The following is a 45,394-nucleotide window of genomic DNA, read 5'->3' on the forward strand; positions in this document are numbered from 1 at the left end:
GCGTCCTAGTGTTCGCTTCTAATAAAGAAGGCCAAGATTCGGGACGCAGTTCATTTGTGGTGGTGTCCCTACGACCAAGGAGGGCGTTATGTGCGGAAGTCACTTTGATAAGCAAACCCAACGCGAGCGTACCTGCTCGCTGGTTCACGGTACCTGGCGTTGTGTGGGTGCCAAAATCGCTTGCGCCGGCGCGTGTGCGCTTATGGTCGGTCAGTTGCTGCTGCCGAGCGTGGCGCTGGCGACGGAATGCGCCGATCCGGCCGCTGGGACGGATGAGGTTGCCGCGGCTCCGGTGACGCCGACGGTTGTGGAGGATACGGCGGCTCCGGCGACCGCGCCTGCAACCGATGCTGCTCTGACGGCGCAAGCCACCGCTGAGCCTCAGCAGACGGTCCCGACTGGCGCCACCGATGAATCCAACGATGCGGCACCCGCTGAACAAAATACTCCCAGCGACAACGCCGCCACGCCGGCGAATGACGCCATCATGCCCTGCGGTGTGACCGATGTTGTTGGCGGCAGCGGCGTTAGGGTCAATATTACGGTGCGGAACAATTACACCGACATCAAGAAAGAAGAAACGATTGAGTATGTGAAGGGGATTGCCCTTGTAGATGGAGACCAGTCTGCTCTCGATGGTAGCGCTTTGACTTTTATCGGCCTGGGGGACTTGATCGTCCATGCGGCGTATGACAGTGCGAGCAATAAAACAACGCTTACCCTGGATATCAGCAAGATTCAGAGACAGAAGGAGGAGCAGAAGTACTTTACGGAGTACAAGGAGAATAAGTCCAAGATGACGACCACCTATGATGGATCCAAGCTTACGTATACGGGTACAGAGCCCGGGAATATCATCATCGGTGATCCGGACGACGCCTTTAAAGGAGACACCGAGGCGACCGGGAAACCCACTATTAACGAGATCCGGGATGACTACTACACCCGCACCCATGTCTACGAGAGGGCGTGCCTTGTTATCCCGGCAGCGGAATCAGAATCGGAATCCATCTCCTTTGCCAATGTTCAGAATACGAACTTCAATTGGCAGCTGGATACTGGTCCGCAGGCGACGGCAGGTGTCCCTAACTACGATGCAGATAAATACGAAATCGCTTATGAATGCTGGCAGGAATTTGAAAACAACGAACCCGTTGCTGCCTGGTATTCCGATAACGGCTCACATGGTTCCCTGCCGACTATTACAAAGTTTAAAAGCGGGAAAGAGTACGTGTATTCTCTTATGCTGAAGCCAAAAGACGGATATTCCTTCAGCGATGAAACCGTTGTTACCGTAAACGGGGAAACCGTAAAGTCGAGTCTAAGCGGAGAATTCCTGTATGTCCCTGCTATTAAAACAGTTACGACGCCTGCTTCGTCGGAAAACGAAGCTCTTGAGAATCTAAACGTCAACGATGTGAAAATCGACTACGCGCCCGGCGAGGCGCCGCGTGCGACCGCGACGATTCCTGCCGCCGATGCCGATAAGTATGAGATCGCCTATGAGTGCTGGGAAGAGATGGATGGCAGCGACCCTGCGGAGCTCAAGCCCGTTGCCTTCTGGTATTCCGACCCCGCAAAGTACACGCCGGGCATGAAGAAGATTGACCACTTCGAGGAGGGCAAGTTCTACATGTACTCCGTTGAGCTGAGGCTCAAGGGCGACAATACCGTGGGCAATGACTGCATGATGTACGTCAACGGCCATTGGGCGCACCACATCAAGACCGTCGACGGCGTCTTCGCACCAAACGCCGACAATATGCTGTGCGAGCAGCCGATCGACGAATGGCGGGCCATCGACGTTGTCGAGATCAACGGCGCCACGACCACCTTCAAGGCAGGCGATAAGCCGATCTTTACGGCGAATGTTCCGACGGGTTCCAACTCCCTTCCTCAGTGTGAGTTCTGGACGGGCAGCGATGGCAGCGAAGTGAACTCTCAGAAGTTCTGGGATCAGAACATCACGAATCACATCGACGTCTTTAAGCCCGGCGTGACCTATCGCTACGGTATCTACCTCAAGTCCGCGCGCGGCTTCTACTTCACGTCCGACACCAAGCTGGTGATCAACGGCCAGGAGTGCGGCTACCAGGTCGCGGATAGCGTATCCGATGAGGACAGCGGTTGGATCTACACCCTGTGGCTCAACACCGATTTGACCTTTACGCCCGAGGCCACGCCGACTCCCGATCCGCAGCCTACGCCGGATCCCAAGCCAACGCCGCAGCCTGGGGTGAAGCCTGAGACCGAGCCCGAGGTGAAGCCCGAGACCAAGCCCGCGGCCAAGCCGGCCACGACAACCGCCACGACCAAGACGGTTGAGAAAACCACGCATGCCAAGAAGGGCGATGCTGTCCTGGCTACCACGGGGGATACCACCGCGATGACGGTCGCCGCCCTAGGCATCGCCGGCGCAACCGTAGCCGCCGCCGGCCTCGCCGCGACCAAGTGCCGCAAGCGTTAGAGCTGGGTGACGGCTCTCGTTCTCGGCCTCAGCAAAATCTCAATCTGTAACACCAAACTGCCCAAAACGGCTCTAGATGTTACAGATTGAGATGAACTGCTCGGCTGCCAACCTAACGTCTCGATCTGTAACACGTAGCGAGGAATTTGGCCTCTAGCTGTTACAGATTGAGACTAACTGGCCGGCCAAGTCCAGAACCGCCACAAAGGTGCCTGTCCCCTTTGTGGCGGTTTGCGCAGGTAGAACGGTAGGTTCGTATATATGAACCTACCGTTCGCTTTGTTTTTGGACAACGATTACGCTGGATGACTTTTGGTTTGCAGGAAAGGAACGACCATGAGGTGGACTACTGTTCGAGCGCTTTGCCGCCGCCTGACCATTGCCGCGGTGACCCTCACCATGGTGACGGGCTCGTTGCCTGTGGGCGCGTTTGCTGAGGTGCTCACCACCGATAGCACCTTTGTGCAGACGGATGTCGACCAAGTAGACGCCGCCGACCCCGCCGACGCCGCGCCCGATGCCGCCGATCACGCGCCCGATGCCGGCGCTGCCGGCCCCACAGCGCCCGATACCGGTGACACCCCTACGCCCCCGGCCTCCGAGATTGCATCGGCGGCGGGCCTGACGGGCGCCGGACAGACCGAGAGCACACCTGCGGGTACGCTTGCCACCGATCTTGTCGAGGGCAAGGAGCTCGCCGAGCAGCAAAAGCAAGAGGAGGCTTCCGGCACCGAGGCGACCTGGAACGAAGAACTTGAACTCTGGGCAACCTCGAAGGGCGCCATGGGCGTAAAGGACGAATACGACGATGGCTACGTGGCCGGCGAGCAGACCCCTGCGCAGTACTACTTCTCGATCGATAGCCTCACCAACGAAATTTCTATCGAGTATGGCGACGCGGGCATTACCACGTTGGAGGTGCCCTCGACCATCGACGACAAAAATGTCGTAAGCCTTACGGGTATGGGAAGCGCTGCGCTCACATCGATCACCTTCGCTTCGAATTCGCATGTCCGCTCGGTTGGCGGCTTGGGCGGCAGCAGCATCAAAGAGATCGCACTGCCCGATTCGGTCGAGGAGCTCAAGAGCTATGCATTCTACAAAAGCAAGACGCTCCAAACGGTAACCTGGCCCAACAACGCGGCCTTTACCACGATTCCCGAGCAGGCCTTTAAGGACTGCGAACAACTTGACGACAATGTGGTGGCAACGCTGCCGCCTTCGGTCAAAACTATCGCCTATCTTGCATTCGCCTATTGCGGCGTGCCACAGTTCTATGTCTCGGACACAACAGTGCTCACCTTTACCCAGATCGCCGTGCCGGGCACGGTGGAGCGGATTGGGCCCTATGCCTTTAACGGGTGTGAGCATGTGTCGTCGGTGACGATTGGCGACGGCGTCAAATATATCGGAGCGCACGCGTTTACTTACCTCGATCCCGCACTGGCTGGTAAGGAAATCGTTGTGCCCAAGAGCGTGCAGTCGATTGATCTGGAGCCGTTTGACAATACGCGCATTACCAGCGCCGCCGGCAGCTCAACCACCAACCACAGCGCGGTGACCCTGCGCGTCATGAATCCCGACATCAAGCTCGAAGAGGGGGGCCTGTACGTCAACAACGTGACGATCGATGGCGTCGATTACTCGATGCCTTTTAGCGAGGGCCAGACCATCTATGCCTATGCGACGGACTCGGCGGGCAACCCCTCGATGATTAAGAAGGTTGCGGATGCCGTCGGCGATCAGATGGACTCGGCCGACCCTTCGCGTCCCGCCTATACCTTTGAGTGGATGGGCGAGGCGGCCCAGGTGACGGGCAAACTTCCCCAGAGCGCGACGGCTACACTCGTGCAGGCGGGGCAGTCCACGCCGCTGGCGGTTGGCGATGACGGCAGCTTTACAGCGGACGCTCTCTCCAAGACAGCAGTCACCCTGCGCATTTCGCTCAGCGGTTACTATGACATGGTGCTGGCGCGCCCGGGCGACCAGATGACGGGCACGTGGAATATCGGAGAGATTAAGGCGGAGGACTTTACCAAGATTCCGACTTCGCGCGCGATTGAACTCAATGTGGCCTATCTCGAACCGGTCGCAGGCCAGGATAAGACCGAACGCATTGAGCTCGATAGTCTCGATAACATCGATCTGACGGTGAAGAGCGGCGGCAAGACGCTCAAACCTGCCAAGGGCGACAAGGAAAACGACTACCGTATCCAGGGTACAGCGCTCGTGGTGTCGCAGGCCATTGCCGACGCGGACCAGGATCTGGAGATAACGCTCGTGCCCAAAGACAGCCTCAAGCTGGGTGGGGCGACGGCGACGGTGAAGCCTTCGGCCGGCAAGGTCGATATCGACTTGAAGCCTTGGGGTACGGCGACGGTCACGACCAAGGGCGACTACCAGGGAGCCAACCGCGTGCTGGTGTTTCGTACGTCCGACGGCAAGTTAGTCGCCGACGGCGTCACCTATCTGATGGGTTACGAAGACGATGGCACCACGCCTATCATGAAGGCCGAGACGCCGCGCCTTAAGGCCGGTTCGTACACCATCGTCGCCTTTAACAAGACGAGCTACGACATTCAAGCGACGAGCTATTCCACGTTTAGCCGGCTAGGGCTGACCGTGGGTAAGCATATCGCGCAAAAGCAGGTGAAGATTGAGGACGGCAAACAGCTCGACGTGACGCTCGACGTGCCGACGTTTGACGTGGAGGCCTATCGTGCCGAGCGCGGGCTGACGGCGGGCTCGGTTATTGCTGATTCGTCCGCGGTCGTTGGCGTGGAGACCGAGCTGCGCATTCATTACGAGCTCAAGGACAGCCAGGCTGCCAAGATTGAGATTCCGCTGGCCAAGGATGCCGTCGAGGATGTGTCCGCAGGCTCTCGCGATCCCGGTGATAGCTCCCGTACATGGTGGACTGACGCGACGTGGGAGGGCGACAACCTCGTTCTCGATATGAAGAAGGGCATGGGCGCCGATGTGTTTGTGCGCTTTAAGCCTAAGGCCGCGGGTATCTATGCCATCTCGCCGCTTATTACGCTGGGCGAGGTGACATTGCCGCTGGGAAGCACCACGCTCGAGGTTAGCGGGTCGCGCATCGAGGTCGACAGCACCGACGTCCACAGCCTGCTGGGCAATGTGGCCTACGTTTATGCGGCGCCCGGCAAAAGCGTGCAGCTTACCGTGGGCGCGGGCGCCTCGGCCGCAAAGTACACTGGCAAGACCAATAAACTCGGCCGTGCCAAGATTGAATACGACCTGCCGCAGGATACGCTTGCCGCCGAGCGCGTGACGCTCGAGGCGCGCGTGGGGTCGACCGACGTCGCCGCTGCTGCCGCAGAGGTGACGGCTCGCAACTATGTGCGCTATGTTCCGAGCGCTTCGGTCTGGAACTTTGATGTGACGTATCGTGGCGGTACGCAAAACTTGGTCAAGGACGGCAAGGACACCGGCAAGAGCCTGTGGACCTTCCATCATCTGCCACAAAAGAAGAACGCCTACTGGACCTTTGACATCACGCTCGAGGTGGGAAACGAAGAGGCCGCCGACACGCTCGACCTGTACGTGGACTGCGTGGATGGCAAGACGGTGACGATTCCTCTGGCTCAAAAGTCGCGCGAGGGCACCCGTGTGCGCTATGTGGCGGAGTATGTGGACGAGGGCTACCTTAAGCTGCTCGACGAGTTTAACAAGGCGAATGACTCGACCTATGTGAACTGCGGTAACTTTGAGCAAATCTTTATGCCGCAGACCTACCGCATCTCCAATGCTCAGCTTATGACCATGCTGAGTTTTGATGCCAACGCTTCGGCCAAAAAGCATTCCGCCGCGGCCGAGGAGCGCCAGCAGGAGTTCTCGAATGCCGTGCAGCAGTGGCACGAGTATATGATGGATAGCTCGTTTAATGATGTCGACGAGGCCTTTAACGACGCGATTGACCAGATGGTCGCCGATGCGTTTGCCGAGGAGGACAAGGACGGCAAGGACGAGGGCGGCAACGCGCGTAAGGTTCGCCGTGCTCCTGCCGCTGGTAGTGGCGAGGGTGAGACGGACAATGAGGCGGCGCAGTTTGCCGCCGAGCTTAAGGCTGCGGTTGGCGGCTCGTCGGCGCTGCTGACCAAGCAAGGCGACAGCTATGGCGTCAACGTGGACAAGATGATCTTTGAGGACGCGTACGGCACCGGCGAGGATTGGTATCAGGAACTTGCGTCGGCCCAGGGCGCGAACGCTGCGGATGCGGCGGCCATCAAGGAACTCGTCGACCATGCGTCGCGAGCGGAGTTTATTGCCCAGCAGGCCGAGGATCTGGTGGGCCAGTCGATGGGTATCGGCCAGCTCAACCAATACGGAAGCTGGAATGACGCAACCGCTGCGGCGCTCAACAAGTGTGCGGGCATTAAGGCCAGCGAGTACAACGGCCAGTCGACGAGCGGGTTTAACGATTTGGGCCAGGCGCTCGGCAGCTCGCTGAGCTACAAGGCGGCTGACGACGATACCGTCAAGGGCTTTAAGGTCGCGGCGCCCGATGGCGAGCAGACGGCCTATATCGAGTCGGAGTTTATCGAGAACTCCAATAACAACAAGAACCAGGCGCTGCTGTTTAACTCAATCGCCATGCAATGCGACATTTTGGACAATCTGTACGATAACTGGAACGTAGTCCACAGCCTCAATAACTCTACGATTCGCGGTTGGCTTATGGCTTGGAAGCGCAACGGTGACGTCAGCGCCCACATGAAGCTCATCCGCACGATCCGTTCGCTCAAAAGCTACAAGATCGAGTGTGAGATGTTCGGCCAGGTCTTTAAGACCGATGCGTGGAAGGCGGCCGGCCAGGCGTTTCCCGCGGCGACCCAGGGCATCGGCATCTTTACCGGCATTTACGGCGTGAACGATGCCAGCAAGAACTGGGAGAACGTGAACGTCCGTATGCAGAAGGTGAAGGGCGAGCGCGAGGGCTATGAGCTTCAGCATACGCGCTTGCTTGCCAAGCCCGAGAAGACCGAGGACGACTGGAAGTGCATTTACGCGCTGCGTGACGCCATGGAGAAGGCGCGTGCGTTTGAGGATCTGCTGTATCGCCAGCTCTGCCACGATAGCACCGATGTGGCGGTGGGCTCCATTATGACAATCGCCGGCGTGCTGACGGCCGGTTCGGCGGGTACCGTGGTGGGCGCTGCCTATGACGCGGCTTCGACCAGCGTAGGTTCGGAGCGCGCGATTAAGCTGACCAATGCCGAATGCGCCTACGATGTTGCCTGCGAGCAGGTGGAGCGCGCATGCCAGAATCGTATTACGGTCAACTGGGGCGAGCTGACCGATGCCGAGGTCTACAAGGCCAACAAGGACGGCTTGATCTCGGACGAGAAGATGCAGTCGATCTTCGAGGCGCGTTATCGCAACGTGGCTGCCAAGGCTGCACCCGACCCTGCGGGCGTGGTGTACGAGGGCCTGCTGTCCAATACGGTCGAGGGTGCAACGGTTGAGCTGTGGAGCGCCGACGATGCCGCCGGCACCAATGCCACGCGTTGGGACGCCGAGGAGTATGAGCAGGACAATCCGCTTGCAACGGGTGCGGACGGTGCGTACAACTGGAATACGCCGACCGGATGGTATCAGGTGCGTGTGACCAAGGACGGGTATGAGGAGGCGCGTTCGGCCTGGCTTCGCGTGCCGCCGATTCAGACTGAGGTGAATATTGGCTTGGTGTCGACGGCGGCGCCCGAGGTGGTTTCGGCCCATGCCTATACCGATTGCGTCGAGGTTGAGTTTGCACAGTATATGGATGCGAGTGACGATGCCCTGGCCGCATTGTGTGAGCAGGGCTTGGGCGACGTGACGTATACGTGGCTCGACAAGCAGGACGATCCCAAGGGCAAGCCGTTGTCGCGCGTGCTGCGCATTCACTATGCCGATGCGCGTGAGGCGGGCTCGACGGTCGAGTTTGAACTCGATGGCGCTCGCAACTACGCCGGCACGGCCATGGCGCGCTGGGCAAGTGGCGAACTTGTCGTGGGCGTTCGTGCCGACAAGCTCAAGCTCAACGTGGAGCAGGCCGTGACCATGCTTGAGGGCAGTGACTTTGAGCTGGTGGCGCACGTGACCGATAAGGCGGGCAAGCCGTTTGCGGGCGCAAAGGTTAGTGTTGGGCTGGAGTCCTCGGCTATCTGCTCTGTCGATGCCACCCAGGCCGTGACGGGCGAGGACGGCGCGGCGACGTTTGCGCTGCATGGTGTTCTGCCCGGTTTGACGACGCTGACGGCGGCGGTGGACGGCACGGCGCTGTCCAAGCAGGTCGACGTTCGCGTGTCTGCCGAGGCAGTGCGACCGGCGCGACCGGTGGCGACGATTGGTGCGACGACGTTTGGTGCATGGTCGCCCAAGGAGAACTATATTACGGTGCCCAAGGGCACGAAGCTGGAGCTTTCGGCCGAGGATGGCACGACGATTTGGTACACCGCCAACGACACCTGCCCCTGCCGTGATGAGGGGCGCGTGCGGTATACCGAGCCCATTGTGCTCGACAGCAATATGTACGTGCGTATTGCGGCGCAGCGTCCCGGCATGTCGTATAGCGAGTATTCGGAGCGCTTGAACATTACGATTACGGTGACCGATGAGGCGACGCCCGATCCCGAGCCGGAGCCCGGGCCCAAGCCGGAACCCAAGCCGGAACCCAAGCCGACGCCTGGCGGCGGCGAGCAGGGTGGCGGTGCGGATGGCTCTGGCGGTACCGGGGCTCCTGCGGGTGGTTCGACTTCGACGACGACCACGGTGACGACGGACAAGTCCAAGGGTAAGGGCAAGAACGGTAAGAAGTCCGATGCTGCGGTGCTCGTCAACACGGGAGACACCACCGCGATGACGGTCGCCGCTCTGGGCATCGCCGGCGCAACCGTAGCCGCGGCCGGCATTGCCGCAACCAAGCGTCGCAAGCGCTAGGTTTTGGCGACGGCGCCCATCCTCGGCTTTCGCAAAATCTCAACCTGTAACACCTGGCTGCCCAAAACGGCCCCAGATGTTACAGATTTAGATGAACCGAATGGCCGCCAACCTAACGTCTCGATCTGTAACATGTAGCGAGGAATTTGGCCTCTAACTGTTACAGATCGAGATGAACAGGCGGATGTTCGCACAATATCTTGATCTGTAACAACTACAAGGCTCAACAGGCTCTAACTGTTACAGATCGAGACAAAACGACCGACCAGACCCCAGATCACCATAAAGGCACCTGCCCCCTTTGTGGTGGTGGGGCGGCCGACATAGAAAAAGTCCCCGCCGGGCGTGTGCTCGACGGGGACTTTGCCGTTTGGTGGCTAACGCTGTAGGTGATTACTCGCCCAGCAGGCTCTTGGTGATGGAAGCGGCGGCCTTCTTGCCGGCGCCCATCGCCAGAATGACCGTAGCGGCACCGGTGACGATGTCGCCGCCGGCCCAGATGCGGGGATCGGTGGTCTGGCCGGTCTCCTCGTCGGCAACGATGTAGCCCCACTTGTTGAGCTCCATCTTGCCGCCGATCTTGGCAGCGAAGGGGTTGGCGTTGGTGCCGATGGCCGAGATCGCGACGTCGCAGGGAATCTCCTCGATGGCACCCTCGATGGGCACCGGGCGACGACGGCCGGACTCGTCAGGCTCGCCGAGCTCCATCTTCTGGACCTTGACGGCGCACACGGAGCCATCCTCGCCAGCGACAAACTCGAGCGGGGAAACGAGCGGCAGAACCTCGACGCCCTCGGCCTTGGCGTGGTGCAGCTCGGCGCGACGGCAGGGCATCTCGTCCTCGGTACGACGGTAGGCGATGATGGCGTGCTCGGCGCCCAGACGCTTGGCGGTACGGACGGCGTCCATAGCCACGTTGCCGCCACCAAAGACGACGACGTTCTTGCCGTGCTTGGTGGGGGTGTCGTACTCGGGGAACTTGTTGGCCTTCATCAGGTTCACGCGGGTGAGGTACTCGTTAGCGAAGAAGACGTTGGGCAGGTTCTCGCCGGGGACGTTGAGGAACTTGGGCAGGCCAGCGCCGGTCGCCACGTAGATGGCGTCGAAGCCCTGCTCGAACAGCTCCTCGGCCGTGGCCATGTTACCCACGACGGAGTTGTACTCAAACTTGACGCCCATGTCCTCCAGGCCGTCAATCTCGCGCTTGACGACTGCCTTGGGCAGGCGGAACTCGGGGATGCCGTAGACCAGCACGCCGCCGCCGGTGAAGAAGGCCTCAAAGACGGTGACGTCAAAGCCGTTGCGGGCGAGCTCGCCGGCGCAGGTGATGCCGGACGGGCCGGAGCCGACGACGGCGACCTTCTTGCCGTTCTTGGGGGCCATCTTGGGCGTGGAGGCGAGCTCGGGGCGGTCACCCAGGAAGCGCTCGAGCTGGCCGATGGCCACGGGCTCGGACTTCTTGCCACGGATGCACTTACCCTCGCACTGGTTCTCCTGCGGGCAGACGCGGCCGCAGATGGCGGGAAGCATGGAGTCCTCGCGGATGGTATCGAGAGCGCCGCCGAAGTCCTTCGCGCGGATCTGCTCGATAAAGCGGGGAATGTTGATGTTGACGGGGCAGCCCTCAACACAGAACGGCTTCTTGCAGTTGAGGCAGCGCTCGGCCTCGGCCAGCGCCATCTCCTCGGTGAAGCCCTTGTCGACGGGGCGGAAGTCGCAGGCGCGCTCGGCAGCCGGCTCCTCGTTATCGGGGGTGCGGGGCGACTTCATATCGGCAACGAAACGACCGTTAACTAGTGGCATGCGCAGCTCTTTTCCTCATAGGCCTTGAGGGACTCGCCCTCTTCGGAACGGTAAGCGGCCTGGCGGGCACGAAGGTCATCCCAGTCGACCAGGGTGGCATCGAAGTCGGGGCCGTCGACGCAAGCGAACTTGGTCACGCCGCCCACCTCGACGCGGCAGCAGCCGCACATGCCGGTGCCGTCAACCATGATGGGGTTGAGCGACGCGGTGATGGGGGTGTCGTACTTCTGGGCGGTGAGGGTCGAGAACTTCATCATCGGAACGGGGCCGACGCAGAAGACCTGGCTCACGGCCTTGTCCTGCAGCAGGCGCTCCAGCGGAGCGGTGACAACGCCCTGCTCGCCGTAGGAGCCGTCGTCGGTGGTGATGTGGATGTGGTCCTCGTCGAGGAGCTCGCGGAACTGGTCCTCCATGAGCAGGAGGTCCTTGGTGCGGGCGCCCATGATGGCGTGCACCTCGTGACCGGTCTCGACCAGGTGCTTGGCGACCGGGAAGGCAATTGCCAGGCCGACGCCGCCGCCAATGACGGCGCAGGGGCCCTCGGCCATCTCGGTGGGAACGCCCAGCGGGCCCACGACGTCGCGCAGCGACTCGCCGGCCTCGTAGGTGGAAAGCATCTCGGTGGTCTTGCCGATCACCATGAAGATGAACTCGACCCAGCCCTCGTCACCGTTCCAGCCGGCCAGGGTAAACGGGACACGCTCGCCCGTCTCGTTGGCGCGAACCATGAGGAACTGTCCAGCGTGCGCATGTTTGGCGATTGCGGGCGCCTCGATGCGGAACTTGAACACCTTCTCCGAGAACTGCGTCTTCTCCAGGATCTTATACATAGAACCCCTCTCTTGTTAGGGCCGCCGAACCGTGCCTCCACGGAAATGGACGGTAGCCCGAGTAAAACCGTACGCGCACAGGCGTTGTGCAGACATACGGTGCAAATTATACCCTCATGGACATGCTGTTTACGTGTGTCTTCGGCGGTTGGGAAAAGGGTTTATCCCGACCTACCAAAAAGGGACAGGTTTATTTTGGTCGGTTTTATCAGGCAAAACGGCAAAGGGGGCCGGCCTCGCGCATCGGTGGGGCCGGCCCCCTTTGGGGCGCTGCATATGTATGGCGGCGCAGGACTTATTGCGATGCGGCCGCGGCGGCGTTTTCGCATATAAAACCTGCCAAAATTAACATCCCTAAATGGTAGGTTTTAGTGCTTGCCGTTGGCGGAAGCGGCACCGTTTACGTGATCGCGGGCGTAGATTACGCCGTGGACGATGGCCAAACCGGCGGCATCTGCGGCGCGGGTGCAGGTGTCCTGGAAGCCCTCGGCCTCGCGGGCGCGCAGCTGCTTAAGCACATAGTCTGCGACGGCCATCTTGCCGGGAGGGTTGCCGATGCCGGTGCGGATGCGGCTGAAGTCGCGGCTGCCCATCTTGTCGATGATGGAACGCAGGCCGTTGTGGCCAGCATGGCCGCCGCCCACCTTAACACGCACGTCGCCGGCGGGAATATCGAGCTCGTCGTGGATTACGAGCAGCTCCTCGGCCTTGATCTTGTACTCGCGGCAGAGCTTGGAGATGGGGCCGCCCGAGGTGTTCATGAATGACTGCGGCTTGACCAGCACAATCTGGCGTTTGCCGCCCTCTTCCTCGGCATCGTTGATATTGATGAGCGCGACCTCGGCACCGGCCTGATTTTTCCAATACGTGACACCGGCCTGACGGGCCAGCTCGTCGATTGCCTTAAAGCCGGCGTTGTGGCGGGTCTCGGCATATTCCTCGCCCGGGTTGCCAAGCCCGGCAACCATGCGAATCTTAAGCGGCTGTGCAGCTGCCATGTTCATCCTTTCGTTGATTTGTCGCCTGCTATGGTGAGCGACCCTGTTGCCGCTGTCAAATGGAGGGCAATTGAGGTGAGTTGAGGGCGTTTGAGCGGTTGCAGGAAACCGGGGTGGACAGTTAGTTCAGATTTGTATAAAGCAAGAGGCTCTCGGCTGCCAAAATCGGAGACATGGAGCCGTTTCGGTGCTTTGGGGCGCACGTTTTGCGCTATTTCGAAGCCATTCGAGCCTTTAAATGAGGTGATTGGCCCCGAGATGGCAGCAAAGCGCCTTGAAATAAGCCGTCTGTTTATACAAATCTGAACTAACTGTCCAGCCTTGCTCGGCGATGTTGTCGAGATACGCTTTCTAGACCGGCGCGAGGCCGATTCCGGCCCGAAGGGCGTTGAGCCATGCGGCTTGACGTTTGCGATAACCCTTGATGCGATAGCGGAACCGAACCCCAGCGAGTCGATGCATCATTTGTGCGAAGGCTTCGAGCGCAACAAGGTCTTTCATTTGGTCGCGATTGATAACCAGGACGTGGATGCCCATTGCCTTGAGTCCATTATTTCGATTGCCATCGTGGATGCGAGCATTTTGAAGCTCATGCCCAATTCCGTTGTATTCGTTGTCGACTCCGGCTGCCGGGCAATATAGGTCGCAGATGGCATAGGGGATGCCTGAGGACATGTTGACCGCAAGAGTGTCGAAGTCGATTCGATGGTTGAGTAGCAGGCCTCCCATGGGCAGGCTGCAGCATCCGAATCCGCCAAAGCGCATGGGCGCGCCCAGGACGGCGAACATTAAGGACTCCGCTGGGGATGCGGATCCTGCTCGGGCGAGTCTGACGGCCGTGCGAAACGAGGCGTAGGAGCTACTTTTGGCAAACTGTGCGACTGCCTCGAGCTCATTTATGGTTGTGGCAGGCTCGCATTTGTAGTGCGCCTGTTCGTAGCGGGTTTCGTCTTGCTTTCCGGGTGCCGGCTGGCCGCCATGACAATCAAGATCGTCCATCGCTTCGGAGCTACCGGCCTTGGGCCACGTGTCGTCGTGGGCGATGGGGTTGGTTATCTCGGGCGGAAGGGAGTAGGACCCCAGCAGCTCCATGAGAAGCATCAGGACTTTGGCTACAGGCTCATTCCTAGAGCACAACATGGCTGTCATGGCGGGAGACGTTGCGTAGATGTCAGCTTCGATGTGCATGATTGCTTCCGCGGGAAGCGGGGCGGTGACGCTGTGCTGGAGAAGACGTCCGTCGGGCCGTCTGTTGTTGCCGCCGGCAACAAGGAGATCTAGGCGCTCGGAGTCGTCTTCGCTCCAGGCGTCAAGCATCGCAAGAGCTACAAAGTCTATGGCGTCCTTGTTGGGAACACAACTTGCAAGGGCTTGTGCCTGTTGCCTGTCATCGATGATGCCCCACGGAAGCGCAGAGTACGCCCGTCGAGCGCGGCGAATTGCGCGGAGGGCGGAGAAATGTGAGATCACAGTGGTCATAGCTATAAAGTACTAAGCCGTCGGCGAAATGATGCAGCCGTGGCGTTCTTTTCGCTCAAAGGGGCGTCGTGCGCCGCAGACGGTAGCAGATCGTGCGAGGGGCCTTGAAAAAGCGGGGCTCAGGGCGCTTGTTTGACCTTGGAGGCATGGATCGAGATAGGTGTTGGACAGTTAGTTCAGATTTGTATAAGGCGATTGAAGCGTTCCGCCATTGTCGAAGGGTTCGGTGGGCAAAATAGAGTGAATGGCATAGTGAAGACGTCCATAAGAGGAGAGATTGGCCGAGATTATGCCGGCAGGTGAACCTTTGGCGCATCAAGTGGTCCATGTGGGCGCCCAAGAAAATACAAATTTGAACTAATTGTCCAGGGAAGGTTGGCGAGGGATAGAAAAAGGGTCGGAAGCGAGCTTCCGACCCTTTAAAAGCATCAAAGATGATGCGATGCGTGGCAGGCTACAGCGCGAAGTCGCCGCCGACGAGCGTGGAGACGGGCTCCTCGTGGTAAACGGCGGAGATGGCCTGAGCGAACTCCTCGGCGACCGAGATGGTCTTAATCTTGCCGCCGACCTCGACGGGAATGGCATCGGTGACGACGCACTCGACGATGGGGGCGTCGTTCAGACGCTCGATGGCCGGACCGGAGAAGATGCCGTGGGTGGCGCACACGTAGATGTCGCCGGCGCCCATAGCCTTGAGCTCCTTGACGTTGGCGCACAGGGTGCCAGCGGTGTCGATCATGTCGTCGTTGATGATGCAGGTCTTGCCCTTGATGTCACCGATGATGCCCATGACCTCGGCGGCGTTGTGGCGCGGACGGCCCTTGTGGGCGATGGCCAGGTCGCAGCCGAGCATGTCGGACAGCTTCTTGGCGGCCTTGGCGCGACCCACGTCGGGGGAGACGACAACCAGGTTGTCGGTGTCGAAGTGCATGTCGTTGTAGTACTGGCCAAACAGCGGCAGTGCGGACAGGTGGTTAACCGGGATATCAAAGAAGCCCTGGATCTGGCCCTGGTGCAGGTCGAGGGTGATGATGCGGTTGACGCCGGCGCGCTCGAGCAGGTTGGCGACGAGGCGGGCGGTGATGGGCTCGCGCGGGCCGGCCTTGCGGTCCTGGCGGGCGTAGCCGTAGTGGGTGATAACGGCGGTGATGGAGCGGGCGGATGCGCGCTTGGCAGCGTCGGTGGCGATGAGCAGCTCCATGAGCATGTCGTTGACGTTGCCGCCAGCCACGGACTGAATCAGGAAGACGTCGGCGCCGCGGACGGTCTCGTCGTAGCGGGCGTAAATCTCACCGTTGGCGAACTGCTTTAGCGTAAGGCCCGAAAGCTCGACCCCAAGGTACTCAGCGATCTTCTGAGCGAGGGGACGGTTGGAGGAACCGGAATACACGCGGATGGACTTGCGCATATTCTCCGACTTCTCGGGATCATTAATCGGCATTACCCTTCTCCTTTATATATCGAATGCCATATAGATGCCTTTTTGCATTGTAACCGCGCGGCGGGGTTAATCGGGTCTTGATAACGTCTTTACCGTCAACGGACACGAACCGACCACTCATTCTGTCGCGCAGGTCAGCATAGAAAAAGGAGCCGTCCCCATGGGAACAGCTCCTTAGATGCTTGGTAAAACGTTATACCTCGTCGTCCTCGTGCAGACGGCGGCGATAATCGGCGGCCCAGCCCTCAATATTTACCTGACGGGCGCGGCCCAGACCGAGCGCGTCGGCCGGGACCGGCTCGGTGATGACGGAGCCGGCGGCCACGAGCGCGCCGTCACCGATCTGGGCGGGCGCGACCATCATGGTGTCGGAACCGATGAAGGCATCCTTGCCGATGACGGTCTTGTGCTTGTGCACGCCGTCGTAGTTGCAGGTGATGGAGCCCGCGCCCACGTTGACGCCGGCGCCCATGGTGGTGTCGCCGATGTAGGACAGGTGCGGAACCTTGGAGCCCTCGCCGATCGTGGACTTCTTGATCTCCACGTGCGTGCCGGCCTTGGAGCCGTCGAGCATGTGGGTACCCGGGCGCAGGTAGGCGCGCGGGCCGCAGTCGACGCCGTTCTCGATGACGGCCTCGATGGCGATGGTCTCATCGATGATGCAGCCGCTGCCGACGGTGGTGTCGGTGAGGCGGCTGTTGGGGCCGAGCTGGCACTCCTCGCCCACGGTGACGTGGCCGATCAGGTGCGTCTGAGGCCACACGACGGTGTCGCGGCCGATGGTGGCGTCGGGGCCGATCCAGGCCTGCGTGGGGTCGATGAACGTAACGCCCTCGGCCATCCAGTGCTCGTTGATGCGGTCGCGCGCGATGGCGGTAAGCTGTGCGAGCTGGATACGGCTGTTGACGCCCAGACCGTCGCGGTAGTCGTCGCAGTGGAAGATGGAGACTGCCTGGCCGTGGCCCTTGAGGATCTCGAGCATGTCGGGCAGGTAGTACTCGGACTGCGCGTTGTCGTTGCCGATCTCGTCAATGTGTGCGGCGAGCTGCGCGCCGTCGAAGGCGTAGCAGCCTGCGTTGCACTCGAGCAGCGTGGCGGCCTGCTCGGGCGTGCAGTCCTTCTGCTCGATGATGCGCTCGATCTGACCGTCGGCACCCAGCTTGATGCGGCCGTAGCCAAAGGGATCGGGCGGGGTCATGGTCATGACGGTGCAGGCGAGCTCGCCGGTAGCGACGGTCTGCGCGAACTTGGCGACGGTGTCGGCAGTGATGAGCGGCAGGTCGCCGTTGAGCACGACGACGGGGCCTTGCGTGATGCCGCAGGCCTCGAGCGCGACCTTTACGGCGTGGCCGGTGCCCAGGCGCTCGGTCTGCTCGACGCACTCGACCTTGGTGGCGCTGTTGGCGTAGGCGCCGTCGATAAGGGCGCGCATCTCGTCGGCGTGGCTGCCGATGACGACCACGACGCGGCTGCAGCCGGCCTTGATGGTGGCGTCGACGATCCACTGGACCATGGGCTTACCCAGGATCTTGTGCGAAACCTTGCAGTGGTTCGACTTCATGCGGGTGCCCTCGCCGGCGGCGAGGATAATTGCGGTTGCGTCCATGTGATCTCCTGTTACGTTATAGAGACGTGTGTTTGGAAACGATACACGGCGCAATATGATACCGCAGGCATATGACGAGCGCGTAACGATTGACGCATGGCGGCCGATGTCGGTGCCGCGGGCGCGGCGTTTGCGCTGGTTGTGTATGGCGCCGGCGGCGCTACGCCGTTGGCGTTTGAGCGAGGGGATGAGGGTGCCCGTGGATATCATGCGAGAGGAATCGGGCAACGAGCCCGTCGCGGCATTCTCGATGTCGCATCCGGCTGTGCCGGCACTCTATATAGTGCTGACGCTGGGGCTCACTATGTTCTCGATGCAGCCGGTACTGATTGCGCTGTCACTTGCGGGCGGGCTGGCGTATGGATTTGCGACGCGTGGGGCTGCCCGCACGCTGGGCGCGCTCCGCTGGCAGCTGCCGGTGATTTTGATCGTCGCGGTGCTCAATCCGCTGTTTAGCGCCTCGGGCTCGACGGAGCTGTTCCGTATTGGCATGCGCGCGGTGTATCTGGAGAGCATGGTATACGGCCTGTGCATGGGCGGGCTGTTTGTGGCGAGCGTGCTGTGGTTTGAGGCGGCGGCGTCGATGCTCGAATACGACAAGGTGCTCGCGCTGCTGGGCAATGCCGCACCGGTGATTGCGCTCATGATCTCGATGTGCATGAGGCTTATCCCGCAGTTTTTGCGCCGCGGCCGCACGGTGCTGGCGGTGCAGGACGCGATCGATGTGCCGGGCCGCGCGCCGGCCGACCCCGTGCGCTCGCGCCTGCGGGCGTCGAGCGTGTTGATGGGCTGGGGCATGGAAGATTCGCTGGAGCGCGCGGACGCGATGCGCTCGCGCGGGTGGGGTGCCGCGACGCGTCGTACGACGTATGCGCGGTATCGGCTGGGGCGCAGCGACGTTGCCGCGCTGGTTGGGCTTGCGCTGTTTGGCGTGGTCACGGTGGCAGTGGCGTGGACCGCGACGACGCAGTATTCGTTTTATCCGCAGCTCTCGGTGCCGGCGCCGTGGCCGGGCTATGTCGTGTACGCTGCCTGGATGGTGCTGCCTTGCGCGTTGCACGCGATTGATGAGAAGAGGTTTGGCTGATGGCTCGGTTGGATAGGGGCCCGGTGTCGGGCGCGGCGTGCGGCCCGGATATTCCGGCGATTGAGGTACGGGGCCTGAGCTTTACCTACCCCGGGGCTGAGGCGCTGGTGCTCGACGGGCTCGACTGGTCTGTTCCCCAAGGTGCGTTTGCACTGCTCGTTGGCGGTACCGGGTCGGGCAAGTCGACGCTGCTCTCGCTGCTCAAACCCGAGATCGCGCCGATGGGCGAATGCGCCGGCGAGCTGTGCGTGCTGGGTGAGAGCGTTGCCGATATGGACGTTCGGGCGTCCGCAGAGCGCATGGGCTATGTGTTTCAGGATCCCGAGAACCAGATCGTGTGTGAAACCGTGTGGCACGAGATGGCGTTTGGCCTGGAAAACTTGGGTCTAGCGCGTGATGAGATGCGCCGTCGTGTAGCCGAGACCAGCTATTTCTTTGGGCTGGAGGACTGGCTCCACCGCGATACTGACACGCTTTCGGGTGGTCGCAAACAGTTGCTGTCGTTGGCGGCCGTTCTGGCGTTGCGTCCGCGTGTGCTGCTACTCGACGAGCCCACGTCTCAGCTCGATCCCGTTGCCGAGAAGAATTTTCTGCACGCGCTGTTTCGCGTGAACCGTGAGTTGGGCTGCACGGTTGTTGTGGCTACGCATCAACCGCGCCCAATGCTCGAGTATGCGACATGTGCGTACCGGATTGAGGACGGTCACGTGCGCGAGGTGGCGGATATGGCTTCTTTGGGACGCCGAGAATCGCTGTTTTCCGACGACATGTTGGGGTGGGGTGCCGTCCGATGTGCAAAAAACGGAGTATTCAGCAGGCGTGAGGACAATTTGGGCTCTCTGGAGCCGCCCGGGGACGTATCGAGCGCGAAAAAAAGCTCGGAATTGGACAAATCGTCCGAATTTGTGGCGCAAACGTCGCTCGAGAACGGCTCGGAAGCCTTCCCGCGCACGGATGGAAGCAGAATACTCCAAAAAATGCACGCTGGGTCGGCTACCACCCTGTCGGAAGGCTGGTTTCGCTACGATCGCGCGTGCGGTTGGGTGCTGCGCGGGCTCGATGCGTCGTTTTCGGCTGGCGCGGTGCATGCAGTCGTGGGCGGAAACGGCTGCGGCAAGTCGACGATGCTTTCGGTGCTGGCCAAGACTGCCAAGCTGCAGCGTGGTCGTATGGTGCGCGGGGCGGCCTCGGCTGCGCTGCTGCCGCAGAACCCCAAGGCCCTGCTGGTTGCCGAGACGGTGCGCGACGAGCTGATGGAATGGGCCTCGACCTGCGGATATGACGAGAACTTGGCGCGGGAGCGTGCGGCGCAACTGGGATTGGACGGCCTGGAGACGCGCCACCCCTACGACCTCTCGGGCGGACAGCGCCAGCTGCTCGCGCTGGCAAAGCTGCTGCTGATTGGCCCCGAGCTGCTGCTGCTTGACGAGCCCACGAAGGGCTTGGATCTGGAGAGCCGCCGCATCATCGCCCGCGCCCTGCGTGACCATGCGAAGGCTGGCGGCACCGTCATCATGGCTACGCACGATTTGGACTTTGCTGAGCAGGTCGCCGACGACATCGCCATGATGTTCGATGGCGAGATTGCCTGCATGGAGCCGCCGGCCGACTTCTTTGCCGACAACGTGTTTTATAGGGCGTGATGGGATGGCGGATTATCGCATCGTGCGCCTACTCGCAAAACTGGAGATACCGCTGCTGCTGGCGGTGCCAGCCGTGATGGCTGCGGCGTTGCTGGCGGGCGTTGAGCAGGCGGCGCTCGCCATGCTTGTCGTGGTGGCGCTGGTGCTTGCGCTGTTCTTTGCAGGCTACGAGGCGTCGCGACCGGGCCTGCGCCAGATTATGCCAACGCTGGTGTTGGCGGCGTTGGCCGCGGCGGGGCGCATCTTGTTTGGCCCCATTCCCGACTTTAAACCCGTGAGTGCCATCGCCATTATCGCGGGGGCGACGCTTGGTCGCCGCAATGGTTTTATGGTTGGCGCGCTGGCGGCGCTGACCAGCAATTTCTTTTTTGGACAGGGCATGTGGACGCCGTGGCAGATGTATGCCTGGGGTCTGGTTGGCTATGTTGGCGGCGCGCTGGCGCATGCGGGCGCGTTCGACCGTGCGGATGGAACCGTGCGCATGCCGGCGCTGATGGCATACGGCTTTGCCTCGGGCTTGCTCTACGGCGTTGTGATCAACGCCTACGACATTATCGGTTTTGTTCAACCGCTCACGTGGGCGGGCGCCATAGCGCGTCTTGCTACGGCGGTGCCGTTCGACATCACGCATGGCCTCGCGACCTGCGTGTTCTTGGTCGCCCTGTACAAGCCTTGGTGTCGCCGCATCAACCGAGTCGTCGTGAAGTACGGACTGTAGGGCTGGTTGCGCCGGGGCGGGAATCAATACTGCCGAAGTGCCATTTTAAAACTATGCCGGTTTACGGGGCCAGATTGGCACAAGCAGACCATGCCGGCTATTTTTGAAATAGAGCAAGCCGTTTACCTGCGGTTTTATTATTTCGGAATTGCGTATGGTTGGGGGTTCGCGATTCAGCCCCGTAAACCGGCATAGTTTTGAAATAGCCGGCTGATACGACGGGCATCGTGGCCCTCGGAGAGCCAAATTGATCCGTTTTCTTTCGCCTCCAGACGTTCCCAGGGAATCAGCTGAACCCGCCCGCCACGAAATCGGTCTATCTACTACGTTTGGCCCGACACCCCCAACCACAACCGTGTTTTATGAAAAACCGTAGGCTTTCTACCTGCGGTTTTCTTTTTGCGTTGTTCACTGTGGTTGAGGGTAGTGGCTTAAACGTAGTAGATGGGCCAGTTTCGTGGCAAGCGAGCTGCGTGGATGATCTCGCGAAGTGAAAATGATTCCTTTTCCTCCGTCCCCAGGAGATCAGTTGGGGCTAGAGCTCTAGCGTGAGGGTGACGGGGCAGTGGTCGCTGCCAAAGATGTCGCCGCGGATGCCCGTGTCGCGCACGTTGCCGGCGATTGCGTCGCTTACCAGGAAGTAGTCGATGCGCCAACCGGCGTTGTTCTTGCGGGCATTAAAGCGGTAGCTCCACCAGCTGTAGACGCCCTCGACGTCCGGATTTGCCGCGCGCCAGGTATCGGTAAACCCGGCGTTGAGCAGCTCGGTGAACTTGCCGCGCTCCTCGTCCGAAAAGCCAGCGTTGCCGCGGTTGGACTTGGGGTTCTTAAGGTCGATCTCCTCATGCGCCACGTTAAAGTCGCCGCAAGTTACGACGGGCTTGCCGGTCTCGCGTTCAAGCGCGCTCAAAAAGCCGCGATAGGCATCGTCCCAAGCCATGCGCACGTCGATGCGGGCGAGTTCGTTTTGCGCGTTGGGAGTGTAGACATCCACAAACCAGAACTTGTCGAACTCCAGCGCGCAGACGCGGCCCTCGGTTACGGCTTGGGTGACGAGTGCGGCCGCCTCGCCCTCGCCGGCGTAGGGTAACAGCGCGTCGGCGTGCAGCACGCGCAGCGGTTCCTGGCGGCTAAAGACCGCAGTGCCCGAATAGCCTTTACGCTCGGCGTAGCTCCAGGTTTGGTGATAGCCGGGCAGGTCAATATCGACCTGGCCTTCTTGCAACTTGGTCTCTTGCAGCGCCAGGATATCGACGTCGAGTTCTTGCGCGATCTGGATAAAGCTTGGGTCCTTTTTGAGCACGGCGCGCAGGCCGTTGACGTTCCACGAGGCGAAAGTGTAAGTCTGAGGCATGGTGTCCTTTCTACGGGGTTGGCAGGCTTAAGATTAGCGCAACAGGGGCGGGGTGGGCTCCGCGCATGCTGACTTAAAGGTCGCATGCTGGGACATCGCCCGACGCCGCCCGATCAACAAGGACGGAGGACTCATATGACGCAGGCAATATCGGACCCCAGGCAGGCGTCCGCCGCGCTGGCGGATCTGTTTGACACCCACAAGCGCGTGGTCTTCTTTGGCGGCGCTGGTGTTTCCACGGCAAGTGGCATCCCCGATTTCCGCAGCGTGGACGGCCTGTATCACCAGCAGTTTGCCTATCCGCCCGAGACCATGCTGTCGCATAGCTTTTACGAGGCGCATCCGGCCGAGTTCTTCGACTTCTACCGCACCAAGATGATCGCGCTTAACGCTAAGCCCAACCGCTGTCACACCAAGCTGGCCGAGCTGGAGCGCGCCGGCAAGCTTGATGCCGTGGTGACGCAAAACATCGACGGCTTGCATCAGATGGCGGGCTCGCAGCGCGTGTTCGAGCTGCACGGATCGGTCCATCGCAACATTTGCCAGTCGTGCGGCGCGGTCTATAGCGCCGAGTGGATTTGCTCGCGCGAGCATGAGGACGCCGCGGGCGTGCCCGTGTGCCCTGCGTGCGGTGGTCGCATCAAGCCCGATGTGGTGCTCTACGAAGAGCCGCTCGACGAGCATGTGTTGACCGGTGCCGTTGCCGCCATCGCTGCGGCCGATGCCCTCATCGTGGGCGGAACATCGCTCGTGGTGTGCCCGGCGGCGGGTCTCACACGCTACTTTACTGGCGATACGCTGGCCATTTGCAATTTGGCGCCTACCGATCAGGATGCAAATGCCGACCTGCTGATTTCTTGCGACATCGCGGCCGCGTTTGCGTTCTAGCCCGTGTGCGCGGATACAATAGAAAGACTAAGTGCAAAGCGACCCCGCCGCCAGCTCCCCAAGCTCGGCGGCGTGGGCATTTTAGGAGGATGTTCATGGCGAACGACAGCAAGACATGGCGGTGCGGAAAGTATGAGCTCAGCTTTGACCGTCCGCGCATCATGGGCGTCCTCAACGTGACGCCCGATTCGTTTAGCGATGGCGGGGAGCACTTCGACCCGGATGCCGCCATCGAGTACGGCCTGGCGATGCTCGACGCCGGCGCCGACATCATCGACGTAGGCGGCGAGTCCACGCGCCCCGGCTTTACCCCGGTTAATCCCGACGAGGAGGCTCGCCGCGTGCTGCCCGTGGTGCGCGCGCTGGCCAAGGAGGGCGCCATCGTCTCGATCGACACGCGTCACGTGGCGGTTGCCAAGGCGGCCGTGCGCTGCGGCGCCTCGATCGTCAACGACGTGACCGGCTTCACCGACCCCAAGATGGTCGAGTTTGTTAAGACGAGCACCTGCGGCGTCATCGTGATGCATGCCGGCGAGGTCGCCGCGCCCGCGCGCACGCACGCAACGGTGCAGCTCGATACCTCGGCAGCGGCGTTTGTTGCCGAGAAGGCACGCGAGGCGGCTGCCGAGGCCGCGCGTGAGGCTGAGAAGCCGACTCGCCGCCGTCGCGGCAAGTTGCTGGGCGAGCCTAAGCCGGAGGCCAAGCTTCCGGGCGGCGTGGTGCAGCCCTCGTTGCCGTTTGGCGATCCGGAGCCCGCGTCGGAGCCCACGGACGAGCAGAAGCAGGAGACGCCGGCCGCCGAGCAGGCTGCTGCCGCCGAGACCGTCGCGCCCGCGCCCGAGGCCACCGAGGCCGCATCGGAGCCCAATGACCGCCTGGCCGCCATGATGCGCCGCAGCGCCCGCCGCGAGGAAGCCTACGTGCCCACCTCGCAGCTCCGCCGCTTCACCCTGCCCGATTCGGCGCCCATCATGCGCCGCGTTATGGGCTTTCTGTCCGATCAGGCCCGCGCGCTCATCCACGCCGGTGTGTCGCGCGACCGCATCTGCATCGATCCTGGCCCGGGCTTTGGTAAGTCGGCTAACGAGGACATCGTCATCCAGCGCGAGACTGCCAAGATGGCGTCACTGGGCTATCCGCTCATGTGCGCCGTATCGCGCAAGCGCTTTGTGGGCGCCGTCTCGGGCGTGACCGAGGCCGCCGAGCGCGATGCCGCTACGTTTGGCGTGTGCCTGGGTGCCATCCAGGCCGGTGCCAACATCGTGCGCGTGCACGACGCCGCGGGCTTTGCGCAGTTCCTGAACGGCTACTGGGCGGTTGCCAAGCCGCAGCCGCGCCGCGCGTTTGTGGCCGTGGGCTCCAACCTGGGGCATCGCTGTGACAACATCCGCGCCGCACGCGACATGATCGCCGAGATTCCACTCACCTGCGTGTCCAACTCCTCCAAGATCTACGAGAGCGAGCCGGCCTACGAGACGCGCCAGGACGCGTTTGCCAACGCCGTCATCGAGATTAAGACCGAGCTGGCGCCGTTGGTGCTGCTCGACGAGCTCATGAAGATCGAGGCCGAGCTGGGCCGCGACCGCTCCAAAAAGGCCAAGGCCAACGGCCCGCGCACCATCGACCTGGACCTGCTGTGGATGGACGGCGAGACCCACGGCGGCAAAAAGCTGCGCCTGCCGCATCCGCTCATTGGCGAGCGCGACTTTGTGCTGGTGCCGCTCGAGGACCTGATGCACGACCCGGCGCGGTTCTTCCGCTATAACGGTGTCGAGGTCAAGGAACCCGAGGATCGCGTGGGCCATATCGTGGGCGAATTGGGGCGTATGTAGATGATCGAGATGAATGCTGTTGTCGCCGGTACCGAGCTCGACGCGGCGCGTGACGCGGGCCGCGAGGGCGTGTCCGCGGGCTGGTGCGCGTGGAGCGTGGGCGATGCTTCGCTGACGTTTTCGCTGGTTGTGCGCCCCGATGTGAACATGCATGCCTTCCACGGCCTGCCGTTTGTGGCCGCGATGGGCATGATGGACGCGCTCGTGGGCACGGCTTCGACGCCGGGGTTGGGCCTTGCCGGTAAAGTGGGTATCCAGTGGCCGAGCGATATCGTGTGCGGTGCGCCTGCGTTTGAGGCGTCGCTCGCGCGTGTTGCCGTGAACGGCGGTGCCGGTGCTGCGGGCATGTTTGCCGCGGTGACGGTTGATATTGAGCGTGCGGCGCTGGGTGAGCTTGGCGTGGATATGGCAGATGAGGCGCTGATCGAGGCATTGGCCGCCGCTGTGCTGACCCGCGTTGACGCCTGGGCGGTTGCCGCCAACACGCCGCAGGGCGCTGCCGGCCCGCTGGCTCCGGTGCTGGGCGAGTACTTTGACATGGTGCCACTGCTGGGTCGTCAGGTCGCGGCGGTGTCGCCCAACGGCTTGCCGCTCGCAGTCGGTGTGTTTGCGGGCCTGGACATCTGGGGCCGCGCGACCATCAAGACCGATGCCGGCGAGCAGGAGTTTCCGCCCGAGGCCGTACGGATTCGCGGACTGTAACGCGTGGCGCCCGCGCTCAAAGATAACGATGACAACGAAGCCCTCTTCGGCCTGTGCCGGGGAGGGTTTCGCCTATCTGGTGAATGGGTTGCCAGCGCCCTATTCCTCAAAATTGAAAAATTTTCAGTTTTGAGGAATAGGCTTGGCGAACGTTTGCGGGGCTGTGACATCGGGCGTGCTCGACTTTAGCCCCTGTCTTACCCCAGCTCCTGCATGCGGCGGTAGATTTCGCAGATGCCCTTGATGGTGAGCTGCCCGTCGACCACGTCGAAGGCATCGGTCGAATCGGCGACGATGCCGGCGAGACCGCCTGTGGCGATAACGGTGGCGTCCTCGCGGCCCAGCTCGCGTTTCATGCGCGCGACCAGGCCCTCGGCCATGGCGGCAGCACCCACCACGGCGCCGACCTTGATGCATTCCTCGGTATCGCGGCCGATGGCGTGCTCGGGCGCCTCGAGCGGCACGCTGGCGAGCTTGGCGGCGCGGGCGGCAAGCGCGTCCATGGAGATGCGGATGCCCGGCGCGATTGCTCCGCCAATGTAATAGCCGTCTTCGTCGATGACGTCGATATTGGTCGCGGTGCCAAAGTCCACCACGATTGCCGGCGCGCCGTAGAAAGTCTCGGCCGCAACGGCGTTGGCGACGCGGTCGGCACCTACGGCCTGGGGGCGCGCCGCACGCAGCTTGGTCACGGCGGCCGTCTGCGGCCCAATGACGATGGCGTCCGCGGCAATGCGGTCGGCTACGGCGTGCCATTCGCGCGAGAGCTGCGGCACCACGCCGGCAAAGGCGATCGCGTCGACCGCATCGAGCGAAAGGCCGTACATCTTAAAGAAGCCCATCAGGCGCACGTGGATCTCGTCGGCGGTATAGGAGCGGTCGGTGGGCATGCGCCACGACTGCACCAGCTCGTCTCCGTCAAACAGGCCCATGGCCGTCTGCGTGTTTCCCATATCGATAGCGAGCAGCATGTCTACTCCCAGTGTTGGCATAAAAGGACGCGCACCATTGTATACGTGCCGTCGACGGCGCTCGGCTGCGATTCGTTTACGGTGATAGGGGCTGAGAGGTTTAAATATGAAGGAATTATGCTCTACGAAATTTTCCTTGCCGTTTACCGAACTCCCACGTAATATTCTTTCTTGCGCACATGAGGCGCCCAGACATTGCGGGGTGGAGCAGTCTGGTAGCTCGCCGGGCTCATAACCCGGAGGTCGTAGGTTCAAATCCTGCCCCCGCGACCAAGAACTTGCAGCTCGTCGGCCTAGCCGGCGAGCTTTTTTGTTATTCCGAGACCGTGTTTTTCGGTCCAATTCTCAGCCTCTCAAACAAAATCTCGATCTGTAACATCTAGACCCGATTTGGGCGGCTAGGTGTTACAGATTGAGATGTTTCGGCAGGACGGTCTTCGTTTGTCTAAATCTGTAACACGAGGGACGGTTTTTACTGAGTAACTGTTACAGATCTAGATCTTTCGGCAGGCTAGATTGGTTCGTCTCAATCTGTAACAGTTGCTCGGCAAAATAGGGCCTAACTGTTACAGATTGAGACAAACCGACGGGCCGCCCCGCCCCATCCACCTGCCGTTACCTGCTGTCTGCCGATTTCCATTGCGCCACTGTGCTCCCATGCCATATCCTCTAGACAACTACGCGGCACCATCGCCGCCGCGCCTACAAGAGAGGAATGTCCATGACCGCACCTGCATCCAAGCTGCTCCAGCCCATTACGGTTGGCCCCCTTGAGCTCAAGAACCGCATTATGTTCCCGCCGCTGACCACCGGCTACGAGGAGCGCGACGGTTCCATCGGCGAGCGCAGCCTGGCTTTTTACGAGCGCCTGGCCCGTGGCGGCGTGAGCTACATCGTCATCGGCGACGTCGCTCCCGTTATGACCGCGAGCCCCACGCCCAAGCTGGCGACCGATGCCCAGATCCCCACGTTTAAGGCGCTGGCCGACGCCGTCCACAAGCACGGTGCCAAGGTCGCGCTGCAGCTGTTCCATCCCGAGTACGACGTGCCCGGTGTCGGCCGCATGGTCATGGGTTCCATGGCCGCCGCCAAGGCCGCGCAGGAGGCCAAGGCCGCCGGCGACGAGGAGACCTTTGCCGCCAAGATGGCCGAGTCCAACGAGATCCGCAAGCAGGCCTACGCCAAACTGCACCACGACATGCAGCACTTTGTGAACGAGGCCACCGTGGAGCAGCTCACCCAGATCAAGGAGGCTATCGCCGCCTCGGCCGCCCGCGCGCAGCAGGCCGGCATCGACGCCATCGAGGTCCACGGCGACCGTCTGGTGGGTTCTCTGTGCTCGGCCATCCTCAACCAGCGCACCGACGAGTACGGCGGCTCGTTCGAGAACCGCGTTCGCTATGCGCTCGAGGTCGTCGCCGCCATTAAGGAGGCCGCGCCGCAGCTGATGGTGGAGTACAAGCTCCCCGTGATTATGGAGAACCCCGACGGCACGCCGCGCGGCAAGGGCGGCCTGCAGCCCGACGAGGCCTGTGAGTTTGCCAAGCTGCTCGAGGGCGCGGGCATCGATATGATCCAGGTCGCGCAGGCAAACCACACCGGCAACATGGGCGACACCATTCCGCCCATGGGCGCCATGCCCTACAGCTGGACGCTGCCGGTGGCCGAGCGCGTCAAGGCCCTGGTCTCCGTGCCGGTGGCAACCGTCGGCCGTGTTGTCTCGGTCGAGGCCGGCGAGAAGATTCTGGAAGACGGCGCGGCCGACATCATCGCGTACGGCCGCTCGCTCATGTGCGACCCCGACATTGCGCTGAAGGCCGCCACGGGCGAGCCCATCCGCGAGTGCCTCAACTGCAACAAGGGCTGCGTCGACGCGATTCAAAACCGCAAGTACATCTCGTGCGTGCTGAACGCCGAGAACGGTGACGAGGTGACCATCGCCATTAAGCCGGGCGAGGGCGACAAGAAGATCGCCGTGGTAGGCGCTGGTATTGCCGGCCTGGAGGCCGCACGCGTGGCGGCCAAGCGCGGCTACGACGTGACCGTCTACGAGGCGAGCGATCACGTGGGCGGCCAGATTGTGCTGGCGGCCGCGCCTCCGCGCAAGGACGAGATCATGCGCTCGGTCGAGTACTACGAGAAGATTCTGCCCGGCCTGGGTGTGAAGGTCGAGCTCAACCACGTCGCTACCGCTGAGGACCTCAACGCCGCCGACGCCGCGATTGTGGCCGTGGGCGCGCACGACGTGGTCATCCCCGTTCCGGGTGCCGATTCGGAGAAGGTCGTCTCGAGCTGGGACGTGCTGGCCGGCAAGGTGGAGCTTACGGGCCGCGTCGCCGTCATTGGCGGTGGCCTGGTGGGCACCGAGACTGCCGAGTACCTGCTACAGCACGGCTGCGAGGTATCGATCGTCGAGATGCTCGACAAGATTGCCGCAGGCGAGTCCGAGACCATTCTGCCGCTGATTATGAACGACTTTGCCGAGCACAACGTGGAGCAGTACGTTAAGACCCGCCTGACCGCCATTACCGACGAGGGCGTGGAGGCCGTTCGCACCACCGAGGACGGCGTCGAGGAGCCGGTGAAGATCGCCTGCGATTACGTGGTGATGGCCGTGGGCTCCAAGGCCAACGCGTTTGACCTGGAGGGCGTGACAGTGCCCGTGACCTGCGTGGGCGACTGCTCGGGCGAGCGCACCGCCGATATCGCGAGCGCCATTCGCACGGCGTATCACGCGGCCAACGAGCTCTAAGCAAGAAAGCTATCGCGTATTGAGTGGGCGGGGAGTGCCGTATCGGTGCTCCCCGCCTTTTTGCCAATAGAGTGTCCCTGACCAGCAGGTTCAGAAAATCCGAATCCTTAGAACACGAAAATCCGAATCGCAACCACCCGAAAATCCGAATTTGCTACAGTGGAATAGAAGAACCAGAAAGCAGGAACTGGAAATCTGCGGGGGTGGCTCATGGCGGGCGAGAGGCTACATCGGGACGGATACATCCCGCGTATCGTGGATGCGCAAATCGAACGCTACCTTCGCGTCTTTGGCGCGGTCGAGATTGCGGGCACCAAGTGGTGCGGCAAGACGTGGGCCGCGCTCGAGCACGGGGCGTCCGTCTCGTATGTCGACGAGAATCTCGACCTCGCGCGTGCCGACCCGGCGATGATGTTGCTGGGAGACCGTCCGCATATTATCGATGAGTGGCAGCGCGTTCCCCAGATTTGGGACTACGTTAGACACGAGGTTGACCGCACCCGGGGCACGCGCGGCGCCTATATCCTCACGGGTTCCGCCACGCCTGCGTTTGGCTCAAAGGCGGAGGCGCCCGCGCATAGTGGAGCCGGCCGCATCGGCCGCGTCCGCATGCACCCCATGACGTTTGCCGAGACAGGTGAGTCCAACGGCAAGGTGAGCCTGGCGGGCTTGTTTGAGCATCGTTTTGAGCCCTGCCGGTGCGATGGCGATACGCCGGGGCTTGTCGAAGCCGCCTGCCGCGGCGGCTGGCCCGAGGCGATCGATATGGTTTCGGCTGACGCCCAGCTCATCGCCCGCGAATATCTCAACACCACATTTTCGAGCAGCTTCCCGGCGGTCGGTCTCGACCCCGATATTGCTCGTCGAGTCTCCGCATCGATCGCGCGCAATCTGGGACAGGCAACCACGTATAAAACGATTCTTATGGATATGTTCGGTGCCGAGGAGGAACCCGCAGCGTTTGCCGACGAGACCAAGGTGCGTAGGTACCTGGATGCCCTCAAAGGCATGTTCATTCTCGAGGAGGTCCCCGGTTGGGTTCCCGCCGCGCGCGACAAACGGCGCTTTACCGTCAAGCCCAAGCGCTATCTGGCAGATCCGAGCCTTGCTTGCGCCTTGCTAGGTATGTCCTTGCAGGCGCTGCTTGCCGACTGGCAGACATTTGGTCTGGTGTTTGAGAATTTGGTCATACGCGACCTTTCGGTCTACGCACGTTCGCTCGACCTGCTGGATAGCACGCCCGTGCGCTATTATCGCGACGATTCGGGCCTTGAGTGCGATGCTATCGTGCAGCTAGCCGACGGACGGTGGGCCGCCTTTGAGATTAAGGTGAGTGAAGATAAAGCGAGCGCCGGCGTCGAGAGCCTCAAGCGCGTTCGCAAGAAGGTCTGTGGAAATCCCCGTTCACGCACACGCGAACCGGAGTTTATGGCCGTGATTGTGGGGGTGGGTGAGTACGCCCGCGAGGTCGAGGACGGTATCTACGTGATACCCGTGCGCGCGTTGGGGTGTTAAGGGGCAGCACGCCGTGTGTCCGCTGCCCGGTGCTACGGATCAGTGCAAGGGGGTCAGGCTTGTTTGCACCAAGGGTTTGACATATGGGGGGGAGGCCGCTGGCGCTAACGAGGGCGTGTTAAGGGTGCTCGACTGGCTTAAACGCACCCTTAACCTCATCTTCACCTCAAATGAGGCTAAGATGAGGTTAAGATGAGGCAAGCAAACAACTGGGCAAATGCTGAAAATAGGGTGCTGTTAACCTCAAAATGAGGTTAAGATGAGGCAAAGCTCGAAGGGGTGTGCGAACCGTTCCGCGGACAATGCGCGCCTTAAGCCAACGATGAGCCTGGGTCGATTTTCGATTTCAACGCAACACCTGAGCCTTTCCCCTGCACCACGTTGGCGCAAACTAGCCTGTCCCCCTCGCACCAAGCCCTTGGCGCGCGGGACAGGCTGCTGCTTGTAATCTTTAAGACATCATTAAGGCTTGCGCTGTGGAGCAAACCGCAGGTCAATGCTATTCTTTTACCTTATCGTATGGTGTTGTATTCTGCCTGAATTCTATGCCTACGAGCAATGGATTGAGCACACCCAAGCGGAAAGGATGGCACGCCCGCTAGCAGGGCAAACGTAAACGATGAGTGGCATGGACCGACATAGCGAGCTCCAGCAGCACAAGACGGCGGCCGAGTACCGCCAAGCTGCCGACGAGCACGTGCGGACCCTCAAGGATTTCTGGAAGGATTTCCTGGTGAGCGGTCTGTTTGTGCTGGCCGCCATCGTTGCCATCTTTGCATGCCTGGCCTGGTTTGCCGCGAATAACCGAGTGAGTGCCACGGGGAGCACGATCGCGGCGAAGGGCCCGCGGTTTGTGCTCTCGGGAACGCAGGGCGGCACGGCGGGTAAGTACGACACTCAGGACAACTACGCGTCGGACAGTACAAGCCTTGCCGTGAACAATCTTTTCAACCTCAATAACATGAGCACCGATGGCGGTCTCTCTCCGGGGTCGGCCGGCCAGCTCCAGCTCAACGTCAGGCCGCTCTGCAATGACCTGCACGATATCACGGTGGAGATGACCTGGGAAATTTCTGTTCAGACGAGCGTTGCGGGCACGGGCGGCACTGCTGCGGATGCATCGAAAAACGAAGAGATCATCAACTCGCTTAAAGATTTGGTGCGCGGTCATATCCTGGTTTTTCAGGGCAAAGATGCCTCTGGCTTTTACTCGAATCCGCTGGTCCCCACGACCACCACGGTGACCCAGGACGGGGCCAGCGTCACCGTCATTACGCAGAGCTTTACCATCCCAAAGTCGAGCTTTTACGCTGCGGACTCAAATAGCACGACCGAAACCGTCACCAAAACCCTCTACTGGATTTGGCCGGAACAGTTCAAGAGCTATGTTCGCACGGGCAACGCCGGCTACGGTGGCAACCTTTTCGCTAACACAGGCGACGAGGGGGGATACACAACCCTCGTCGGCGACATCAACAATAACCACGCGCGCTATTTCCGCGCCGATAGCACGAGCGTGCCAGGTCAGGCGCCTAGCGCGGTTCCGCCTGTCGGAGCCGGCATGTCCTCTGCGGATGTGGAAACCTGCGCCAGCTACTACAACAACGCCGACGAGATTATCGGCAAGAACGTCAAGTACATTCGCGTGCGCTTCACCGCCAAGGAGGCGGATAAATAAATGGACGAGCAGCTTAATGCCCGCGAGCAGGGCGATATCAAACACAACGAAGGAGCGGCAAACCCCGGCGGCAACGGGTTCGGCTCGCACGGCGAAGCGCGTCCGGCTGGCCGCATCGAGCGCATCAAGGCTTGGGTGAGCGACCACCGTCGCGAATCCCTGGCCATCGTGGGTCTGGTGGCCGTGCTTCTCGTGTTGCTGGGATTGACGCTCGGATGGTTCGTCGATGCCAATCGCGGCTCCACCGTTGGCAAGATCAAGGAGCCGGCGGAGCTCAAAGTGCTGGGCCCCAACGCTACGGCAACAGAGCAGGTCGACCTGAGCTACAACCCCGAATACGGCGATACCAAGACCGGCAACACGGTGACGCTCAAGCGCCCGTTTTGCGTGCAGACGGGCGGTGACGGTTTTGAGCTGCAGCTTGCGAATACGACCAACATTACGGGTCTCACTATTGAGCTGTACAGAGCCGAGAACACGTCTGCGCTCCAGACGCCCGACGTGAGCGGTACCGCAGGCGGCAAATCTTATAGCTGGAAAGCAACCGGAGAGAACCTGCTGACGAGCTTCGAATATATCAACAAGGAGAACGACGGTCTGGCAGCCGTGCCGGGCGAGGGCGCAAGCGACCCTACATTCAAGGACTATCAAAACGTCCAGCGCAACGCGCGCCCGCTCTACCGATACAAGAAATTCGGCAAAGGCGACCTCAACGCTAAGACACTCGACAACTCGACTGGCAATGACACGCTTAACTTTATCATCAAGCTTTCGTGGGACGAGAGCGCCAAAGAGACCGACGTGATTTACCTGATCGCGCGCAACGCGAGCGGCAAGTAGGAGAGGGGGCGCACATGGAGAAGCAAGAGAAACAGCAGGATGCCGAGCGCGAGCAGCTGGCAAAAAGCAAGAGCCTAGTCAAGAACAAGCTGGTTGTGGCGGCAATCGCACTTATTTGCGCCGTGGCGCTCGTGACGGGTGGCTACTTTACCTATTCCGCCTACACCGCCAACGGATTTCTAAAGTCCGTCGCCGCAACGGGCACTGCGCAGAGCCTATTTGCAAGCGATTTGCTCACGGGCTATATGAGTGCGCCTAGCCCCGACGAGCTCGCCCGTGCCCAGCGCTCCGTTACGGTGTATCCCAACAACGGGCAGTGCAACTTTACCTTTAGCATCTACAACTACTTGCTGGGCAACAGCAACTTCTGCAACGATAAAAACGTGACGTATACCTTGACGGTCGAGGGGTATGGGCTCGATGGTGCCACGTGGAGCTATGCGCCCCAACCCGCCGGAAACGTCAAGCTTCCGGAGAATCAGCCTACCAAGAACGATTACACCGTGACCTTTCCTGAGGACAAGTTGGGACATGCCTACTTTGTGATTAAGGCCATGGTTGTTTCGAAGGAGAGCCCCGGCACCGAGCTCACCTGTCTGGCGGCGAAAGTCGTGCCGTCAAAGAAGGCCGAGGTCAAAACCGCTGCGGTTGAGGGCGCGCTGGTTGATGAGGCTGGCAAGTTTGCTGATTACGCTGCGTACAACTACCGTGTGACGGTTACGGGCGCACCGGCAAACGTCACGCTCACGTGGGGGGAGAACGTGGAGATCGATCCGTTCTTCGAGACCAACCATGGCGCGACGGTGGATGCTGCAGCTCGCAAGGCTACGTTCACCATGGAGCCGGGTTCGATGGTCGTCAACTTTTACCGAGCGGACGGCAAAACGCCCGGTGGCTGGGGTGACCTGGGCATTAGCGTGAGCGGAACTACCCTGACGGGCACGACGGAGACTCAATAACTCTGGAAGCGGAGTTTTTAGGATAAGAGGTACGGAATCGATGAGAACGGCAAAGCGCATACTCGCAGAGTTCATGACGGTGGTCATGGTGCTCCAAGCATGCTCGCCCACGGTGGTTGCTGTGGCGGCAGGCTGGCAGAACATCTCGAACGAGATTGCTGCCGCATCTGCGAAGGCGTTGGATACTGCCGAGGGCGGCGAGACCAACGGCGATGTCACGATCGGGTCTGGGTCGAGTGATACCGGTGCCGACAGCGACAGTGCTGGGGATGACGCGGCGAAGGATGACGCTGCAGCAGGCGATACCACCGATAGCGCCATGGGTTCCGATTCCACGGGCGACCAGACGGAAGGCGACGATGCCGCTGACGATGCCGCCGCTGACGACGCCGAGCAAGATGCCGATGATGCGACTTCGGAGGACGCTGAGGCCCAGGCGGGTGCGACGATCACGGATTTGAAAAAGCTTGTCGAGCTGCTCAAGGCTAATGGTGCGGAAAACATCGTGCTCAAAGAAGATAACAGTGGAATCAAAAGCCTCAATGTCAAGTCGTCGGAGGCGTTCGCCGCCCTGTCTAACGCCGACGCTTCGCTTTACTATGATGCGCAGATCAAGGTTATCATCACGGGCGATGCGAAGCTCACCGAGTCGGCTAATAACGGCATGTCTTTCCAGGGCTTTGGCAGCGATGAGCATCCGTTTGAAGGCAGGATCTATAGGTCGCTGAATGGCGCTGATAGTCCCGTCGAGCTCACGACTGATCGGACGGTTTTTAATAGCCTCAAGCTGACCGACCAAAACAATATGGTCAAGATGAAGTGGGTGGGCGCGACTAGCTATAGCGCGCCGATGGTCGCTTCGAAGGTCAGCGGTGCGGAAAACAGCGAAGAGAGTAAGACGCTTAACGCGTCGGTTGACATCGCGGGTCCCGTTGATAAGAAGGATGATACGACTTCCGTCTTGACGGCACCCCTCCTGGGTGAGACGACGGGCTATCTTGCTGCGAAAGTTACCTATAGCTTCACCGGTTCCCACAAGATTCTCAAGGTGAATGCGACGGGCAACATTGGCTTGATTGGTAACACGGTCGAAAGCGGGGCCTTGACGGTTGAGTCCGTCACGTTCCCCAACGATCTGGCCTCAGGCGGAACCGTCGAAACGAGCTCTGACAACGCTGGGCTGCTCGTAGGCGAAGTCAAGGACGGTGCGACCCTGAGCGTCGGCACCCTGACCAATGTTCCCGCCGCCACCGTCCAGTCCACGAGCGGCTTTGCCGGTGGCGTTGTAGGCCTCGTTGGCTCGAGTGCAGGTGCCATGGTCAACGTCACGGAGGCTCTCGACCTACACGCGCTCACCGTCAAGGGCACCACCGCCAGCGGCGGTTTTATCGGCAAGGCAGCCAACCTCACGCTTACCGTGGGTACGGATAACAGCGGAAAAGACGCCTCGGGCAATGCCATCACCATCAAGCCTGCACGCGCGGTTGGGTCATCATCGGCCGGCACGTATGCAGGTGGCCTTATCGGCGACGCCTCGTTTGCCGGCAAGTTCACCATCAATGGCGACATCTTCGACTTTGGCGAGGGCGTGGATCTCAGCGTATCCAACACGAGCGTCGCTCCTTCTGCCGGCGGACTGTTCGGCGAGCTCGACATCTCGAACGGCGATGTGACCGTCAGCGGCGGATCGTATACAAGTACGTTGCAAAACGGAACGGACAACAACAATAGCGTGCGCGGCAACTACGGCGGCTTGGTGGGCAAGCTGTGGGGCAGGAAGGATGGCGAGGCACTGCGTGCGTTCACGGTGCAGGATGGCGCCGCGGTGTCGTTTGGCGTGGGCTCCAACGGCAAGCTCACCTATGCGGGCGGCCTGGTAGGCTACCTTGGCGAAGGCAACGGGAGTCCCAACGAGTCTGCCGTGGTCATTGATGACGCAACGGTGACATGTGCAACATCGGGCTACGCCAGCAATAGTGGCAAGTATGGCGGTGCCGTGGGCGTCGTGGACACAAAAAACGTTCTAGAAGTGCGCGGCCTAAAGGTCGAAACCGCCGGCAACGCCACCATCGGCGGCTCGAACGGCGGCTTTGCCGGAGTCGTCGGATCGTCGTGGCGCGGCATCGTTAAGTTCAGCGGTGTCACCGATCTGTCGGACGCCAGATTCGCGGAAAACGACCACACCGCGCAGCTAGTCTATGAGAACTTCAACTCACTCATTTTTGCCGCGGGTAGCGGAAGCGACGGCGGTGCCACCGCAGGCGATATCACAAAATGGCAATACAAGCGCCCCACCACTCAGGTCAAGATTGATGACATCTACAGCTATGGTCAGGTCATTCGCCTGGGCAGTGGGCTGAGCAATGATCTCATCACCATCAACGATTCGCACCAGTGTATCTTTAAATCGAACCTCGTAAAAACTGGTGGCGCCTTTGTGCTGGCAGGCGTCGACGATTTCGCAAAGCTGGCGATCACCTGGCAAACGAGCGGGTACTTCTCCGCCGTGGAGGACGTTGCGGATGACAATTTCGCTCAGATTCCTTCGACGAACATCACGCTCTCTGCAGACATCAACCTTTCCGGCACAGGTCTTACCGGCCTTACCAAAGACCGACAGCCCAAAGAGCAAGCCGGCGTTAACGAGAACAACCACAGCTTTACCGCCACGCTCAACGGCAACGGTCACACCATAAGTCTGGCGGTGGGCGAGCCTTACGGCATGCGCGGCAATAGCGAGGTCAGTGCCACCAGTGATGGCAACGGCAAAATCTATCGCCACGGCCGCCTGGGCTTGTTCGCAGCAATCAACGGCGCAACTGTCTCCGACGTCACAATCGCCGGCTCTATGAAGTTCGATAACGGCGCGGCCATTGATGCCGGATCGCTTGCGGGCACCATTGCGGGCGGTCTGACGCTGTCTGGCGCAACGTGCAAAACGAATATCGCGTGCGATGATACGTTCGCTAACGATGTGAACATTAACGATGTGAACATTGGTGGTATTGCGGGCAGCGTGTCGACGGCTTCCACGGTTACGTTTGGGGGCAGCAGCAAGGCTCAAGCGACCATCGCTGCAACTAAAACGCTTAACGGCAATATTCGCATTGGCGGCGCCATCGGCTATGTGGGCGATTATGCCTCGACATTCAATGTTACGGGTCTCGAAGCCGGCGGCAAAATCGAAACCGGCAATTGCGCCAGCGGCAAGATTGCCCAAGTTGGTGGCCTTATCGGCTGCATCGCACAGGGTAAACAAGAAAACGTGACAAACAAGACCAATGTGGCGACCGTCAACATCGCAGGGTTGGTGTTCGATTCGTTCGCCATGAGCGTCGGCAAAAACGGCGATAAGCTCAATGGCGCGGGCGGTCTCTTGGGTTATAGCTGGGGCAACGCGGTCGTAACTATCGGAGATAACAGCGTTAACAAGGATGTAAACTCCTATGCTCTGAGAACAACCAAGGCCTCAATAACTGCGGAGAATTCCAAGGAGCTCGGCGGTCTTGTATACGCCGCTAGTGGCCACTGGGTCATCAACGACTATGCCATCGACCTTTCGGGTGCAACCATTAACGCGAGCAACGCCGAGATGTTGGGCTTGCTCGTCGGCCGTGGCAGCAGGGTAGCCGACGGAATATACGGTTCCGAGCCGTATGCGGGATTATATCTAGAAGATAAGGCTTATTGGGGTACTGCCTATAGGGTCGAAGGCATTCATGTTGCGGAAGCTAAGTCCATAAAGAAGTTTGATGAATGGGTTGGCGACGGCAGGAAGCCAGGCAGCAAGCTAATCGATGCCGAATGGAACACTGTCGTTTCACTTCACACCAAAGACGACGTTAATAATGGCAAGCTCGACATGAGCGGAAATCCGGGAAGCGATAACAGCTATCACAATCGAACGGATTTCGGCAACTCACGCAAAACCAACGCTTGGACGAGGTATTACTACAATCTTGACAAGGCGTATACGGTAGTAGGCAGCAACTCAAAAAATAGTAGTGCGAGCAGCTGGATGGACCGCCCGGAGTACTTGTTGCTTTGGTGTGCATGCCTGTATGCCCCGCCTGCAATTCAGGGCTATATCATTCCGGGAAATCGTGAGATTTTCAAAGGAAACAATATTGGTACGAACGGTTCCGAGGGCGTGGCTATCAACCTAGAGGGATACAGCTTCTACCCCACCAACCCCACCAGTAATTCCACGGTAACGGTAAAAAACGCAACCATTACGTTCCATTATTCCGATATTAAAGCTGAGCAAGAAGGCAATAAAAAGAATAACGAAGCCACGCAGCACGAGAATATGCACTGCGCTCTCATCCGAACTCACACGGGCGATCTTAAGGTTGAGAATGTCACGCTTGCTGGTACCGTGGGCTCTGTTGTGAGCGATTGGGGAAGCTCGTCTGGCGCGCTTGTGTGTCGCTATATCTACGGACCCGTCAAAAAAACCAATGTGGCACAAATCACGATAAACGGTTTAGTGCTCGATGGTCTTGCGGTCGATGGTGTGACGAACGCCACCCAATACGCTCCACTGCTAATCAACCAGATGCAGACCCTTGTAAACCTTGATGCGAAGAATATCTCGGTAACCGATTCGTACAATAACGGTACGAAAAAAAAGATTGCAGCTACAAGCTTGTTTGGCGAGCTCGGCGTGGGAGATAAGGCCAATCAGGTCATAGCGAAGTTTGAGAAAATAAGCTTGCCCAGCCAAACGGACAATTCGATTTTTACCCACGCGAGCCTGCTGGAGAGCTTTGGCTACGCGACCGGCGGCACGGGCTCGGCGGACTATACCTTTACAGCAGATGCCGCTCAAAATGACAAGGTGACCTACGGATCCGAAATTGATAGGAAAGGCACGGAGTACTCCGGCAAGCAGCTTTGGTATTACGATGAAGCGACGTATGGCACCCCTAACGGCTTGGTGAAGGCTGGGGATAAGACGGCGAATGTCGATGCCCCGGTGTTCGGTGACTATCTTCCTTATGTTTATAAGGGGAAGGCCACCGAGAGCAATGTCCAGTACCACGAAATAAAAGTCAACCAGCGTATTCCAAAGCTGATAACGGGATGTGGTACATATGGCGATCCGTATACCGTTAAGGACGCGACGGAGATGAACGCCATCGCCAACTACATCAACAATAGCGTGGCATTGGATGGCTGGGAAGTCACCATTGCCGCTGACCAGAGTGCGCTTTGCACTCGCCGCAGCGACCAATCGACCAACAATGAGGTTACGTACGTCTATAAGCAGGCAAACGGTACTGATAAAAAATGGGAGAGGAAGATCGGCGATAAGACCGATCCCGAGCAGACGCTGAGCGACGAAACCGTGCGCCGCTATATACAGAGTGCGTATTACAGCATAGAGCCTGACAAAGATAGTAAGATTACCGTCGATGCGGCATCGTTTGGCGGGTTTGGCAACAAGGCCAATCCGTTCCGCGGTGTTATCGTTGGCGATCTGGGCGCCTCGACTGCAACAATTGAGATTGAAAACAACAAGGGCGAGCTTCGCGGCCTGGTTCCCTATAGCTATGGCAGCGTGGTACGCAACCTCAACATCAATTATGTGAACGAGTCGGCGGCGATTACTTATTCTGCCAAGGACGCCGACGGTGCCCCAACGGCGTTCTTTGGTGGCGTTATCGGCTGCATCCTTGGTGGCGATAACACTATCGATGGCGTGGTCGTAAATGGGGCGACGGCCGATAACCCCACAACTGGCTTTACGGTTACTGGTGGCGGAACTAAGTCACATCTTGTTCCCGTCGGCGGTTACGTTGGTGCCATTGCGGGCGGCGGTGTGATCTTCCGCAATATGTCAGGGACGTCTTGGCGCGCTGGAACCAGCGACAAGTCTCAGGGGCTTGGAACGGGCAACTTCCGGCAGTACGACAATCCCTACGTTGGCCGTGTGATTGATGGCTATGCCTTTAGCGAGGGCTGCAAAGTCGAAAACGGTAACGCTAGCTACAAGATCAACGAGCTCACAAACAAGGGAACCGCCTGCGTCACTACCACGGGCACCGACAACAAGTATATCGGCACTGATGCCGAGGCACCCGTGACCACGGTGGAAAACGCCCAGGGCCTTTTGGTGCTCTCGGCCATCATTAGCTCGGGTGCGGGTGCTGGAGCGGCACATACCGACTACGCTAATTATGGCGTGTTCCGCGGCTCCAAGGCGTACTGGGGCAGCGATAAGCAGGACCCGGCGATAAACGGCTACCTGTTTGGCAACAAGGAATATGGTAAGGTGCGAAATGCCAGCTACGACTGCGTGGGCAAGCCTGCGAGCGCTGCCGGCGATTTCGAAACCGCCAAAAACGATGACCAGAAGGCCCCGGGCAAACAGGGGTGGCACGGCCCGCTCGACCATGATGACGATGTAAATTCGCCCTACCTGGTGGCGTCCTACGCTGCCGACTACCAAACGGGCTACGTGTGCGCGTCGAAATCTATCGGCATGAGCCTGGAGTTCAAGGAAAATGCCACCTACGATATGACCGGCTACGGCACGGGATACGTGGGCCTTAGCGGCCGTTACTATTCCAATGCTTGCAGCTCGAACGAGGCGTCCACCGATCGCGACCGCATCACGCCGCACGTGGCAACGATCGACGGCAACGGGGCCACCATCACGGTAGGCGCCAAAGATGCCACTTACGGCGTCGTCGAATATGCCGATGACGACTATAAGGTCTCGGGCGTGGGCGGCCTATTCAGCACCGTGATGTTCACCTCAACCAATGTGGGGCAGAGCGTCACCGCGAATGACGGCGCTCAGGTCAAAGACCTTACCTTTAGTAACTGCAACGTATCGCTCACGTACAAAGACGCCAACGGTAGCATTGCCTCGGGACCGGCATCGAACGACCTCATCGGCACCGGCCTATTGGCGGGCGCAACGGCCAACTACGACGGCAACACGCGTGGCGTCTACCGCAACGTACAGATGAAGAACTGCACCGTGTTGGGCGCAAAGAGCGTAGGAGGGCTTCTTGGCAGCTCGGGCCGTACCAGCCGAAGGACGGATAACGACGTGACCTATATGGTCAATTTCGGCTCCGGCACGCAGGCGCCCGCGAATCTCTATGACTGCTCATACACTGGCCTTAGCGTCACGGGCGAGAAGTACGTTGGCGGCTATGTGGGTGCGATCGCCTCGCCGTGCAGCGTGTGGACAACCGCGGCCACGGGGGTATACGAGAAGACTATTGGCAAAAACTCGACCATAACCGCCACGGGAACAACACCCTACGTGGGCGGCGTGTTCGGTTATACCTCCAGTAACGTATCGGTGAACACCAAAATTGGCATCACGGAAGCCGTCGCATCGAGCACGGCAGTCATCTCTGGGGTAAATGTACTCGCCACCGGGTCGAACACCGATAAGTACATGGGCGCCGGCGGTGTGGTCGGAAGCGCCTATAGAGGCGTTATTTCTATAAGCAACGTGCGCATTGATGCCGGAGGCGATGCCAAGAGCGCCATCATCGGCGATGCCACCGGAACGAACAATAGCATCCGTAATGCGGGCGGCTTGATTGGCGAGGTCACGAGCAGTGGCAGCCCCAACACGTACTGGTTTGAGGACTGTAGCGTCGAGAATATCAACATTGCCGGCACCGACCAATGCTCGGGCGGACTTATCGGCTACTACTTCAGCAATGTGAACATAGCCTGCAACAATATCGCGATTGAGTGCGCCACGATCAAGGGCAGGTGGAGCGGCGGTCTACTTGGCGCGATTAACAGCGGTGCCGACGTCATCAACGTCACCAACACAAAGGTATCTAACACAACGTTTGGCGGAACCTCCAACGGCGGCATTGCGGGCGACGGACGCGGCCAGTTCCATCTGGTAAACGTGCTCATGGACAGCAATACCTACAAATTGGGCTCTAAGCAGGGCGTGCTCTTAGGCGAGGTTGACACAAACGGCTATAGCCTCTCCGCAGCGGGCGTGAACGTAAAGCTCGGCAACGGCAAGACCACGCGTGATCTGCCGCCGATGGTTTACACGACCAATACGGCCGCCGTAAACAGGAAGACCTACATCGCGTTCGGCGACTATAAGGACACGCTGCGCGCGCCCGACGAGGGCACCACGCTCTACGGTGCGGACGATACCGCTACCACGGCGGCAAGCCCGTACGTGACCACGAGCCCCGTAAGCACGCTGGCGGTGCGTGCCTCCGACAACGACACCACCGATCGCTACCTGTTTGGCGACGGCGCCACCATCGACACCGCGGCGACCGTCCAGAGCGAGGCAGGCACCGGTGTTGCCGATCGCTACACCTACACGAATATCGGCGGCATTAATGACAACGGCGCCTATCAAAATAAGTCGAGCTACGATGCCTCATCCGTGGCCAGTAAGTTCAATTCGAATAATGATACAAGCAGCAACCAAGCCACAACGGATTTCTCCGTTTTGGTGATCTCTGGCAACGACAACACGACGGTCAAGAGCTATCTAAACATCGTCACGAACGGCGGCTTCTCCGATGCCTGCAGATTGAATAACGAGAATGGCACCAATCCGCACGTGACGGCCAAAGCAGAGGTTTTCCAACTCAAGGACGGTGTGTTCGTTAAGGACGATGACGCGTCGAACAATCCCACGCTTCGCGTGGTGAACAACGGCAAGAACAACATGTCGTTTAGCCCAAGCTCCGATTGGGATAACGGCAAGGGTCGCTTTACGCTCCTGACCGTCACCTTTACCGAGGCGGGTCAGAGCTACAACGTTCAGGTGCCGATCATCGTTAAGCGCAAGCTCGAGATCGATTTCACTGCAACGTATGATTACGGCACTAAGTTTAAAGAAAGCGACTACGCTAACCTTGGAAAAGATGCACACGTGCTTACGAGCTTTGGCGAGCCGATGACGGGTCTGCTTACCTGGACATACAATTCTGCCAATGGGAAGGAAGTCGACTTTGGCTGGGACAGCTATATGGCTGCTGGCGGCTCGATGAAGGGGCTCGGTAAGAGCATCCTCTTCAATGGTGCCGACGGAAGGTTGCCCCAGGGCAGCCAGCTTGCGCTCATCGATGCGAACGTTGACGGCCGGGCCGGTGGCAGAGAGTATCACTATACGGTGGGCGAAGGCGGAGCAACGAGCGTTTCCCTGAGCGGAAACGACGGCTTTAAGGATTCTGCGGGCAATCCATATCAGGAGCGATGGCTGAGCGAGATTTTGGATGTGTCGGCCACACAGGATGGCGCCGGCACATGGACCGTGTGTGATAACGAGGCAGAGGCGACCGCTAAAGCGAAACTCGATGGCAAGTGGACGCTGTTTAAGGTTGCGGGTGCTGACGTTCCCAGCAACAGTCGCTATACGCTAGAGGTGCCTAAGGATAACGGCAAGGAGCAGCGTGCGTCGGAGAGCGTCTACCTAGTTGTCAACGTGCCCAAGTCGGGCGACGGCGTGACGCAAGCTAATATCAACGGTTTTACGGCTTCGTCTATTGACTCGAATTCTTCGGGTGCCCGCATATCTTGGAATCTGCATCATGTTTTACGCACCGATGGCAGCGACGATATTCAAAACAGTACGGCATCGACATACAGTATCTTGTCCAATTATGAGCAGAATGTAGTCGACAAAAAAGATGGGGCGTGCATTCCGGTTTCGAAGTCGGAGGACGGTGCCGCCTACGTTCTTTCTCTCGATGTCATGGATACGGTTACGTTTAGCCCGAGCCAATACTATACAGAGAGCGACCATCTGTTCTATCAGCTCGATACATCGCTGTGTCGCTATGGCGCCAACAACAACCTAATGGGAGTAAGCAGTTTCCCGAGCGGAACTTCGGCGATTGCGAAGTTCTATGTTGCCATCGGCAATCAGAACTACAGGTGGAATGGCAGCGATTGGGAGCCGTATGACGCTTCGACGCCTGCGTTTACACAGATTGTGACGGATACGGGTGATGACTCACTGAGGCTCACGCTCGACCATGACCTTGCCGGAATCCGCAAGCGTGCAGCGGGCGGATCCTTTACCGTGCGTACGGTAGTGGAAGAGATTCGCCTTACGCCGGACGGCTGCAACAAGGTTATCTCCCTGTCCAAGCAGTCTGGCGAGGACGCCTGTACCAAGATGTCCTATACCGCCAAGCTTTCGACGCGCGATTCTGGTCTTGCCACCTCGAGCCTGGCGATGACGAAGCGCGGCAACGTTGGATACTATCGCATGGACACGGGTGATACGACCATTACGCTATCGGCGCCTGAGAAGTCGCAGCTTGGCATTAACGTGGACGACCTGCGTCCGATCGCGAATGGCACGATTGGTCTGGGTGCCACGTATGAACTGGGTGGACTCAGCAACGCCGCCGAGGCAATTGCGAACGCAGACTCTGTTGTGTACACGCTCGCGCTTCAGCGCCGCGGAACCGACGGCACGTATGAGAGCGTAACGGATGATATCTCCAACTACGTAACAGTGACGGAGAGTAAGCTTGCCGCGGTCGCTCCCTCCGGTAGCACGATCACCTTCACTGACTCGAAGGAGAACGGCAAGTTCCGAACACAGAACGGCGACACCACGTTTAACCTGCCCTTTACCGTTAAGGTCAACACGCAGGCTGAACAGCGTGATCAGTTCTACGCGAACTATCGTCTGGTGATGACGGCGAGCCTAGTCACGGGCAGCACGGCGAGTGCAACGCCTCAATCGCCCGACTATGTGACCTACACGCTCACGAGGGTGAACCTCAACGGCATCGATCACTAGTTCCGAAGCCAACTAGCTTCGCAAAGGGGGCGGCAACCACCCGGTTGCCGCCCCCTTTCTAGTTCAAGACTTTAGTCTGCTGGCCGCGCAGCGGCCAGCTTTAAACCACCCGCTA

General features: G+C 60.0%; 22 protein-coding genes and 1 tRNA gene. 15 read left to right on the top strand and 8 right to left on the bottom strand.

Annotated features, from left to right (window positions below; all coding sequences use genetic code 11):
- Window positions 1-88: 88 nt before the first annotated feature.
- Together DW754_RS08465 and DW754_RS08470 are read left to right on the top strand one after the other, a co-directional pair.
- Window positions 89-2,467 (top strand): hypothetical protein, encoded by a 2,379-nt coding sequence (locus tag DW754_RS08465; protein ID WP_117759331.1) that lies wholly within the window; start codon window positions 89-91, stop codon window positions 2,465-2,467.
- Between the two features lie 336 nt (window positions 2,468-2,803).
- Window positions 2,804-9,409, top strand: a complete 6,606-nt coding sequence (locus DW754_RS08470; protein WP_117759333.1) for a leucine-rich repeat protein — start codon at window positions 2,804-2,806, stop codon at window positions 9,407-9,409.
- 393 nt (window positions 9,410-9,802) lie between these two features.
- Here DW754_RS08470 and gltA read toward each other — a convergent pair whose 3' ends face one another.
- From gltA to glmU, 6 genes are all read right to left on the bottom strand, one after another.
- Window positions 9,803-11,212 (bottom strand): NADPH-dependent glutamate synthase, encoded by a 1,410-nt coding sequence (gltA, locus tag DW754_RS08475; protein WP_089572633.1) that lies wholly within the window; start codon window positions 11,210-11,212, stop codon window positions 9,803-9,805.
- Entirely contained in the window at window positions 11,203-12,042 is an 840-nt protein-coding gene (locus DW754_RS08480) for a sulfide/dihydroorotate dehydrogenase-like FAD/NAD-binding protein (protein WP_006235793.1), read from the bottom strand. Before DW754_RS08480 ends, gltA begins: the two co-directional genes overlap by 10 nt.
- 368 nt (window positions 12,043-12,410) lie before the next feature.
- Window positions 12,411-13,040, bottom strand: coding sequence for an aminoacyl-tRNA hydrolase (gene pth / locus DW754_RS08485; RefSeq protein ID WP_199411478.1), 630 nt, complete (start codon window positions 13,038-13,040; stop codon window positions 12,411-12,413).
- Window positions 13,041-13,391: 351 nt separating this feature from the next.
- Window positions 13,392-14,519: a hypothetical protein gene (locus tag DW754_RS08490; RefSeq protein ID WP_117759335.1), complete on the bottom strand. Its 1,128-nt coding sequence runs from the start codon at window positions 14,517-14,519 to the stop codon at window positions 13,392-13,394.
- 454 nt (window positions 14,520-14,973) lie between these two features.
- A complete protein-coding gene (locus DW754_RS08495) occupies window positions 14,974-15,960 on the bottom strand; it encodes a ribose-phosphate pyrophosphokinase (RefSeq protein ID WP_089573682.1) in 987 nt (328 codons plus the stop codon).
- 193 nt (window positions 15,961-16,153) lie between these two features.
- Entirely contained in the window at window positions 16,154-17,566 is a 1,413-nt protein-coding gene (glmU, locus tag DW754_RS08500; protein WP_117759337.1) for a bifunctional UDP-N-acetylglucosamine diphosphorylase/glucosamine-1-phosphate N-acetyltransferase GlmU, read from the bottom strand.
- Between the two features lie 208 nt (window positions 17,567-17,774).
- On the opposite strand from glmU, the gene DW754_RS08505 reads away from it, so the two are divergent.
- From DW754_RS08505 to DW754_RS08515, 3 genes are read left to right on the top strand one after another with little or no spacing between them, the layout of a single operon-like run.
- On the top strand, window positions 17,775-18,653 hold the full coding sequence (locus DW754_RS08505) for an energy-coupling factor transporter transmembrane component T (RefSeq protein ID WP_117759367.1): 879 nt from the start codon (window positions 17,775-17,777) through the stop codon (window positions 18,651-18,653).
- The gene (locus DW754_RS08510; RefSeq protein WP_117759339.1) at window positions 18,653-20,296 is read left to right on the top strand and encodes an ABC transporter ATP-binding protein; all 1,644 of its coding nucleotides are present in this window, start codon (window positions 18,653-18,655) and stop codon (window positions 20,294-20,296) included. Before DW754_RS08505 ends, DW754_RS08510 begins: the two co-directional genes overlap by 1 nt.
- Window positions 20,297-20,300: 4 nt before the next feature.
- Window positions 20,301-21,014 (top strand): DUF6580 family putative transport protein, encoded by a 714-nt coding sequence (locus DW754_RS08515; RefSeq protein ID WP_117759341.1) that lies wholly within the window; start codon window positions 20,301-20,303, stop codon window positions 21,012-21,014.
- A 535-nt stretch (window positions 21,015-21,549) separates the two neighbouring features.
- On the opposite strand, the gene DW754_RS08520 is transcribed toward DW754_RS08515, so the two are convergent.
- Window positions 21,550-22,368 (bottom strand): exodeoxyribonuclease III, encoded by an 819-nt coding sequence (locus tag DW754_RS08520; RefSeq protein ID WP_117759343.1) that lies wholly within the window; start codon window positions 22,366-22,368, stop codon window positions 21,550-21,552.
- Window positions 22,369-22,503: 135 nt separating this feature from the next.
- Between DW754_RS08520 and DW754_RS08525 the strand changes: the two genes are divergently transcribed.
- The 3 genes from DW754_RS08525 (at window position 22,504) to DW754_RS08535 (ending at window position 25,790) form a co-directional block, all read left to right on the top strand.
- Complete coding sequence (locus DW754_RS08525; protein ID WP_117759345.1) at window positions 22,504-23,256, top strand: NAD-dependent protein deacylase; 753 nt, start codon at window positions 22,504-22,506, stop codon at window positions 23,254-23,256.
- A gap of 95 nt (window positions 23,257-23,351) precedes the next feature.
- Window positions 23,352-25,088: a dihydropteroate synthase gene (gene folP, locus DW754_RS08530; RefSeq protein WP_117759346.1), complete on the top strand. Its 1,737-nt coding sequence runs from the start codon at window positions 23,352-23,354 to the stop codon at window positions 25,086-25,088.
- Window positions 25,089-25,790, top strand: coding sequence for a hypothetical protein (locus tag DW754_RS08535; protein WP_117759348.1), 702 nt, complete (start codon window positions 25,089-25,091; stop codon window positions 25,788-25,790).
- A gap of 197 nt (window positions 25,791-25,987) precedes the next feature.
- Here the strand turns inward: DW754_RS08535 and DW754_RS08540 are convergent, their stop codons facing one another.
- Complete coding sequence (locus DW754_RS08540; RefSeq protein ID WP_138113655.1) at window positions 25,988-26,761, bottom strand: type III pantothenate kinase; 774 nt, start codon at window positions 26,759-26,761, stop codon at window positions 25,988-25,990.
- A 196-nt stretch (window positions 26,762-26,957) separates the two neighbouring features.
- Between DW754_RS08540 and DW754_RS08545 the strand changes: the two genes are divergently transcribed.
- From DW754_RS08545 to DW754_RS08575, 7 genes are all read left to right on the top strand, one after another.
- Window positions 26,958-27,034 (top strand) — tRNA-Met (locus DW754_RS08545).
- Window positions 27,035-27,482: 448 nt separating this feature from the next.
- Window positions 27,483-29,513 (top strand): bilirubin reductase, long form, encoded by a 2,031-nt coding sequence (gene bilR / locus DW754_RS08550; RefSeq protein WP_233508912.1) that lies wholly within the window; start codon window positions 27,483-27,485, stop codon window positions 29,511-29,513.
- A gap of 210 nt (window positions 29,514-29,723) precedes the next feature.
- Window positions 29,724-31,028, top strand: a complete 1,305-nt coding sequence (locus tag DW754_RS08555; RefSeq protein ID WP_117759354.1) for an ATP-binding protein — start codon at window positions 29,724-29,726, stop codon at window positions 31,026-31,028.
- Window positions 31,029-31,656: 628 nt separating this feature from the next.
- Entirely contained in the window at window positions 31,657-32,706 is a 1,050-nt protein-coding gene (locus DW754_RS08560; protein WP_117759358.1) for a hypothetical protein, read from the top strand.
- A complete protein-coding gene (locus DW754_RS08565; RefSeq protein ID WP_117759360.1) occupies window positions 32,707-33,546 on the top strand; it encodes a hypothetical protein in 840 nt (279 codons plus the stop codon).
- A 14-nt stretch (window positions 33,547-33,560) separates the two neighbouring features.
- Window positions 33,561-34,505, top strand: a complete 945-nt coding sequence (locus DW754_RS08570; RefSeq protein WP_117759362.1) for a hypothetical protein — start codon at window positions 33,561-33,563, stop codon at window positions 34,503-34,505.
- Window positions 34,506-34,545: 40 nt separating this feature from the next.
- Window positions 34,546-45,279, top strand: a complete 10,734-nt coding sequence (locus tag DW754_RS08575; RefSeq protein ID WP_118072025.1) for a hypothetical protein — start codon at window positions 34,546-34,548, stop codon at window positions 45,277-45,279.
- Window positions 45,280-45,394: the final 115 nt, after the last annotated feature.

This window comes from Collinsella sp. AM29-10AC, from assembly GCF_003469085.1.
Lineage (GTDB): Bacteria > Actinomycetota > Coriobacteriia > Coriobacteriales > Coriobacteriaceae > Collinsella.

What these genes read in the sequence shown, in the direction of transcription:
- DW754_RS08465 (WP_117759331.1), top strand. Translation starts at nt 89, where the DNA reads ATGTGCGGAAGTCACTTTGATAAGCAAACCCAACGCGAGCGTACCTGC.
- DW754_RS08470 (WP_117759333.1), top strand. Translation starts at nt 2,804, where the DNA reads ATGAGGTGGACTACTGTTCGAGCGCTTTGCCGCCGCCTGACCATTGCC.
- gltA (WP_089572633.1), bottom strand. Translation starts at nt 11,212, where the DNA reads ATGCCACTAGTTAACGGTCGTTTCGTTGCCGATATGAAGTCGCCCCGC.
- DW754_RS08480 (WP_006235793.1), bottom strand. Translation starts at nt 12,042, where the DNA reads ATGTATAAGATCCTGGAGAAGACGCAGTTCTCGGAGAAGGTGTTCAAG.
- pth (WP_199411478.1), bottom strand. Translation starts at nt 13,040, where the DNA reads ATGGCAGCTGCACAGCCGCTTAAGATTCGCATGGTTGCCGGGCTTGGC.
- DW754_RS08490 (WP_117759335.1), bottom strand. Translation starts at nt 14,519, where the DNA reads ATGACCACTGTGATCTCACATTTCTCCGCCCTCCGCGCAATTCGCCGC.
- DW754_RS08495 (WP_089573682.1), bottom strand. Translation starts at nt 15,960, where the DNA reads ATGCCGATTAATGATCCCGAGAAGTCGGAGAATATGCGCAAGTCCATC.
- glmU (WP_117759337.1), bottom strand. Translation starts at nt 17,566, where the DNA reads ATGGACGCAACCGCAATTATCCTCGCCGCCGGCGAGGGCACCCGCATG.
- DW754_RS08505 (WP_117759367.1), top strand. Translation starts at nt 17,775, where the DNA reads ATGCGAGAGGAATCGGGCAACGAGCCCGTCGCGGCATTCTCGATGTCG.
- DW754_RS08510 (WP_117759339.1), top strand. Translation starts at nt 18,653, where the DNA reads ATGGCTCGGTTGGATAGGGGCCCGGTGTCGGGCGCGGCGTGCGGCCCG.
- DW754_RS08515 (WP_117759341.1), top strand. Translation starts at nt 20,301, where the DNA reads ATGGCGGATTATCGCATCGTGCGCCTACTCGCAAAACTGGAGATACCG.
- DW754_RS08520 (WP_117759343.1), bottom strand. Translation starts at nt 22,368, where the DNA reads ATGCCTCAGACTTACACTTTCGCCTCGTGGAACGTCAACGGCCTGCGC.
- DW754_RS08525 (WP_117759345.1), top strand. Translation starts at nt 22,504, where the DNA reads ATGACGCAGGCAATATCGGACCCCAGGCAGGCGTCCGCCGCGCTGGCG.
- folP (WP_117759346.1), top strand. Translation starts at nt 23,352, where the DNA reads ATGGCGAACGACAGCAAGACATGGCGGTGCGGAAAGTATGAGCTCAGC.
- DW754_RS08535 (WP_117759348.1), top strand. Translation starts at nt 25,089, where the DNA reads ATGATCGAGATGAATGCTGTTGTCGCCGGTACCGAGCTCGACGCGGCG.
- DW754_RS08540 (WP_138113655.1), bottom strand. Translation starts at nt 26,761, where the DNA reads ATGCTGCTCGCTATCGATATGGGAAACACGCAGACGGCCATGGGCCTG.
- bilR (WP_233508912.1), top strand. Translation starts at nt 27,483, where the DNA reads ATGACCGCACCTGCATCCAAGCTGCTCCAGCCCATTACGGTTGGCCCC.
- DW754_RS08555 (WP_117759354.1), top strand. Translation starts at nt 29,724, where the DNA reads ATGGCGGGCGAGAGGCTACATCGGGACGGATACATCCCGCGTATCGTG.
- DW754_RS08560 (WP_117759358.1), top strand. Translation starts at nt 31,657, where the DNA reads ATGGACCGACATAGCGAGCTCCAGCAGCACAAGACGGCGGCCGAGTAC.
- DW754_RS08565 (WP_117759360.1), top strand. Translation starts at nt 32,707, where the DNA reads ATGGACGAGCAGCTTAATGCCCGCGAGCAGGGCGATATCAAACACAAC.
- DW754_RS08570 (WP_117759362.1), top strand. Translation starts at nt 33,561, where the DNA reads ATGGAGAAGCAAGAGAAACAGCAGGATGCCGAGCGCGAGCAGCTGGCA.
- DW754_RS08575 (WP_118072025.1), top strand. Translation starts at nt 34,546, where the DNA reads ATGAGAACGGCAAAGCGCATACTCGCAGAGTTCATGACGGTGGTCATG.